A 52,644-nucleotide genomic window follows, 5' to 3' on the forward strand; every position below is an offset into this window, starting at 1 on the left:
TCTCCGCCCGCCTCCCGCCCGTGCGGGCGGAGAGGCGGGCGGCGGGGCCGTACGGTCCGCGGGGACGCTGTAGGACGCTGTAAGACGCGGTGCGCGGCTCATGTGGCCGCGGTCGCGGCCTCCTCGGTCTCGGCGTGCCCGGCGTCCCCCCTGGGCCCGGCGTGCCCGGCGTGCCCGGCCGGAACCACCTGGGCCGCGTTGTGCGAGGGGCTGATCCGGCCGTCGGCGATCTCCTCGGCGTAGTGGCAGGCCACCTTGTGGCCGCCGCCCAGGTCCCGCAGTTCGGGGCGGTCGGTCGCGCAGAGCCTCTCCTGCTTCCACGGGCAGCGGGTGTGGAAGCGGCAGCCGGCCGGCGGGTTCGCCGGGGAGGGCAGGTCGCCGGTGAGCAGGATGCGCTCGCGGTTGTCCTCGACCTCCGGGTCGGGCACCGGCACGGCCGACATCAGCGCCCGGGTGTACGGGTGCCGGGGCTCGGCGTACAGCGTGTCGCTGGGCGCCTCCTCCACCAGCGAGCCCAGGTACATCACCCCGACGACGTCGGAGATGTGCCGCACCACGGCCAGGTCGTGGGCGATGACCACGTACGTCAGCCCCATCTCCTGCTGGAGCTCCTCCAGCAGGTTGATCACCTGCGCCTGGATGGAGACGTCCAGCGCGGAGACCGGCTCGTCGCAGATGATCACGTCCGGTTCCAGGACCAGCGCCCGGGCGATGCCGATGCGCTGCCGCTGCCCGCCGGAGAACTCGTGCGGGTAGCGGGAGAGCGCGTTGGCGGGCAGCCCGACCCGCGCCAGGATGCCGCGGATCCTCTCGCGGCGCTCCTCCTGGCTCGCGCCGATGCCGTGGGCCTCCATGCCCTCGGAGAGGATCGACTCGATGTTCTGCCGGGGGTTGAGGCTGCCCAGCGGGTCCTGGAAGACCATCTGGAGCCGGCGGCGGAAGCGGCGCATCTCCTCGTCCGGCAGCTTCGCCAGGTCGGTGCCGTCGAAGACGACCTCGCCGTCGGTGACGTCCACCAGCCGCAGGATCGCCCGGCCGAGCGTGGTCTTGCCGCAGCCCGACTCGCCCACCAGACCGTACGTCTGGCCGGGCTCGACGGAGAGCGAGACGCCGTCGACGGCGTAGACGTGGCCGACCGTGCGGTCGAAGAGGATGCCCCTCTTCACCGGGAAGTGGACCTTCACACCGTTCAGGTGGAGCAGACTCATGCTCCGGCCTCCTTCTCGGCCGTGCCGGCCGTCTCGACCGCCGCGGCCTTCTCCGCCGGCCCGGCCTTCTCCGCCGGCTCGGCCCGCCCGGACGCGGTGCCGCCGGCGGCGTCCGTCCCGGGCACCTCCTCCGGCCCGGGCAGCGCGGCCCCGCGCAGTTCGGCGGCGCCCTCGGAGAACACCGGGTTGACGCACCGCACCTGGTGGCCGGGCCTGCGGGGCTCGCCCAGCGCCGGGGTGCCCTGAAGGCACTGGAGGGTGTAGTGGTCGCACCGGGGGGCGAAGGCGCAGCCGTCCTCCCAGGCGATCGTGTCGTTGATGGAACCGCGGATGGGCCGGAGCGGCTCGCCGCGCGGCGCGTCGAGCCGGGGGATGGACCCCAGCAGCCCGTTGGCGTACGGATGGGTCGGCGCCTCGAACAGCTCGCGGCGCGCGGCGGACTCCACCACCTTGCCCGCGTACAGCACGTTGACCTGGTCGCACAGGCCCGCGACCACGCCCAGGTCGTGGGTGATCATCAGCAGGGCGGTGCCCTCCTCGTCGACCAGTTCCTTGAGGAGCTCCAGGATCTGGGCCTGGATCGTCACGTCCAGCGCGGTGGTCGGCTCGTCGGCGATCAGCAGCCGCGGCGCGCAGGCCACCGCCATGGCGATCAGGGCGCGCTGCCGCATGCCGCCGGAGAGCTGGTGCGGGTACTCCTTCAGCCGCCGGTCGGGGTCGGGGATGCCGACCCGCTCCAGCAGGGAGGCGGCCTCCCTGCGGGCGGCCTCGCCCTTCAGCCCCCGGTGCCGGGTCAGGATCTCGGTGACCTGGATCCCGATGGGCACCACCGGGTTCAGCGAGGACAGCGGGTCCTGGAAGATCATCGCCAGCTGGGAGCCGCGCAGGTCCCGCATCCTCTTCGGGCTCAGGGTCAGCAGGTCGGCGGTGCCGTCGAAGACGGCCCGGCCGCCGAGCCGCACGCCCCGGGAGGGCAGCAGCCCCATCAGGGCCAGCGAGGTGACGGATTTGCCGCAGCCCGACTCCCCGACCAGGCCGACAACCTGGCCCTGGTCGACGTCGAAGGACACTCCCGACACGGCCCTCACGTCGCGCCGGCCGCGCTGGGTGAAGGTGACGGTCAGTTCGTCCACGGAAAGCAGGGCCATGTGATCAACTCCGCAGTTTCGGGTCGAGGGCTTCCCGCATCGCCTCGCCCAGCAGGGTGAAGCCGAGCGCGGTGACGATGATGCCCAGCGCGGGGTAGACCGCGAGCATCGGTGCGCTGTCGAAGTAGCCCTGCGCCTGGGCCAGCATGACGCCCCACTCCGGTTCGGCGGCGTCGGGGTTGCCCAGACCGAGGTAGGACAGCGCCGCCGCCTCGATGATGGCGGTGGCCAGGCTCAGGGTGGCCTGGACGATCACCGGGCTCAGCGAGTTGGGCAGCACGTGGCCGAGCGCGATGCGCCGCTTGCGCACCCCGAGGGCCTGGGCGGCCAGCACGTAGTCCGAGCCGCCCTGCGCCAGCATGGCGCCGCGCAGCAGCCGGGCGAAGACGGGGATCTGCACCACGCCCACCGCGATCATCACGGTGGTCAGGGACTGGCCCATGACCGCCGCGATGCTGACGGCCAGCAGCAGCGAGGGCAGCGCCAGCATGATGTCGATGACGCGCATCACGGCGGTGTCGATCCGGCGGCCGACCTTGCCGCCCAGCACCAGGGCGGCGCCCGAGGCGCCGCCGATCAGCGCGCCGACGGTGAAGCCCAGCAGCGTGGAGACGATGCCGACCAGCAGTGTCTGGCGGGCTCCCACCAGCATCCGGGAGAACTCGTCGCGGGCCAGGTGGTCCAGGCCGAGCCAGTTCTCGGCGCGGGGGCCGACGAAGATGTTCTGGTTGGTGAAGACCTCACCGCGCCACAGCTGCGCGGTGGGGCTGTACGGGGCGACCCACGGGCCCACGATCGCGACCACCACGAACACGCCGATGATGCACGCGCCGATCACGGCCATCTTGCTGCTCTTCAGCCGGCGCCAGGCCTCGACCCACAGACTGGCGCCCGTGGAGGTCTCGGTGGACGCGGTGAGTTCGGCGAGCCGGTCGATCTTGTCGGTCTTGGTGCTCATCAGTGCACCCGCACTCTCGGGTCGATAAGGCTGTAGGCGAGGTCGACCAGCAGGTTGATGACGACGTACGCGGCCGCGATGAACATGATGAAGCCCACCAGGACCGGGTAGTCGCGCTCGTCGATGGCGGTCTTGATGAACGAGCCGATGCCGCCGAAGGCGAAGACCGACTCGGTGAGCACCGCGCCCGACAGCAGGCCGCCGGTGAGCAGGCCGATGGCGGTGACGACCGGCAGCAGCGCGTTGCGCAGCACGTGGCGGCCGCGTACCACCTGCCGGCTCAGGCCCTTGGACTCGGCGGTGCGCACGTAGTCCTCGCCGAGCACCTCCAGGACGCTGGCCCGGGTCATGCGGGTGATGATGGCCAGCGGGATCGAGGAGAGCGCCAGGGCCGGGAGCACCAGGTGCCTCACCGCGTCCCAGGCCGCGTCGAACTCGCCGGTGAGGATGCCGTCCAGGACGTAGAAGCCGGTGACCTCGGTGGCGTCGATGCCGGTGGTCTGGCGGCCGAAGCTGGGGAACCAGCCGAGCTGGACGGCGAAGACCGCCTTGAGCAGGAACGCCAGGAAGAACACCGGGATGCAGATGCCCACCAGGGAACCGGAGACCGCGGTGACGTCCAGCCAGCTGCCGCGCCGGCGGGCGGCGAAGTAGCCCAGCGGTACGCCGACGGCGATGGCGATGATCATGGCCGAGATCCCGAGCTCCACCGTGGCGGGGAACGCCCGGGTGAACTCGTCCCACACCGGCTGGCCGGTCTGGGTGGAGACGCCCAGGTCCAGCTCGAACAGCCGCTTGAGGAAGCGGCCGTACTGGACCCACACGGGCTGGTCGAGTCCGAGCGCCGCCTCGATGCGGGCCTTGTCGGCGGCTGTGGCGCGCTCGCCGAGCATGGCCGCGGCGGGTCCGCCGGGCAGCCGGTTCAGCCAGATGAACAGCAGAACCGACAGGCCCAGCAGGGTGGGTATCAGTTGGAGCAGTCTTCGTACGACGAGACGCAACACCCCGCGATGCTCCTTTCTCTGGTTTCCAGGTCCTCAAGCGCAGGTCCGCCCGGCCACTTCGGATGCCGTGGCCGGGCGGACCTGCGCGCGGTCATGCTTTTACTTGAAGGAGACCTCGGCGAAGTTCTCCTGCGTCAGCGGGGAGACCTTCGGGGGGTTGACGTCCTTGGCGAACGCGATGGACGGCGGGGACGAGGAGACCGGGACGCCCGGCAGGTAGTCCATGATGACCTCGTTGGCCTTCTTGTACAGCTCCACGCGCTTGGCGACGTCCGGCTCGGCCTCGGCCTTCTTCACCGCGTCGAAGACCTTGTCGTCGCGGAAGCCCCACTGCTTGTCGTAGCCGGCGAACCAGGTGCCGATGAAGTTGTAGGCGTCGTTGAAGTCACCGGTCCAGCCCAGCAGGTGCAGGTCGCACGAGCCGGCCTCGGTGGCGTCCAGGTAGTCCGGGGCCCACTTCATGGGCTTGGGGGTGACCTTGATGCCGGCCTTCTCCAGGTCGGCCTTCATCAGCTCGAACATGTCCGCCGGGGCGGGCATGTACGGACGGGTGACCTCGGTCGGGTAGCAGAAGTCGACCGCGAGCTTCTCCTCGCCGGCCTTCTCCAGCAGGTCCTTGGCCTTGGCGGTGTCGAACGCGTAGGAGGCGACCTTGTCCGAGTAGCCGTCGATGGTGTCCGGCACGAACTGGGTGGCCGCCACGCCGCCCTCGGGCAGCTGCGTCTTGACGACGTTCTCGCGGTCGATGGCGTGGGCGATCGCCATGCGGACGTCCTTCTTCTTCAGGGCCTTGTTCGCCTCCTGCGACATGCCCATGTAGAAGATGTTGAACACGCCGCGGACCGGGACCTGGAAGCCCTCCTTCTCCAGGGTCTTCACGTCCGAGGGCGCGACCAGGTCGTAGCCGTGGATGTTGCCGGCCTGCAGCGCCTGGCGGCGGGCGGACTCGTCGGCGATGGTGCGGAAGACCAGCTTCTTCACACCGGCCTTCTCACCCCAGTAGTCGTCGAAGCGCTCGAGGGTGACTTCCTTGTTGCCCTTGTCCCACTCGACGATCCTGAAGGGGCCGGTACCGGCGACGGTGCCCGCCTCCTGGCTGTACTTGGGGTAGGAGATGGCGTCGCCCTCGCCGCTCAGCTCCTGCTTCTCGTAGGCCTCGATGGCCTTCGGGGAGTGGATGGCGAGCGCCTGGAGGGAGAAGCCGCCGGGCAGGTTGGCGGAGGACTCGTGCACGTTGATGACGGCGGTGAGCTCGTCCTTCGCCTCGCAGCTCTTGTAGTTGGCCTTGGGCGTGTCCTTGCTCTCGTTCTTGGCGAAGCCGCCGAAGATGGTCTGCCAGTAGTACGAGACCGCGCTCTCCTGGTACGTGCCCGTCCAGTTGAACCAGTGGTCGTAGTTCTTGCACACCGCCTCGGCGGTCAGCTTCTCGCCGTCGTGGAACGTCACGCCCTTGCGGAGCTTGAAGGTCCACTGGGTGCCCGTCTCGTCGGCCTCCCACGACTCGGCGAGGCCGCCGACCAGTTCGGTGCCGCCCGGCTCGTGCTCGATCAGCGCCTCGAACGCCTGGCGGGTGACGCGGAACGTCTCACCGTCGCTCGCCAGCGCGGGGTCCAGGGAGCCCGGGTCACCGGCGGCGCCGAAGACGAAGGTGTCTCCCCCTTCGCTCTTCTCGCCTCGTTCACTGGCACATCCAGTGGCGATCACACCAACCGCGAGGGTGGCCGCGATCGTCTGGACGACCCTGGAACCGGTTATTCGCATGTTCCACCTCAGGGGTCGGTGACGGTTCGACTGCTGGTCGCCCGAACAGTACTGCGCCCAACCATCGGTGTGAACTGTCCGCATGTCGGTGATATAGACCTGAGACCCTGGCCGCGGAACGACGACACCGCAGGTCGAAGCACGGAAACACGGACGAAACCCTCGGCGCGGTGGAGCGTCGGCGGCGGGGACGGGGAGGAGCGGCCGGGGCCGGCCGGACGGTCCCGGCGGGCGGCCTCAGTAGGGGCGCGGGTAGCCGTAGCCGTGCCCGGGGGCCGCCGCGGGGGCCGCGCCGCCGTGGGCGTCACGGTCGAAGAACGGGCGGGAGTTGGCCCGCAGCCACATGGCCACCGGGTCGTACTCGTCCGACATCGACACCGTGGAGACCGCCAGCCCGTCCGGCACCGCGGCCACCGACTGCTGCATCATCGACCGCACCGACTCCACGGCCTGCGGCGCGCTGTCGTACAGGTCGAGCCCGATCACCAGGTGCGGCGCCCCCAGGGCGGGCTGCACCCAGGCCCGGCGCAGGGTGCGCACGGCGGGCGTGCGGTGGGCGTTCTGCACGAGCTGGGCGTAGAAGTGCGGTACGTCCACGGTCGGTTCGCCGATGCGCAGCGGGCCGGCCGGCAGCCGGTCCAGCCCGCCGGCGATCCGGCGCAGGTCGAGCCACGGGACGCCGACGCCGCCGCCGGGCGCGTGCGGGTTGAGCCACAGCCCCCAGCGGTCGGGGAAGAGGGCGGCGGCGATCTCGCGTCCGCCGACCACCTCGTGCGCCCTGGTCCAGCCGGAGGCCGCCAGTTCCCGCTCGGAGGTCACGCAGGGCGCGTAGCCGTGCCCGGCGACCTCCATGTTCCCGTACTGGGCGTCGGGCGACCCGGCCCGGCCGTGCCAGAGCAGCATCCACACCCGGCCGGAGGCGAGGGCGCGCAGCAGCGCTTCGTAGGTGTCGTACCGCCCGGGCGCCACCTGGTGCAGCAGCTGCTCAACGCTTCCACCCGCGCTCACGTGGGCCGCCCCTTCTCGCGTCTTCCTCACCTCACCGGGCCGCGCGCGCGTCCCGCCCCGACATCCAACCAGCTTACGGTCCGTGTCCGACAGGGCCCGGACTACTCAGCCGCTGCTGGGGGCGGGTACTCAGAACGGGCCCTCGGGACGGCGCCGGCCCCGGCCTCAGTACGGCTGGTCCTGGCGCGTGTAGAAGGGCCGCACGCACTGGCGCATCCAGTCCACGACCGGATCCCGCGCCGCGTCCAGCAGCACCATCTGCACCGGCCACCGCACCGGCTCCCGGCCCAGCGCGCGGCCGAGCGCGTCGTGCGCCGCCGCCCTGGACTCCGGGTCCAGCAGGTCCAGTTCCACGCCCACGAAGAGCGCGGGCGGGTCGCCCTCGGCGCTGGCCAGGCCGCGGCGCGCGGTGCGGACCCCCGGCAGCACCGCGAACTCCCCGGCCGCGGCGGCCAGGAAGTCCACCGGCTCCTCCTGCCAGTCGGGCTCGAAGAGCCGGACCCGGGCGCCGCTCACCACCCCCGGGATCCCCTCGGCGCCGCCCTCGCGGCACAGCTCGGCCACGGCGGGCGGGGGCAGCGGGAGGCCGACGGTGCCCTGGGGGTTGATCGCGATGCCCACCTGCGGCGGCAGACCGCGGGCGAACTCCCGGGCGGGCGCGACGGCGAAGGACAGGTGCGAGCCGGCGCACTGCAGGAACTGCTGCTCGGAGCTGAAGACGGGGACGTAGGGCGCCCCGTCGAGCTGGATCGTGGGCAGGTCGAGGTTCGGGCTCTCCGGCCCGCCGCCCTCGGGCAGCGGCACCCACAGGCTGCTGCGCCCGAGCACCTCCAGCAGCCGGGCGCCCGCTCCGGGGACGCCGAGGGACGCGGCGAGGGTTTCCTCCAGCTCGTTGCCGGGCCAGCCACCGCCGTGTCCCGGTCCGTACTGCTGCGGGATGGTCATGTGGAAACCCTATCGGCACCGGGCGATCGCGCCCGCCCTCCCGTCCGTGCCTCCCCCGTCCGCGCGCCCTCCCGCCCCACCCGCTACTCGAACACCACTCCGCGCAGCGCTCCGGCCGCCGCCCGGTCCAGCAGCACCGCCGAGACGCAGCCCTCCGGCAGCCGTCCCTCCTCGGCGTCCGCGACCAGGCGCCGCACCGCCCGGCGGTGCCGGGCGAAGGCGTACGCCGACACGCCGCGCCCCCGCTCCGCCTGCCCGGACAGCGCCACCCGCGGCGGCACGTCCAGCAGCACCAGGTGCAGGGCCCGTCCGCGCCGCCGCGCGTCCCGGGCCAGCCAGCGGCGCACCCAGCCCTGGGCGCCGCAGTCGTGCACCACGACGCCGGCGCCCGAGGCCAGGGCCCGCCGCAGCGCGAGGTAGTGGGCGATCCGGACCAGGGGTCGGTAGACGGCGTACGGCAGCCGGGCGGGCATCCGCCGCTCCCACCGCTCCCGCATGTCCTGGGAGTCGATCCGCACCACCGTCTCGTTGGCGGCGACCACGCGCCGGATGAGGGTGGACTTGCCGCTGCCCGGCAGCCCCGAGACGACCACCCGGTCCCCGGCGGGGAAGCGCAGGACCCGTACCGCCGCGGTGCCGCGCAGATCGCGCCCGCCGACCCGCGCCGCCGTCCTCGCCGCGGGCGTGCGCCGGGGCACCGCCCCGCCCTGTGCCGTACAAGCACTCTCCAGGCTGCTCACCGGTAAGCCCTCCCCGCTTTCCGGCCGCGCACTCGCGGCTCCATCCAGAGCGTGTCAAGAAGGACGACGGCGGACAAGGTGGCCGCTCACCAGGTGTGTCACGGCGCCGTCCCCGTCCTGTCCCCGTGCTGCCCCCTCGTGCCGTCCCCGTCCTGTCCCCGTCCCGTTCCCGCCCCGCCGCCGCCGCTTCGCGCCCGCGCGGTCCCGCCGCGCGCCGGGCGTGCGATGATGAGCGCGCCAACTGCATACCGGCCGATCGAGTCCGCGCGGGAGAGTTCCCGGAGAACCGCTGGTCACGGCGGGTTCCGGGGCGCCGAAGGAGCAAGTCCTCCCTTGAATCTCTCAGGCCCCGATACCGCGTGGACGAGGCAGATCTGAAAAGCGGACGACTCCCCCGAGCGGAGGCGTCCCACCCAAGGTGCAAGCCGTGGCCCGCCCGTGCGGACTCGTGGCGAACCTCTCAGGTTCCGATGACAGATGGGGAGGACGTGTCCTTCCCACCGTCCTCGCACGCCATCGCCACCTCGCCTGGGAGCTTCGAGCCATGAGTGATTCCCCCCGCCGCACCGCCCTCGACGCCGTGCACCGCGCCCTCGGCGCGACCATGACGGACTTCGCGGGCTGGGACATGCCGCTGCGCTACGGCAGCGAGCGCGACGAGCACCACGCCGTGCGCACCCGCGCCGGCCTGTTCGACCTGAGCCACATGGGCGAGATCACCGTCACCGGTCCGCAGGCCGGCGAGCTGCTGGACCACGCCCTGGTCGGCCATCTGTCCGCCGTCCCCGTGGGCCGGGCCCGCTACACCATGATCTGCGACGAGGAGGGCGGCATCCTCGACGACCTGATCGTCTACCGGCTCGGCGCCGAGGAGTACCTGGTCGTCGCCAACGCCTCCAACGCCCAGGTGGTCCTGGACGCCCTCACCGAACGGCGCGACGGCTCCGGCCTCCCGGGGGCCGACGTGCGCGACGACCGGGACGCCTACGCGCTGCTGGCCGTCCAGGGTCCCGAGGCGCCCGCCGTCCTGGCGAAGCTCACCGACGCCGACCTCGACGGCCTGAAGTACTACGCCGGGCTGCCCGGCACCGTCGCCGGGGTGGAGGCGCTGATCGCCCGCACCGGCTACACCGGCGAGGACGGCTTCGAGCTGTTCGTGGCCCCCGGCGACGCCGGTGCGCTGTGGTCGGCGCTGACCGACGCGGGCGCGGACGCGGGCCTGGTGCCGTGCGGGCTCTCCTGCCGCGACACGCTGCGGCTGGAGGCGGGCATGCCGCTGTACGGGCACGAGCTGACCCGCTCCACCACCCCCTTCGACGCCGGGCTCGGCCGCGTGGTGAAGTTCGACAAGCCCGGCGACTTCGTCGGCCGCGCCGCCCTGGAGGCCGCCGCCGCGCGGGCCGCCGAGAACCCGCCGCGCAGGCTCGTCGGCCTCGTCGCCGCCGGCCGCCGGGTGCCGCGCGCCGGGTACGCGGTGGTCGACGCCGCGGGCGCGGTGATCGGCGAGGTCACCTCCGGCGCCCCCTCCCCCACCCTGGGGAAGCCGATCGCGATGGCGTACGTGGACGCCGCCCACGCCGCCCCCGGCACCGGGGGTGTGGCGGTGGACATCCGCGGTACGCATGAGCCGTACGAGGTCGTCGCGCTGCCGTTCTACCGGCGCGAGCGCTGACGGTCCCTGTGCCGCCGCGGCCCCGCCGTCCGGCCCCCGCCGTCCCACCTGGCAAGACCCATTTCTCACACCACACCTCTGATCAGGAGAATTGCGCCATGAGCAACCCCCAGCAGCTGCGCTACAGCAAGGAGCACGAGTGGCTGTCGGCCGCCGAGGACGGCGTCTCGACGATCGGCATCACCGAGCACGCGGCCACCGCGCTCGGCGACGTCGTCTTCGTGCAGCTCCCCGAGGTCGGCGACACGGTGACCGCGGGCGAACCCTGCGGCGAGCTGGAGTCGACCAAGTCGGTCAGCGACCTGTACGCGCCGGTCTCCGGTGAGGTCACCGAGGTCAACCAGGACGTGGTGGACGACCCGGCGCTGGTGAACTCCGCTCCCTTCGAGGGCGGCTGGCTGTTCAGGGTCCGCGTGACCGAGGAGCCGGAGGACCTGCTCTCCGCCGACGAGTACACCGCCTTCACCGGCGAGTGACCGGCCTCCCCGCCGCCCGGCGCCGCCCGCGCCCGAATCCGTCGCCCGCCGCCAGCACACCACGATCGGAAAGACCCGGATGTCACTTCTGAACAGTTCCCTGCACGAGGTCGACCCCGACGTCGCCGCAGCCGTCGACGCGGAGCTGCGCCGCCAGCAGACCACCCTGGAGATGATCGCGTCGGAGAACTTCGCTCCGGTCGCCGCCCTCCAGGCCCAGGGCTCGGTCCTCACCAACAAGTACGCCGAGGGCTACCCCGGCCGCCGCTACTACGGCGGCTGCGAGCACGTCGACGTCATCGAGGACATCGCCCGCGAGCGGGTGAAGGCCCTCTTCGGCGCCGAGGCCGCCAACGTCCAGCCGCACTCGGGCGCCTCGGCCAACGCCGCGGCGATGTTCGCCCTGCTGGACCCGGGCGACACCATCCTGGGCCTGGACCTGGCGCACGGCGGCCACCTGACCCACGGCATGAAGATCAATTTCTCCGGCAAGCTGTACGACGTGGTCGCCTACCACGTCGACGCCGAGACCGGCCTGGTCGACATGGAGGAGGTCGAGCGGCTGGCGCGGGAGCGCCGGCCGAAGCTGATCATCGCCGGCTGGTCGGCGTACCCCCGGCAGCTCGACTTCGCCGCCTTCCGCCGCATCGCCGACGAGGTGGGCGCGCTGCTGATGGTGGACATGGCGCACTTCGCCGGCCTGGTGGCCGCGGGCCTCCACCCCAACCCGGTGCCGTACGCGGACGTGGTCACGACCACGACCCACAAGACCCTCGGCGGCCCGCGCGGCGGTGTGATCCTGTCGAAGCAGGAGTACGCCAAGAAGATCAACTCCGCGGTCTTCCCCGGCCAGCAGGGCGGCCCGCTGGAGCACGTCATCGCGGCGAAGGCGGTCGCCTTCAAGATCGCGGCGACGGAGGAGTTCAAGGACCGCCAGCGCCGTACGCTGGAGGGCGCGAGGCTGCTGGCCGAGCGGCTGACGCGGCCGGAGACGGCCGAGGCGGGCGTGTCCGTGCTGTCGGGCGGCACCGACGTCCACCTCGTCCTGGTCGACCTGCGCAACAGCGAGCTGGACGGCCGGCAGGCCGAGGACCGCCTGCACGGCATCGGCATCACGGTCAACCGCAACGCCGTCCCGAACGACCCCCGCCCGCCGATGGTCACCTCGGGCCTGCGCATCGGCACCCCGGCACTGGCCACGCGCGGTTTCACGGCCGATGACTTCCGCGAGGTCGCGGACGTCATCGCCGAGGCGCTGATGCCGTCGTTCGACCGGGACGGCGCGGGCGCGGCCGAGAAGCTGGCCGCCCGCGTCTCGGCGCTCGCCGACAAGCACCCGCTGTACCCGGGCCTGTAGGCCCGGGCGCGGCACCCCGGGTGCGCCGCCCGACCGGCGGCGCACCCGTCCCGCCCCGTGTCCCGCGCATCCGCGGGACCCCACGCCCGCCGCACCCGGCGGGCCGCGAACCACGAGCAGACAAGGGAGTCCGCCACCGTGGCCATCTCCGTCTTCGACCTCTTCTCCATCGGCATCGGCCCCTCCAGCTCCCACACGGTGGGCCCGATGCGGGCGGCCGGGATGTTCGCGCGCCGGCTGCGGAAGGAGGGCGTGCTGACCCGCACCGCCTCGCTGCGGGCCGAGCTGTTCGGCTCCCTGGGCGCCACCGGCCACGGCCACGGCACGCCCAAGGCGGTGCTGCTGGGCCTGGCAGGCCACTCGCCGCGCACCGTCGACGTCGAGGCGGCGGAGGCGGAGGTGGAGCGCGTGCGGCGCTCGGGCCGGCTGGGCCTGCTCACCGCCGACGAGGAGGCGGGCGGCGCGGGTCATGAGATCGCCTTCGACGTCGACCGGGAGCTGGTGCTGCACCGCCGCCGCTCGCTGCCGTACCACGCCAACGGCATGACGCTCGCCGCGTACGGCGCCGACGGCGAGCCGCTGCTGGAGAAGACGTACTACTCGGTCGGCGGCGGCTTCGTGGTGGACGAGGACGCGGCCGGCTCCGGCCGCATCAAGCTCGACGACACGGTGCTGAAGTACCCCTTCCGCACCGGCGACGAGCTGCTGCGCACCGCCCGTGAGACGGGCCTGTCGGTCTCGGCGCTGATGCTGGAGAACGAGAGGGCCTGGCGCACCGAGGAGGAGATCCGCGCGGGCCTGCTGGAGATCTGGCGGGTGATGCGCGAGTGCGTGGCCCGCGGCCTGTCGCGGGAGGGCATCCTGCCCGGCGGTCTGAAGGTCCGCCGGCGCGCCGCCGCCTCGGCCCGCCGGCTGCGCGCCGAGGGCGACGCCGCGGCGCACGCCATGGAGTGGCTGACGCTCTACGCGATGGCGGTCAACGAGGAGAACGCGGCGGGCGGCCGCGTCGTCACCGCCCCCACCAACGGCGCGGCGGGCATCATCCCGGCCGTCCTGCACTACGCGATGGAGTTCGTCCCCGGCACCGACGACGACACCGTCGTGCGCTTCCTGCTGACCGCGGGCGCCATCGGCCTGCTGTTCAAGGAGAACGCCTCCATCTCCGGCGCCGAGGTCGGCTGCCAGGGCGAGGTCGGCTCCGCCTGCTCCATGGCCGCCGGCGGCCTCGCCGAGATCCTGGGCGGCTCCCCCGAGCAGGTCGAGAACGCCGCCGAGATCGGCATCGAGCACAACCTGGGCCTGACCTGCGACCCCGTGGGCGGTCTGGTCCAGATCCCCTGCATCGAGCGCAACGGCATGGCGGCGGTCAAGGCGGTCACCGCGGCCCGGATGTCCCTGCGCGGCGACGGCCGCCACCACGTCTCCCTGGACAAGGCCATCAAGACGATGAAGGAGACGGGCGCGGACATGAAGGTCAAGTACAAGGAGACCGCGCGCGGCGGGCTGGCCGTCAACGTCATCGAGTGCTGAGGGGGGCCGGCCGCGTTCCGGCCCGTCCCCGTCCGGCGCCACCGCGCTGACGCCGGACGGGGACGGGCCGACACCGCGCCGACACCGCGCCGAGCCCTCCGGCAGCCGGTCCCGGGCCCGGTCGACCGGCCGGCGCCGCCGAACAGGCGGGACCTCCCCCGAGGACGCCTCCGGGCGGGGCGCGGTTTCCGCGGCGGTTGCGCGGCGGCTGCGGAGGCCGCCGACGGCCCGGGAGGGCGGGTCGGCGCCGTCGGCGCCGACAGGCCCCGGCCGGTCCCCTGCGGCGCGGGCCGACGCCCGGCCCGGGACCCTGGACACCGCGCCCGCGGCGCGGCGGGCGCGGCTCAGCCGGTCGCGCCGCGGCCGGAGGAGCGCTCGCGGCGCCGGGCCGCCCACAGGGAGCGGACGTGGGTGAGGTGGTGGCGCATGCGCCTCTCGGCTCCGTCCGCGTCGCCGGCCAGCATCAGGTCCAGCAGCTCGACGTGCTCCCGCGCGGACTCCACCAGCACGCGCGTGCCCCCGGCGCCGGTGAGGGCGCCGGTGAGCCCGTGGAGGCGGGAGCGGCGGCGCAGGTCGCCGGCGGCCTCCACCAGGCGGGGGTTGCCCGCCAGGGAGAGCAGGCCGAGGTGGAAGCGGCGGTCCGCGTCCAGGTAGGAGACCAGATCGCCCGCGCGGGCGGCCGTCAGGGTCTCCTCGGCGGCGGGCCGCAGCTCCGCCAGCTGCCCGGCGGTGGCCGTCCGCGCCACCCGGGCGACGGTCGGGACCTCTATCAGGGCGCGGATCTCGGTGAAGTCCTCCAGGTCCCGCTCGGTGGTCTCGGCCACCCGGAACCCCTTGTTCCGCACCGTCTCGACCAGCCCCTCGCGCGCCAGGTCCAGCATGGCCTCGCGGACGGGGGTGGCGGAGACGCCGTACTCGGCGGCGAGGGCGGGGGCCGAGTAGACGGTCCCGGGCCGCAGCTCGCCCGCGGTCAGCGCGGCGCGGAGGGCGTCGGCCACCTGCTCGCGCACGGGTTGGTGCGCCGATACGGATCTGCGGGGCCCGGAGTCGCTCATGGTGGCCTTTCGTGACTGCCTGGCCCCCAGCGTAGGGCGTCGCGCGGGCCGCCCCGGTGGCCGCGTCCCGCTCGCCCGGCGCGGGAGGCCCGTGGGCGGCGGCGCGGGAGGCCCGTGGGCGGCGCGGGAGGCGACCCGGGGACCGGGCGCCGGGCGCCCGACCGGGGCCCGGCACCCGGCGCCCGGTCCGCGGGACGCGCGGAGACGCCGCCGCGGCCGGTCGCCTCCGCGCTCGTCCCCGCGGCACCTGGCCGAACCGTCGGGGACTGCTCTTCCCTCTCCCCGGCCGGTCAGCGGCGGGGTTTGGTCTCGTAGCGGGGGCCGAGGTCGGGGGCGGCGCCCTCCTGGACCTCGGTGGCCAGTTTGTGGACGGCCACCAGGTCGTGCAGCAGCACCCTGGTCCGCTCCTCGGGCAGGTCCGCGGCGCGGGAGACGTCCTGGAGGCGGACGGGTTCGCCGGGGTGCCTGCCCTCCTCGGCGGCGAGGGCGCGGAAGACCCTCTCGTGCTCCTCCCCGTATTCCGGGGCGCCGCGCCCGGTGAAGTCGCGCTCGGTCCGCTCCGCCGGGCGGGGGCCGGTGTCCGAGGAGCGCCGGCCCTGCTTGCCCTGGTCGCGGGTCTCCAGGCGCTCCTCGTGCGTGATCGTGGACCGGCCGGTGAGGTGGGTGCGCTGCTTGGACGCGCCGGTGGTCTCGCTCCACTCGCTGGGCCGGTGGCCGGCCTGCTCGGCATCACGGGCCGCGGCACGCTTCTGGTCCTCGTCGCCTTCCATCTTCTTGCCCGACATGGGTCTCCCTTCACGGTCGTCGTCGGTCGGGTCGGTCGGGTGGGTCAGGTCGGTCGGGTCGGTCGGTGTCCGCTTCCGCGGGGGGGCGTCGCGCCGTCAGCGGTCCGGTTCGTCCTCCACCGGGGGTTCGGGAACGTCCCTGAGGTGCTGCGAAAGGCCGGGGCGGCCGCCCTTGCGGGCCTGCTCGGCCCGTTGCGCCGCGCTGTGCCCGAGGTCGGAGTCGGGATCGACGCGGACCGAGCGCGCGACCTGGTCCCGGTTGTCGTACCGGTCCGGCGGGATGCCGCGCAGCGCCTTGAGCGCCTCGTCGGACGCGCCGCCGACCCTCGCGGCCCGCAGCAGCTCGTCCTTGTCCGCCGGGAAGTCGACGTCCTTCAGGGAACCGAGGATCTCCTGTACGTCCGTGTGAGCCATGCCGGGCGGGTTTCCCGACTCATCGGGACGAAAACCGCCGATCCGGGCGGGTCCGGAACGGTCCGGCGACGGGCGGCGGCCGGTCGTCCACAGGGGTGCCGCCCTCCGGCCGCTCCCGGTTACCCTCGGTGTCCGCACGTCGAGCGCACGAGCACGAGGGGGGCGCGCCATGGCCGTCGACTACGTCAAGAGGCCGGGGAACGGGCCGGAATCCGGCTCCGCCATCGGCCTGGAGAAGCTGGAGGCCACCGCCCCGGGGCTGGTGAGCCTCTACAAGCAGGCCGCGGTCAGCCTGGAGAAGCACCGGCTGTCGGGGCAGCGGGCCGCGGTCTACCTGGTGCTGGACCGCTCCGGGTCGATGCGGCCGTACTACCGCGACGGCACCGTCCAGCACCTGGCCGAGCAGGTGCTCGGGCTGGCCGCGCACCTGGACGACGACGGGCGGGTGCCGGTGGTCTTCTTCAGCACCGGCGTGGACGGGATCGCCGAGGTGGCGCTGGAGGACTACGCGGGGCGCGTCGAGGCTCTCCACGGCTCCCTGGGGCACATGGGCCGCACCAACTACCACCTCGCCATGGAGGCGGTGATCGACCACCACCGGGCGAGCGGCTCCGCCGATCCCGCGCTGGTGGTCTTCCAGACCGACGGCGGCCCCAGCTCGAGGGCCGCCGCCGAGCGGGTGCTGTGCCAGGCGTCGCGGCTGCCGCTGTTCTGGCAGTTCGTCGGGTTCGGGGACGACGAGTTCCGCTTCCTGCGGAAGCTGGACGACCTGCCCGTGCCGGAAAGACGGGTGGTCGACAACGCCGGGTTCTTCGCGGCCGGCCCCGACCCGCGCGCCGTGCCCGACGCGGAGCTGTACGACCGGCTGACCGGCGAGTTCCCCGACTGGCTGCGGGCCGCCCGGGCCGGCGGCATCGTGCGCTGACCCGGGCGGCGCCGCGACGGGCGGGGGATCAGCGGGCGCCCGTCCACAGGTAGGTGACGCTCACCCAGCCGTTGTCGCGCAGCCCGACGTCGCGGAAGGTGCCGTCGGCCAGGTCGATGCCGGCGGGGTTGAGCACCCGGCGGCCCTTTCCGTCGCGTCCGCCGTTGTAGCCGGTGTAGTACGCCGCCTCCGCCTCGGGCACGCCCCGCGGCAGGTCCCGGAAGCTCTGGCGCACCGTGGAGGGGTTCCAGTAGTCGTCGCGGATGTTCCAGGGCCCGACGTCCCACACGGGGACGGTCACGCAGCGGGCCGGGCCGCAGACCCGCACCGAGTACTCCCGGCCGCCCTTGCGCGACAGACCCCGCCGCGAGGGCAGGGCCGCGAAGCGGTCGTTCTTCCGGATGACGTGCCCGTTGGCGGTGGTGCGGCCGACCAGGCCGATCCGGGTGGCGAAGACCTCGGCGCGGTACGCGGGCGCGGCGGCGTCCGCCTCCTGCCGGGCCGCCGGGTCGGTGTCGGCGCTCACCGCCAGACCTCTCAGCCGGATCGCGCCCGCGGGGTCCCACAGGGCCAGCCGCACCTGGACGGCGGTGACGGAGCGCGGGAGGACCGCGGTGCCGCCGCGGGCGTCGCCCGCCTCGCGCCACTCGGTCCACGGGCCGTTCCCGGTGCGTCCGCGGACGTCGACGGACATCCCGGCGCCGCCGGGCACGTGCCCGGCGGGTTTCACGCGGACGCGGTTGGCCGCCCGGTCGAGCCGGTGCGGCGCCAGGACGAGGACGCCGTAGGAGCCGGCGGTGCGCAGTTCTCCGCCGGAGTGGCGGACGCCGGTGTCGTCGGCGTCCAGCCGGGTCAGGTCGGCCGCCCAGGTCTGGACGGGGCCGGGCGCCGCGCGCGTGGACGCGGCGGGGCGGGCGCCGTCGGCCGGGGCGGGGGCCGCCACCGGCGCGAGGCCGAGGCACAGCAGCGCCACGGCCGGCAGGGCGGTACGGGGGGCGCGGAGCGGGCGGGGGATGCGGGGGGTACGGGTCGCGGGGCGGTGGTGGGCGGTGCGTCTGGTGCGCATCGTGGTCCTCCGGGTTCGGGCCGTGCGCCCGGGCCCGGTCGGGGGCGGGAACACGGCGGGCGCGGTGGGCGCGGCGGGCACGGCGGACACCGCGGGACCGCCGCACCGGTCGGCGGCGCATCAGGCGCATTGACCGACAAAAGCCACTTATGACACAGAAAAGCGGGGCGGTCACCCCGGGTTGCTCCTGTGGTGACCGCCCCGCCGTACCGCGAGGACCGCGCCGCGCCCTACGACGACGTGGCGGCCTTCTGGCGGGCCTGCCAGAACTCCTCGAAGGACAGCAGGCCGTCGCCGTCGCCGTCGTGCTGGTTGATCAGCGTCTGGGCCATCTCCACCGTGAGGGTGTAGTCCCCCAGCTCGCCCAGCACCTTGCGGAACTCCGCCGCGGTGACCAGCCCGTCCCCGTCCAGGTCGAAGCGGTCGAACGCCTCGCGTGCGGTCTCGATGTCGGCCATCGCCTGTCGTTCCCTCCCCTTGTGCGGTCGTGACGCGCACACCCTAACCGGCGCCTCACGCGTCACACGAGCCACCCGGGCACCTCAGGGCAGCACCCGCCACACCAGCACCGAGCGCGCCGGGAGCGCGACCGTCTCGCCCGCCGGGTGGACCGTGCCCGGCTCGTCCTCCTGGTCCTCCCGCGCGGTGTCCACCAGCAGTTCGTACGCCTGGCCCCAGGGCTGCCCCGGCAGCCGGAAGCCGCCGTTCCCGTGCCCGGCGTGGAGGACGACCAGGAAGCTGTCGTCGGCCACCGGCTCCCCCCGCTCGTCGCGCTGCGGGATGTCCCGGCCGGACAGGTACATGCCCAGCGTCGCGCCGGGGGCGTACCAGTCGGGCTCGGTCATCTCCTCGCCGCTCCCGGTGAACCAGGCGAGGTCCCGCAGCCCCTCCGGGCCGTACGCCCGCCCCGAGAAGAAGGCGCGCCGGCGCAGCACCGGGTGGGAGCGGCGCAGCGCGATCAGCCGCGAGGCCAGCGCCAGCAGCTCCCGCCAGGCCGGCTCCTCCCGCAGCGACCAGTCCACCCAGCCGGTCTCGTTGTCCTGGCAGTAGGCGTTGTTGTTGCCGCCCTGGGTGCGGCCCATCTCGTCGCCCGCCACCAGCATCGGCACGCCGGTGGACAGCAGCAGGGTGGTCAGCAGGTTGCGCAGCTGCCGCCGGCGCAGGGCGAGGACGGCCTCGTCGCCGGTCTCCCCCTCCACGCCGCAGTTCCAGGAGCGGTTGTCGTCCGTGCCGTCGCGGTTGTCCTCGCCGTTGGCCTCGTTGTGCTTGCGCTCGTAGCTCACCAGGTCGCGCAGGGTGAAGCCGTCGTGGGCGGTGACGAAGTTGACCGACGCGTACGGCCGCCGACCGCCCCAGGCGTACAGGTCGCTGGAGCCCGAGAGCCGGTAGCCCAGGTCGCGCACGTCGGGCAGCGCGCCGCGCCAGAAGTCGCGGACGGTGTCGCGGTAGCGGTCGTTCCACTCCGTCCACAGCGGCGGGAAGGCGCCCACCTGGTAGCCGCCCGCGCCCACGTCCCACGGCTCGGCGATCAGCTTCACCCGGCGCAGCACCGGGTCCTGGGCGATGACGGCGAGGAAGGGGGAGAGCATGTCCACGTCGTGCATGGAGCGGGCGAGCGCGGCGGCGAGGTCGAAGCGGAAGCCGTCCACGCCCATCTCCTGCACCCAGTAGCGCAGCGAGTCGGTGATCAGCCGCAGCACCTGGGGCTGGACGACGTGCAGGGTGTTGCCGCAGCCGGTGTAGTCGGCGTAGCGGCGCGGGTCGTCGGCCAGCCGGTAGTAGCCGCGGTTGTCGATGCCGCGCAGGGAGAGCGTCGGCCCCAGCTCGCTGCCCTCGGCGGTGTGGTTGTAGACCACGTCGAGGATGACCTCGATCCCGGCGGCGTGCAGCGCCCGCACCATCCGCCGGAACTCCCCCACCTGCTGGCCGCGGGTGCCGGAGGCGGCGTACGCGGCGTGCGGCGCGAAGTAGCCGACGGAGTTGTAGCCCCAGTGGTTGCGCAGGCCGCGGCGGAGCAGGTGGTCCTCGTGCGCGAACTGGTGCACCGGCAGCAGTTCCACCGCCGTCACGCCCAGTTTCACCAGGTGCTCGATCGCGGCCGGGTGGGCGAGTCCGGCGTAGGTGCCGCGCAGCTCGGGCGGGACGTCGGGGTGGCGCATGGTGAAGCCGCGCACGTGCAGCTCGTAGATGACCGAGTCGGCCCAGGGGGTCTTGGGGCGGCGGTCGTCGATCCACTCGTCGTCGGCCTCCGAGCCGGCGCCGAGGGCGGTGTCGACGATGACGCCCTTGGGCACGTACGGCGCGGAGTCGTGCTCGTCGCGCACGGTGTCGGCCAGGTGGCGCTGCGGCCAGTCGCGGACGTGGCCGTAGACCTCCGGCGGCAGCGCGTAGTCGCCGTCCACCGCGCGGGCGTACGGGTCCAGCAGCAGCTTGGCGGGGTTCCAGCGGGCGCCCGTCCAGGGGTCCCAGCGGCCGTGCACCCGGTAGCCGTAGCGCTGGCCGGGGCCGACGCCGGGCACGAAGCCGTGCCAGATCTCCTGGGTGTGCTCGGTCAGCGGGCAGCGGGTCTCGTTGCCGTCGTCGTCGAAGAGGCAGACCTCGACGGCCTCGGCCCCGGCCGACCACAGGGCGAAGTTGGTGCCCGCCACCCCGCCCGGCCCGATGTGGTGGCGGGCCCCCAGCGGCTGGGGGCTGCCGGGCCAGACGGTGGCGGTCGCCGGGCCGGCGGTCGCCGGGCCCGCGACCGCGGCGGGGGCCGGGGTCCCCCCGTCCCAGGGGTCCCGGCGCGCCTGCTGTTCGGGTGCGCTCGACACGTCCGACACGTTGTGGCCTCCGGCGGCTCGCGGCGGGGGCGGACGCCGGGCCGCGCGGCGTCCCTGCCGCACGGCCCGGTTTCCGGGTCTAGCGGGAGTGTTCCCGTTCGAGCCGTCCGCCTCACCCGCGTGATCGTCTTCTTTACGCCGGTTTGCTCCGACCGGGTGAGGGTAGCCCACGCCCGCTCCGGCTCCGCGGAGCCGGGAGGCGCCGGACCGCCCGGCGTTAACGGGGGCTAACCTGCCCCCATGACTGTGACTCTTGAGGTCGCCGAGGGCGTCGGCACCATCCGACTGGACCGTCCCCCCATGAACGCGCTGGACATCGCCACCCAGGACCGGCTGCGCGAGCTGGCCGAGGAGGCGGCGCACCGCGACGACGTGCGGGCCGTGGTGCTCTACGGCGGGGAGAAGGTGTTCGCGGCGGGCGCGGACATCAAGGAGATGCGCGAGATGGACCACGCGGCCATGGTCGCCAGGTCCCGGGGGCTCCAGGACTCCTTCACCGCCGTGGCCCGCATCCCCAAGCCGGTGGTGGCCGCGGTGACCGGCTACGCGCTGGGCGGCGGCTGCGAGCTGGCGCTGTGCGCCGACATCCGGATCGCCGCCGACAACGCCAGGCTGGGCCAGCCCGAGATCCTGCTCGGCCTGATCCCCGGCGCCGGCGGCACCCAGCGGCTGGCGCGGCTGGTCGGCCCGGCCAGGGCCAAGGACCTGATCTTCACCGGCCGCCAGGTGAAGGCGGACGAGGCCCTGGCGATCGGCCTGGTGGACAGGGTCGTGCCCGCGGCCGAGGTCTACGAGCAGGCGCACGCCTGGGCGGCGCGGCTGGCCGCCGGCCCGGCGATCGCGCTGCGCGCGGCCAAGGAGTGCGTCGACGCCGGGCTGGAGGCGGACATCGACACCGGGCTCGCCATCGAGCGCACCTGGTTCGCCGGGCTGTTCGCGACCGAGGACCGCGAGACCGGCATGCGCAGCTTCGTCGAGGAGGGGCCGGGCAAGGCGAAGTTCCGCTGACGCCCGGCCGGAGCACGAGGGGCGCGGAACGGCGCGCGGGCCGTTCCGCGCCCTGCCCCGGCGCACACGATCGGTGCGCGTACGGCGCGGCGAGCCCGGAACGGCCCGCGCACCGCGGGGGATTCGCGCGGTACGGCCACGGGGCGGGCGTTTCGCGGCCATGATGGGCCCATGGCGGGAGCGAACACGGCGCGCACGGCACCGGCACCGGAGGACGAACCGACCCCTGCGGCGACCGACGGCGGGTCCGGCGGGCTTCCCGGACTCGCCCAGCCCGCCGGGCTCCCCCGGCCCGCCGGACTCGCCCAACCCGCCGGACTGCCCGAGCCCGCCGACGTCCTCGCCGAGGCCGGCGATCCGACCGCCGGGGAGGTGCGGCTGCCCAACCGCCCCGAGTCCGCGCACACCGCGCGCCGGCTCGTCCGGTCCGTCCTGCTGACCCGCTGGGGGTTGTCCACCGCGCTCGCCGAGGACGCCGTGCTGCTCGTCTCCGAACTGGTCGGCAACGCCGTCCGGCACACCGGGGCCCAGGCCCTCGGGCTGCGGCTGCGGCGGCAGCGCGGCCGGATCCGCGTGGAGGTCCGCGACCCCTCGCGCGGACTGCCCTGTCTGCTGCCCGTCCACGAGTTCGACGTCAGCGGCCGCGGGCTGTTCCTGGTGGACCACCTCTCCGACCGCTGGGGCGTGGACCTGCTGCCGCACGGCAAGACGACCTGGTTCGAGCTGCGCGCCGAGGAGTGCTGAGCGGCGGGACCCGCCCCCTCCCGCACCCGCCCTCCCGCGCCAGCCTCCTCCCGCACCGGCCTCCTCAGCGCCCGGCGTACCGCTGCGTGCCCGCCCGGCGCCGCCGGTCGTTGCACAGCAGGCACCGCCCCCAGCCCGGCGGCAGCGGATCGTCCTTGTCCCCGTACAGCGGATCGACCGCCCCGCGCGGGTGCTCCCGGCAGCCCGTGCCGCCGCGGTCCTGTCCCAGCGACCGGGCCGCGTCCAGCGCCCGGCGCAGCGCGTCCACCAGCTCGGCCGCCTGCTCCGCCGAGGGCTCGCCGTCCAGCGCGAAGGCGATGTCGGACGCGGTGTGCAGCGCGGTCTGCAGCTCTCGTACCTCTGCCTGACTCATACCGGGCAGCGTAGGGGCCCCCACCGACAGCCCGGCCGCCGCCCGCCCACCGCCCCCGCGTCCCGGGGCTGTGGACGCGGCGCAGTGGTCCAGTCCACACTCCAGTGCTTGTGAGAGCCTCCCGCCCCTCCCCCCGAGAAGCCGGCCCCGCCCCCGATGCCGAGCCCGCCCCCGCCCCCGGCGCCGAACCCGGCGCCGAATCCGGCGCCGAACTCGTCCCCGAGCCCCCGCACGGCCTGTGGTCCCGCGACTTCCTGCTGTTCTTCACCGCCCGGGCCGTCGCCATGCTGGGGGACGCGATGCTGCCCATCGCGCTCTCCGCGGGCCTGCTCGGGCACGGGATGGGCGCGGGCGACATCGGTCTGGCCATGGCCTCCTTCACGGTCTGCTTCGCCGGGTTCGTCGTCTTCGGCGGGGTGCTGTCGGACCGCTTCGACGCCCGGGCGCTGATGGTCGGCTCCGACCTGGTGCGGGTGGCGACCCAGTCGCTGGTCGCCGCGCTCTTCCTGACCGGGCACGTGGTGCTCTGGCAGATCTGCGCCATCGGCGCGGTCAACGGCGTGGCGGCCGGGATGTTCCAGCCCGGCGTGGCCAGCACCGTCCCCAAGGTGGCGCGGGACGTGCAGGGCGCCAACGGGGTGATACGCACCGCCGAGTCCCTGGCGATGCTCGCCGGGCCCGCGCTCGCCGGCGTGCTGGTCGCCGTGGCCTCCTCCGGCGGGGTGTTCGCCGCCCACGCGGGGACGTACGCCCTGAGCGCCCTGTGCCTGGTGCTGCTGCGGCTGCCCGCGCGGGCCGCGCGCGCCGGGGTGACCGGGGCGGCGCGGCGGGCTTCCTCCTACCGGGCCGATCTGGCCGAGGGCTGGCGGGAGTTCAGGTCCCGCACCTGGATGTGGGCGGTCATCGTGCTGTGGATGGTGCTGATGATCACGGTCACCGGCCCCCTGGTGCCCCTCACCGCCACGGAGATCATCTCCGAGCACGGCGCGCGGACGTACGGCCTGGTCAACTCGGCGCTGGGCGCGGGCACCGCGGTCGGCGGGCTGCTGGCCCTGCGCATACGCCCCCTCCACCCGCTGCGCGCCGGCTCCCTGGCCCTGCTCGGCTACTGCCTCTTCCCCGCGGCGGTGGGCGCGCAGCTCCCGCCGGCGGCGATCGCGGCGTGCACCGCCGTCTCGGGGGCGGCGATCGGCTTCTGGGGCGTGATGTGGGCGACCAGCGTGCAGACCCAGGTGCCCGGGGCGATCCGGGGCCGCGTGCACGCCTACGAGGTCGCCGGCTCCCTGTCGATGCTGCCCGTCGGCCAGGCGCTGGCGGGCCCGGCCGCCGAACTCGTCGGCACCCGGAACGTGCTGCTGGCCGGCGGGGCGGCGGCCCTGGCGGTCAGCGCGGCGCTGCTGTCCGTCCCGGCCGTCCGCGGCCTGCGCCGGGCGGGGGCCCCCTAGGTCCGGTCGGGTCAGGTCGGGTCGGGTCCCAGGTCCGGCGGCGCACCGTCCGCCGTCAGTCCTACGGCGGAAAACCGAGTGTGGCCCGTCAGTGGTGAACCGTAGTCTCACTCCTGATGTCTGCCACCGCCGCCAGCCCCCCGCGCCCCGATCCCCCACACCCCGGACCGCACGCCTCCGCTCCGCGCGGGCCCGGTTCCGCCGACGGCCCCGCCGGGGAGCGGGGCCGTTCCGCCGTACGCTCGCTGCTGCGCCTGTGGCCCTACGTGCGGCCGGTGCGGGCGCGGCTGTTCACCGCGGCGTTCGTGGCGATCGTCGCCTCCTGCCTGGGCCTGGTCATCCCCCTGATCCTGAAGTGGATCGTGGACGGGCCGATCGCCGACCGCGACACGGGCGGGGTGTGGCTGGGCGGCGCCCTGCTGCTGGCCGTCGGCGTGCTGGAGGCCGTGCTGTTCGGGCTGCGCCGCTGGCTGGTGGCCCGTCCGCTGGCCGGGGTCGAGGCGTCGATGCGCGCCGCCCTCTACCGTCACCTCCAGCGGCTGCCGGTCGCCTTCCACGACCGCTGGGCGAGCGGGCAGCTGCTGTCGCGCGCCACGGCCGACCTGCACCTGATCCGCCTGTTCCTGGCCTTCCCGCTCACCTTCCTGCTGGTGAACGCCACCACCATCGTCGTCGGCTTCGCGGTCCTGCTGGCCCAGGAGTGGACGCTGGGACTGGTGCTGCTGGTCCCGGTGGCGCCGATGGTGCTGGTCTGCTCGGTCTTCGAGACGCGGTACTCCCTCCAGGCGCGCCGGGCGCAGGACCAGGTCGGCGATCTGACCACGGTCGTCGAGGAGGCCGTGCTCGGCATCCGGATCATCAAGGGCTTCGGCCGCCACCGCAGCCAGGCCCGCGCCTTCCGGGAGCTGTCCCGGCGGCTGCTGGGCACCGAGCTGCGCAAGGCGCGGCTGCTGGCGGGCATCTGGGCGGTCATCATGACGCTGCCGGAGCTGGCCATCGGCGCCGCGCTGGTGTGGGGCACGGTCCAGGTGGCCGACGGCGAGCTGTCGGCGGGCACCCTGGTCGCCTTCCTCACCACGGCCCTGGCGCTGCGCTGGCCGGTGGAGTCGATCGGCTTCCTGATCGCCATGAGCAACGAGTCGGCGACGGCGGCCGACCGCTACTTCGAGGTGCTGGACGAGCCGGTCCCGCCGGACGTCCTCGCCGCCGGGCGCCCCTCGCCCGACTCCCCCGGCTCCCCCGGCGCGCGGAAGGGCGCCCGGGCCGCGGACGGCGGCCTGCGCTTCGAGCGGGTGGTCTTCCGCCACCCGGACGCGCCGCCGGACGCCCCGCCCGTCCTGGACGGCGTCGACCTGCACGTCCGCCCCGGCGAGACCATGGCGCTGGTCGGCGCCACCGGCAGCGGCAAGACCACGCTCACCGCCCTGATCCCCCGGCTGTACGAGGCGACCTCCGGCCGGATCACCCTGGACGGACGGGACGCCGCGGCGCTGCCCCGCGAGGAGCTGCGCTCGCTGGTGGCCGTCGCCTTCGAGGAGCCCACGCTCTTCTCCGCCTCCGTGCGGGAGAACGTGCTGATGGGCGCGGAGGACGCCGGGGAGGAGGAGCTGGCGCGCGCCCTGCGGGTCGCCCAGGCCCGGGAGTTCACGGCGGCGCTGCCGCAGGGGCTGGACACCCAGGTGGGCGAGCAGGGGCTGAGCCTGTCCGGCGGGCAGCGCCAGCGGCTGGCGCTGGCGCGCGCCGTCGTGGGCCGCCCCCGCTTCCTGGTGCTGGACGACCCGCTCTCCGCGCTCGACGTCCGCACCGAGGCCCTGGTGGAGGCTGCCCTGCGCGAGGTGCTGGCCGGCACCACCGCCCTGGTGGTGGCGCACCGGCCCTCCACCGTGCTGCTGGCCGACCGGGTCGCGCTGCTGTCGCGGGGCCGTATCGCCGCCGTCGGGACCCACGCCGAACTGCTGCGCTCCAGCGCCGAGTACCGCCATCTGATGTCCGGCGAGCAGCGCGAGGAGGAGCGATGACCGCCACCGTCACCGAGCAGCCCTTCGAGGACGAGGAGGCGCGGGACGCGAAGGCGGCGCCGGGCGGCCGGGGTCCGGAGCCCGCCGGACCGCCCGAGCCGTCCGACGCCTTCGACCGCGACGTGCTGCCCGTGCCGAAGGGCGCCTCGCTCCGGCTGCTCGGCTCGCTGCTGCGCCCGCACCGGGCGCGGGTCGCGGTGGCCGCCGTCCTGCTGCTGCTCCAGCAGGCCGCCGTGCAGGCCGGGCCGCTGCTGGTCGCGTACGCCATCGACCGCGCGGTGCCCGCGCTGCGCGCCGGCGACGGCGGGCCGCTGGCCGCCGTCGCGGCGGGGTACGCGGTGTGCGCGCTGTCCTCGGGCGGCCTGCAGTACGCGTTCGTCCGGGCCGCCGCCCGGATCAACCAGAGCGTGCTGCTGGAGCTGCGCGGCCGGATCTACCGGCACGCCCAGGTCCTCAGCGTGGACTTCCACGACCGCTACACCTCCGGCCGGCTGATCTCCCGCGCCACCACCGACGTCGAGGCGCTGCGCGAACTGCTCGACGAGGGCCTGCAGGAGCTGCTGGGCGTGGTGCTCTCGGTGGTCTACATCTGCGCGGTCCTGGTCTGGCTCGACCTCGGCCTGGGCGGGGCGGCCCTGCTCTCCTTCGTCCCCCTCCTGCTGATCGTGCGGAACTTCCGGCGCCGCTCGATGCGCGTCTACCGCAGGAAGTCCACGGCCACCGCGGCGATGATCGTGAAGTTCGTGGAGACGATGAACGGCATCCGCCCGGTGCAGGCGTTCCGCCGCGAACGGGCGGGCGACGCGGAGTTCGGCCGCCTCAACGACCGGCACCTGCGGTTCAACGGCGACGCCATCCTGGAGATGGCCCGCTACGTGGTCTCCTCCCGGCTGGTGGCCAACACCGCGCTCGCCGCCATCGTGCTGTGGGGCGCGTACCGGGTGGCGTCCGGCTCCCTGGAGCTGGGCGTGCTCGCCGCGGCGGCGCTGTACCTGCGGCGGCTGTACGACCCGATCGACCGGCTGGGGATGTTCCTCAACTCCTACCAGTCCGCGGCGGCCTCCCTGGAGAAGATCGCCGGGCTGCTCGCCCAGGCCCCCGGCGTCCCCGAACCGGAGCGCCCCCGGCGGCTGCCGCGGCTCTCCGGCCGGCACCCGGGCCGCACCGTGGTCTTCGAGGGCGTGCGCTTCGCCTACCGCACGGGCGGCGAGGTGCTGCCCCGCTTCGACCTGGAGATCCCGGCCGGGCAGACGGTCGCGGTGGTCGGCTCCACGGGCGCGGGCAAGTCCACGCTCGCCAAGCTGCTCGCGCGCTTCTACGACCCCACGGCGGGCCGGGTGCTGCTGGACGGCACCGACCTGCGGGACCTGGCCACGCCCGAACTGCGGCGCGGGGTCGTCATGGTGACCCAGGAGGCGTTCCTGTTCTCCGGCACGGTCGCCGACAACATCGCGATCGGCCGCCCGGAGGCGACCCGGGAGGAGATCGAGCGGGCGGCGGAGGCGATCGGCGCCCACGACTTCATCACCGCCCTCCCCGAGGGGTACGACACCGACGTGCGCAAGCGCGGCGGCCGCATCTCCGCCGGACAGCGCCAGCTGGTCGCCTTCGCCCGCGCCCTGCTCGCCGACCCGGCGGTGCTCATCCTGGACGAGGCCACCTCCTCCCTGGACATCCCCGGCGAGCGCGCCGTCCAGCGGGCCATGGACACGGTCCTGCGGGGGCGCACCGCCGTGGTGATCGCCCACCGGCTGTCGACGGTGGAGGTCGCCGACCGGGTGCTGGTCATGGACTCGGGGCGCATCGTCGAGGACGGCACGCCGGCCGGTCTCGTCGCGGGCGGCGGCCGTTTCGCCGGCCTCCACCGCGCCTGGCGCGACAGCCTGGCCTGACGGCCCCGCGCGGACGCCCTCCGGTGTCCCGTCCGGCGGGCCGCCCCCGCCGGACGGGACACCCGCACCCGACCTCCGTCAGCCTCGCACCGGCCCATGACGGCCCGGTGTCCCCGCTGTTTCCATCATGTTCGGTCAGCGGACATCGATTTTCTGACAACGGACAGGTTCCGGCCATTTTCTTGACCTGCCCCTGTCATCAATGGCGTTTCGGTGTCACTCTCTCCACGCCGTGCACGGCCGCCTCCCCCCACGGGAACCGCCCCCCACACCCTCAGGCGCACCATCCCCGTCTCCGCACACCGCCCTCCAGTGAGGAGCTCAGCGTGACAGGCAGATCCACCCCCCGCAGACGCGCCACCGCCACCGGCGCCCTCGTCGCCGCCTCGGCGCTCCTGGCCGTCGGCCTCCAGGCGCAGGTCTCCACCGCCGCCCCGCAGGCCAAGCCGGACCCCGGCGCCCTCTCCGTCAAGCTCTCCCCGTCCGAGCGCGCCGAGCTGCTCCGCGACGCCGAGGCCGACAGCGCCGCCACCGCCAGGGCCCTGAAGCTCGGCGCCAAGGAGAAGCTGAAGGTCCGCGACGTCGTCAAGAACGCCGACGGCACCGTCCACACCCGCTACGAGCGCACCTACGACGGCCTGCCCGTCCTCGGCGGCGACCTGGTCGTCGAGGAGTCCCCGAGCGGCGCGATCGCCGGGGTCACCAGGGCCACCCGGGCGAAGATAGCCGTCCCCTCCACCGACGCCCCGGCCGCGCGGAAGCCCGCGAAGGCCGCAGCGGAGGGCAGCACCGCGCCCCGCAAGGTGGTCTGGGCCGCCGGCGGCGAGCCGGTCCTCGCCTGGGAGCGGGTGGTCGGCGGCACGCAGGAGGACGGCACCCCCAGCGAACTCCACGTCGTCACCGACGCCGCCACCGGCGAGAAGCTCGCCCAGTGGGAGGGCGTGCACACCGGCACCGGCGAGAGCATGTACAGCGGCCGGGTCCCCCTGGGCACCAGCGGCTCCAGCGGCTCGTACACCATGACCGACGCCGGCCGCGGCGGCCACAGGACCTACGACCTGGGCGGCGGCACCTCCGGCACCGGCACGCTCTTCACCGACGCCGACGACCTGTGGGGCACCGGCTCGCCGTCCAACCGCCAGACCGCGGGAGTGGACGCCCACTACGGCGCCGCGCTGACCTGGGACTACTACAAGAACGTCCACGGCCGCAACGGCATCCGCAACGACGGCAAGGCCCCCTACAGCCGGGTGCACTACGGCAACGCCTACGTCAACGCGTTCTGGACGGACTCCTGCTTCTGCATGACCTACGGCGACGGCTCGGGCAACTCCAAGCCGCTGACCTCCATCGACGTCGCCGCCCACGAGATGACCCACGGGCTGACCTCCAACACCGCGGGCCTGCGCTACAGCGGCGAGTCCGGCGGCCTGAACGAGGCGACCTCCGACATCTTCGCCGCCGCCGTGGAGTTCAGGGCCGCCAACAGCGCGGACGTCGGCGACTACCTCGTCGGCGAGAAGATCGACATCCGCGGCAACGGCACCCCGCTGCGCTACATGGACAAGCCCAGCCGGGACGGCAGCTCCAAGGACTACTGGTACTCCGGCATCGGCAGCGTGGACGTCCACTACTCCTCGGGCCCGGCCAACCACTTCTTCTACCTGCTCAGCGAGGGCAGCGGCGCCAAGACCATCAACGGCGTCAGCTACGACTCGCCGACCTCCGACGGTCTGCCGGTGACCGGCATCGGGATCGCGGCCGCCGAGAAGATCTGGTTCAAGGCGCTCGTCGAGAAGATGACGTCGACCACCAACTACGCGGGCGCCCGTACCGCCACCCTCTCCGCCGCGGCCGACCTCTTCGGCGCGGACAGCGTCCAGCACAAGGCGGTGGCCCACGCCTGGGCGGCGGTCAACGTCGGCTCCCGGCCCGGTGACGGCGGCGGCGAGCCGGGCGGCGACGTCTTCGAGAACACCGCCGACCACGCCATCCCGGACCCGGGCACCGTGGAGTCCCCGATCCAGGTGACCAGGAGCGGCAACGCGCCCAGCACGCTGAAGGTGGACGTGGACATCGTCCACACCTACCGCGGCGACCTCGTCATCGACCTGGTCGCGCCGGACGGGACGGCCTACCGTCTCAAGAACAGCTCCTGGGACTCGGGCGACGGCGTCCAGGCGTCCTACACGGTCGACGCCTCCTCCGAGGCGGCCTCCGGCACCTGGAAGCTGCGCGTCCAGGACGTCTACCGCTCCGACTCCGGGTACATCAACGCCTGGAAGCTGACGTTCTGATCCGCAGCACCACCGTGCACACCGCGCGCACCGCGTCCGCGGGGCGCCGCCGGGCCCGGTCCCGGTGAGCGGGGAAACGGCGGGGAGCCGCGCCACCGGCGCGGCTCCCCTTCTCCGTCCGCTCCTCCCCCTCCGCCCCGTCCCTCCGTCCCCGCACCGACGCGGGGACAGGGAGGGGGGAGGGGCTCAGCGCATCAGCAACCCCGCGGCCTGTCTGGCGCCGAGGTCGTCCGGCGGCAGGGTCACCAGACCCATCTCCGCCGGGCTCGCCAGCAGCGGATGGGAGGGCAGGACGCGGACGGTGTAGCCGAACGGCCCGGTGCGGTCCAGCGCCAGCGGCCCCTCGTACAGCCAGCTCCCGTCCTCCTCCGGCCCGCCGGAGGGCTTGAGCGGTACGCGGACGGCGTCGGCGCCGGCGATGGAGTCCGACTCGTCCACCCGTCCGGCGACCGCCTGCACCTCCACGTCGCCCGGTTCGAGTCCGCCCAGGGCCACCCGCACCCGCAGCGCCAGCGAACCGCCCAGCTCCACGGACTCGCAGGCCGACTCCACGTGGTCGATCGCCACCCGCGGCCACTCGGCGCGCACCCGCGCCTTCCACCGGGCCAGCCCTTCCGCGGCGGCGGTGTCCAGCGCCCGGTGGGCGTGGGCGGCGGGGGTGTACAGCCGCTCCACGTACTCGCGCACCATCCGGTCGGCGAGCACCTTCGGCCCGAGCCGGTCCAGGGTCTGGCGGACCATCTCGATCCACCGCTCCGGCAGCCCGGAACCGGTCACCCCGCGGTCGTAGAAGCACGGCGCCACATGCTCGTGGAGGAGTTCGTAGAGCGCCGCGGCCTCTATGTCGTCGCGCCGTTCGCGGTCCTCCGCGCTCTCGTGCGCCGCGTCCGGTCCGCCGGCGTCGGCGGTGGGGATGGCCCAGCCGAAGTCCGGCTCGTACCACTCGTCCCACCAGCCGTCCGGCACCGAGAGGTTGAGGCAGCCGTTGAGCGCCGCCTTCATCCCGGAGGTGCCGCAGGCCTCCAGCGGGCGCAGCGGGTTGTTGAGCCAGACGTCGCAGCCGGTGTAGAGCTTCCGCGCCATGGCCATGCCGTAGTCGGGCAGGAAGACGATCCGGTGCCGCACGCGCGGGTCGTCGGCGAACCGCACGAGCTCCTGGATCAGCCGCTTGCCGCCGTCGTCGGCCGGGTGCGCCTTGCCCGCCACCACGAGCTGGACGGGCCGGGTGGGGTGCAGCAGCAGCTCCGTGAGCCGCTCCCGGTCGCGCAGCATCAGCGTCAGCCGCTTGTAGGACGGGACGCGGCGGGCGAAGCCGATGGTGAGCACGTCCGGGTCCAGGACGCCGTCGATCCAGCCGAGTTCGGCGTCCGAGGCGCCGCGCTGCCGCCAGGAGGCGTACAGCCGCCGCCGCACCTCCTGCACCAGTTCCTCGCGCAGGGCGCGGCGCGTCTCCCACAGTTCGGCGTCGCCCGCGCCGGGGCGCAGCGCCCGCATCTCGTCGGCGGTCCAGGTGGGGGCGTGGACGCCGTTGGTGATCGAGGTGATGGGTACCTCGGCGGCGTCGAAGCCCGGCCACAGCCCGGCGAACATCTCCCGGCTGACCGCGCCGTGCAGCGTGGAGACGCCGTTGGCGCGCTGGGCGAGCCGCAGGCCCATCACCGCCATGTTGAACAGGCCCGGCTCGCCGCCGGGGTAGGTCTCGGTGCCCAGCCCCAGCACCTGCTCCACGTCCACGCCGGGCAACTCCCCGTCGTCGCCGAGGTGGCGGGCGACCAGGTCGCGGTCGAAGCGGTCGATGCCGGCGGGGACGGGGGTGTGGGTGGTGAACACCGTCCCGGCGCGCACGGCCTCCAGCGCGGTGTCGAAGGAGACGCCCTCCCCGCTCAGTTCCCGGATGCGCTCCAGGCCGAGGAAGCCGGCGTGCCCCTCGTTGGTGTGGAACACCTCGGGCGCGGGGTGGCCGGTGACGCGGCAGTACGCGCGCACCGCCCGCACCCCGCCGATGCCCAGCAGCATCTCCTGGAGCAGCCGGTGCTCGCTGCCGCCGCCGTAGAGGCGGTCGGTGACGTCGCGTTCGCGCGGGGCGTTGTCCTCCACGTCGGAGTCGAGCAGCAGCAGGGGGACGCGGCCGACGCGGGCCTGCCAGACATGGGCGCGCAGGGTGCGTCCGCCGGGCAGCCGCAGGTCCACGCGGACCGGAGCGCCGCCGGGCTCGCGCAGCAGTTCCAGCGGCATCTCGTTGGGGTCCAGGACGGGGTACCGCTCCTGCTGCCAGCCGTCGCGCGACAGGCTCTGGCGGAAGTAGCCGTGCCGGTACAGCAGCCCCACGCCGATCAGCGGGGCGCCGAGGTCGCTGGCGGCCTTGAGGTGGTCCCCGGCGAGGATGCCGAGCCCGCCGGAGTACTGCGGCAGGGCCGCGGTGATGCCGAACTCGGGGGAGAAGTAGGCCACGGCGGCGGGCAGTTCGCCCTCCGCCCGCTGGTACCAGCGCGGCTCGGTCAGGTAGTCCTGCAGGTCGCCGGCGACGACGGAGAGCCGCCGCAGGAAACCGCGGTCGCCGGCCAGCTCCCCCAGCCGCCGGGCGGACAGGGTCCCCAGCATCCGCACCGGGTCGCCGCCGGAGGCCCGCCAGCCGTCGGGATCGGCCGAGCGGAAGAGCTCTCTGGTCTCGGGGTGCCAGGACCAGCGCAGGTTGTGCGCCAGGTCACTGAGCGGTCGTAGGGGTTCCGGAAGGACGGGACGTACAGAGAATCGACGAATGGCCTTCACACCTCGACGGTAGCGGGATCACCGGCCTTTTCGCCCCGTAACCCGGAATCACATCTCGAACGGCCCCATAGGCTCATATGCGCGCATGTTCCGCGCGCCCGCGCGCCGCGCCTCCGCGTGCCCCTCTCCTGGCACCCGGTGCCGCCGCCGGCCCGGAGGGAGGAGGACTTCTCCGGCCCGTGATGGGAACGGTCCCGTTGGGCACGATTGCTTACGAGTAGTTCACGTTGGGGTCGATTGCCCGCCCCGCCCGGGCGGGCAGGCTCTTTTCCTACTGCCCTTTCGGGGCACTCCCAAGACAACCGTCACGCCAGCCGAGTGAAAGCGGACAGGAGCGGCCATGCCCCCGGCCCGTCAACGGTCTGTGGAACAGATAGAAAGAACAAAACCATCCGTAACGCCACCAGGTGATCCAATGATCGGTCGCATTCCCGTACTGGACGTCCACCCGCTCGTCGACTGCGGGCGCCGCCCGGCGAAGGCCGTGGCCGGCGAGACCTTCCGGGTCTCGGCCACCGTCTTCCGCGAAGGGCACGACGCGGTCGGCGCGAACGTGGTCCTGCGCGATCCGGACGGGAGGCCCGGTCCATGGACCCCGATGCGGGAGCTGGCGCCCGGCACCGACCGCTGGGGCGCCGACGTCACCCCCGACGCGGAGGGCCGCTGGACCTACGCCGTCGAGGCGTGGGGCGATCCGATCGGCACCTGGCGGCACAACGCGGGGATCAAGGTCCCGGCGGGGATCGACGCGGAGCTGACCCTCGCCGAGGGAGCGGGCCTGCACGAGCGGGCCGCCGCCGGAGTGCCCGAGGAGGACGGCCGCGCGGCCGTCCTCGAAGCGGTGGACGCCCTGCGCGACGCCTCCCGCCCGGTCGCCGCGCGGCTGGCGGCGGCGCTGGCGCCGGAGGTGACGGCCGTGCTGGACCGCCACCCGCTGCGGGAGCCGGTCACCGCCACCCGCCCGCTGCCGCTGCTGGTGGAGCGCAGGAGGGCGCTGTTCGGCTCGTGGTACGAGTTCTTCCCGCGCTCGGAGGGCGCGGTGGTGAGGGAGGGCGAGCCGCCCGTCCCCGGCACCCTGCGCACGGCCGCCGAACGGCTGCCCGCGGTGGCCGCGATGGGGTTCGACGTGGTCTACCTGCCGCCGATCCACCCCATCGGCGAGGCGTTCCGCAAGGGCCCCAACAACTCCCTCACCGCCGGCCCCGACGACGTCGGCAGCCCCTGGGCCATCGGCTCGTCCGCCGGCGGGCACGACGCGATCCACCCGGACCTCGGCACCTTCGAGGACTTCGACCGCTTCGTGGCGCGCGCCCGCGAGCTGGAGATGGAGGTGGCCCTGGACTTCGCCCTGCAGTGCTCCCCGGACCACCCGTGGGTCAAGGAGCACCCGGAGTGGTTCCACCACCGCCCCGACGGCTCGATCGCCTACGCCGAGAACCCGCCGAAGAAGTACCAGGACATCTACCCCATCGCGTTCGACCGGGACATGGACGGGATCGTCGGGGAGACCCTGCGGATCCTGCGGATGTGGATGTCCCACGGGGTGCGGATCTTCCGCGTGGACAACCCGCACACCAAGCCGGTCGTCTTCTGGGAGAAGGTGATCGGCGAGATCAACAGGACCGACCCGGACGTCGTCTTCCTCGCCGAGGCGTTCACCCGCCCCGCGATGATGCACACCCTCGCCAAGATCGGCTTCCAGCAGTCCTACACCTACTTCACGTGGCGCAACGGCAAGGACGAGCTGACCGAGTACCTCACCGAGCTCTCCGGGGACGCGGCCTCCTACATGAGGCCCAACTTCTTCGTCAACACTCCCGACATCCTCAACGAGTACCTCCAGACCGGCGGCCGCCACGCGTTCGAGATCCGTGCGGTGCTCGCCGCGACCCTCTCTCCCACCTGGGGGGTCTACTCGGGCTACGAGCTGTGCGAGTCGACGCCGGTGCGGCCGGGCAGCGAGGAGTACCTTGACTCGGAGAAGTACCAGCTCCGCCCGCGCGACTGGGCGGCCGCGGAGCGTGCGGGCACCACCATCGCCCCGCTCATCACCGAGCTGAACCGGCTGCGCCGCCGCCATCCGGCACTGCAGGAGCTGCGCAATCTGCGCTTCCACCACGCCGACAACCCGTCGGTCATCGTCTACTCGAAGCGCAGTACACGGCCGTACGCCGACACGGTTCTCACGGTGGTCAACCTCGATCCCCACCACACCCACGAGGCCACGGTCTCGTTGGACCTGGCGGAACTCGGCCTCACGCCCGCCCAGGAGAGTGGCGCCGATCCTTTCCCGGTGCGCGACGAGCTCACCGGCGAGACCTATCACTGGGGCAGGGACAACTATGTGCGCCTGGAGCCGGGCCGTGCCGCGGCACCCGCGCACATCCTCACCCTGCGACCGTCCTCACAGACCGGAGGGTCACCCAACCATGACCGTCAATGAACCCGTCATCGACACGTTCGAGGACACGCCCGCCAAGGACCGCGATCCCGATTGGTTCAAGAGGGCCGTCTTCTATGAAGTGCTGGTCCGGTCCTTCCAGGACAGCAACGGCGACGGCATCGGCGATCTGAAGGGCCTCACCGCCCGGCTCGACTACCTGCAGTGGCTGGGCGTGGACTGCCTCTGGCTGCCCCCGTTCTTCAAGTCCCCGCTGCGGGACGGCGGCTACGACGTCGCCGACTACACCTCCGTCCTCCCGGAGTTCGGCGACCTCGCCGACTTCGTGGAGTTCGTGGACGCCGCGCACCAGCGCGGCATGCGGGTCATCATCGACATGGTCATGAACCACACCAGCGACCAGCACCCGTGGTTCCAGGAGTCCCGGCGCGACCCCGACGGGCCCTACGGCGACTACTACATGTGGGCCGACGACGACAAGCAGTACCCGGACGCCCGCATCATCTTCGTCGACACCGAGGTGTCCAACTGGACGTTCGACCCGGTGCGCAAGCAGTACTACTGGCACCGCTTCTTCTCCCACCAGCCGGACCTCAACTACGAGAACCCGCGGGTGCAGGAGGAGATGATCTCGGCCCTGAAGTTCTGGCTGGACCTGGGCATCGACGGGTTCCGGCTGGACGCGGTCCCCTACCTGTACGCGCAGGAGGGCACCAACTGCGAGAACCTGCCGCAGACCCACGAGTTCCTCAGGAAGGTCCGCGCCGAGATCGACGCCCACTACCCCGACACCGTGCTGCTGGCCGAGGCCAACCAGTGGCCGGAGGACGTGGTCGACTACTTCGGCGACTACTCCAAGGGCGGCGACGAGTGCCACATGGCGTTCCACTTCCCCGTCATGCCGCGCATCTTCATGGCGGTGCGGCGCGAGTCGCGCTACCCGGTCTCCGAGGTCCTGGCCAAGACCCCGGCCATCCCGTCGGGCTGCCAGTGGGGGATCTTCCTGCGCAACCACGACGAGCTGACCCTGGAGATGGTCACCGACGAAGAGCGCGACTACATGTACGCGGAGTACGCCAAGGACCCGCGGATGCGCGCCAACATCGGCATCCGGCGCCGGCTCGCCACGCTGCTGGACAACGACCGCAACCAGATCGAGCTGTTCACCGCCCTGCTGCTGTCCCTGCCGGGCTCGCCGATCCTCTACTACGGCGACGAGATCGGCATGGGCGACAACATCTGGCTGGGCGACCGGGACGCGGTGCGCACGCCCATGCAGTGGACGCCCGACCGCAACGCGGGCTTCTCCTCCTGCGATCCGGGCCGGCTGTTCCTGCCCACGATCATGGACCCGGTCCACGGCTACCAGGTCACCAACGTCGAGGCCGCCATGAGCAGCCCCTCGTCGCTGCTGCACTGGACCCGCCGGATGATCGAGATCCGCAAGCAGAACCCGGCCTTCGGGCTGGGCTCGTACACCGAACTGCCCTCGTCCAACCCGGCGGTGCTCGCCTTCCTGCGCGAGTACGGGGACGACCTCGTGCTGTGCGTGCACAACTTCTCGCGGTTCCCGCAGCCCACCGAGCTGGACCTGAACGCCTTCAACGGACGCCACCCGGTGGAGCTGATCGGCGGGGTGCGCTTCCCGCCCATCGGCGAACTGCCGTACCTGCTGACGCTGGCGGGACACGGCTTCTACTGGTTCCGGCTGCGCGAGCAGGCGTGAGGCGCGTGCGGCAGGAGTAGGGCAGGCATGAGACGCGGTGGCCCGGGAAGAAGCCCAACCACGGGTTAGGCCCGGGCCACCGCGGGCAGTATTGCCACCACCATCGATCGCACCGCTCAGACGAGTTCACTAGCCCGCTTGGTGGGTACTCCCCGACACGTCCCGCACCGCCGGACAGCCACAGCCGCAATCCGGGACACTCTGCCGTACCTTTCGTGTGCCCGGGGAAAGGACGCCATGTCGGACAGCTCCTCGCCGCGTGCCGCCGTCGTCGCCACGCGCGAGTCAGAGGGCGCGGCGCTGCTGCGTTCGCTCACACCACTGCTCACCGAATGGCTTCCGCGGCAACGCTGGTTCGCCGGGAAGGGGCGGCCCGTCAGCGGGTTCGCCCTCGTCGCCGCCACCGAGCTGCTGCCGTGCACGAGCGGAGCCGCGCCGGGCCTGCTGCACCTGCTCGTGCAGGCCCGCCAGCCCGGTGGGCCGGAGCAGACCCATCCGGTTCCCGCCGACTGCTACCAGCTGCTGCTCGGCGTGCGCGGCGCCCTGCCGCCGCCGCTGGCCGGATCCCTGATCGGCCACCCCGCCGACGGGCCGCTGGCCGGCCGCACGGTGTACGAGGCCCTGCACGACCCGCGGCTGGCCGCCGTCCTGCTGGAGCGGCTGCGCTCCCCCGGGCGGCTCGGGCCGCTGCTCTTCCAGCGGGAGCGCGGCACCGCGATCCCGCAGGGGCTGCCCCCCAGGCCGCTGAGCGTGGAGCAGTCGAACTCCTCGGTGGTCTACGGCGACCGCTACATCCTCAAGCTCTTCCGCCGCGTCAGCCCCGGCGTCAACCCGGACCTGGAACTGCCGCTCGCCCTGGCGCGGGCGGGGTCGGACCGGGTGCCCGCGCCGGCCGCCTGGTTCGAGGCGCGCCCCGGCGAGGGCAGCGAGGCGGGCGAGCCGATGACGCTGGGCGTGCTCCAGCCCTTCCTGCCCGGCACCAGCGACGGCTGGCAGCTCGCGCTGCACTCGCTGGCCTCGCACGGCGACTTCTCCGGTTCCGCGCGGGCGCTGGGCCGGGCGATCGCCGAGGTGCACACCACGCTGGCGCAGGCCCTGCCGGTGACCGCGCTGGGACGGCGGCAACTGGAGTTCATCGCCTCCGGCATGAACGAGCGCCTGGAGGCCGCGGCCGCCGCCGTGCCCGCCCTGCGCCCGTACCGGGGGAAGCTGCACACCGTCTTCAACGCCGTCGCCGACCTCGGCCGCAGCGGACGGTCCTGGTCCGCCCAGCGGATCCACGGCGACCTCCACCTCGGCCAGGCGCTGTGCGCGGGCGACGCCGACCGCTGGTCGATCATCGACTTCGAGGGCGAGCCCGCCCGCCCGATCGCCGAGCGCCGCCGCCCCCAGCCGGTGGTGCGGGACATCGCGGGCATACTGCGCTCGTTCGACTACGCGGCGTGCCAGCACGCCCGCACGTCCCCCGACGACGCCGGGTGGGCCCGCGAGTGGTCCGAGAAGAATCGTGACGCCTACTGCTCCGGCTACGCCGAAGCCTCCGGCTCCGACCCGCGCGAAGAGGACGTCCTGCTGCGCGCGTACGAGACGGACAAGGCCGTCTACGAAGTGCTGTACGAGGCCAGGCACCGACCCGCCTGGCTCGCCATCCCGATGTCCGCCGTCCAGCGTCTCGCGGACACCTGAACGATTCCGTGCACAGGAGGCTTCTTCCGTGACCCCCCGTCCCGACAGCCGACCGCTCCCCGACGCTTCCCAGCGGCCCGTCCGCACCAGCCCCCGGGACGAGGACGCCGTCCCGGCCGGGTCCTCCGGAGCCACCGGTCCGGAGGACCCGGCCGGGACCGCGGAGTCCGCCGGGGAGGGGACCGCGGCGGAGGCCGCCGCGAAGACCGCCAAGAAGGCGGTCAAGAAGGCGGTCAAGAAGACCGCCAAGAAGGCCACCGCGAAGAAGACCGCCAAGAAGACCGCCGCGAAGGAGGCCCCGGCCAAGAAGGTTCCGGCCAAGAAGACCGCCGCGAAGAAGACGGCCGCCAAGAAGACCGCGACCGAGAAGACGGTGACCAAGAAGGCGGTCGCGAAGAAGGCGCCGGCCGGGAGGACGGCCGTGAAGGAGGCGGTCGCGAAGAAGGTCCCGGCCGGGAAGGCCGCCGCCTCCGGGCCGGTCGCCCGGCCCCAGACCGAGCCGCTGAAGGACCACGCGCCCAACTGGCCCGGCGCCCGTCCGCCCGCGCCGCGCCGGAGCGACGACGCGCCGGCCGGGCACGGCGTGGGCGCCGCCGCCCCGCTGGACCCCGGTGAGCGCCAGCGCCTGCTGCACGGCTCCCACCACGACCCGCACACGGTGCTCGGCCCGCACGAGGTGCCCGGCGGGGTGCTGTTCCGCACGCTGCGCCCGTACGCCCGCTCGGTGGCCGTCCTGGCCGGGGGCATGCGGGCCGAGCTGCACGACGACGGGGACGGGCTGTTCTCCGGGGTGCTCCCGCTGGCGGCCGGGTCCTCGCTCCCCTCCTACCGGCTGCTGGTGCGCTACGGCGAGGAGCCCGGCGAGGACGAGATCGAGACCGAGGACCCGTACCGCTTCCCGCCCGCCCTCGGCGAGCTGGACCTGCACCTGATCGGCGAGGGCCGTCACGAGGAGCTGTGGCGGGCGCTCGGCGCCCGGCCCATGAGCGTCGACGGGGTGTCCGGCACCCGCTTCACCGTCTGGGCGCCCAACGCGCTGGGGGTGCGGGTCGCCGGGGACTTCAACTACTGGGACGGGACCGCCTGCCCCATGCGCTCGCTGGGCGGCAGCGGCGTGTGGGAGGTGTTCCTGCCCGGCGTCGGGCCGGGCGCGCTGTACAAGTTCGACATCACCCGCCCCGACGGCTCCCACACCCTGCGCGCCGACCCGATGGCCCGCCGCACCGAGGTGCCGCCCGCGACCGCCTCGATCGTGGAGGACTCGGTCCACACCTGGCACGACGGGGAGTGGATGGCGCGCCGGGCCGAGCGCCCGCCGCACCGGGCGCCCCTGTCGGTCTACGAGGTGCACCTGCCCTCCTGGCGGCCCGGCCTGACCTACCGCGAGCTGGCCGAGCAGCTCCCGGCGTACGTGAGGGACCTGGGCTTCACGCACGTGGAGCTGATGCCGGTCGCCGAGCACCCCTTCGGCGGCTCCTGGGGCTACCAGGTCACCGGCTTCTACGCGCCCACCTCGCGGATGGGCACGCCCGACGACTTCCGGTACCTGGTCGACCGCCTCCACCAGGAGGGCATCGGCGTGCTGATGGACTGGGTGCCCGCGCACTTCCCCAAGGACGAGTGGGCCCTGGCCCGCTTCGACGGCACCGCGCTGTACGAGCACTCCGACCCGGCCCGCGCCGAGCACCCGGACTGGGGGACGCTGGAGTTCAACTTCGGCCGCACCGAGGTCCGCAACTTCCTGGTCGCCAACGCGGTCTACTGGTGCGAGGAGTTCCACATCGACGGCCTGCGCGTGGACGCCGTCGCCTCGATGCTCTACCTCGACTACTCGCGCGAGCCCGGCCAGTGGACCCCCAACGTCCACGGCGGCCGGGAGAACCTGGACGCGGTGGCCTTCCTCCAGGAGATGAACGCCACCGTCTACCGCCGCTGCCCCGGTGTGATCACCGCAGCCGAGGAGTCCACCGCCTGGGACGGCGTCACCCGCGCCACCCACCACACCGGGCCGGGCGGCTTCGGCGGGCTGGGCTTCGGCTTCAAGTGGAACATGGGCTGGATGCACGACTCCCTGGAGTACATGACCAAGGAGCCGATCCACCGCAGGTACCACCACAACGAGATGACGTTCTCGATGGTGTACGCCTACTCGGAGAACTACATCCTGCCCATCTCCCACGACGAGGTGGTGCACGGCAAGCGGTCGCTGGTGTCGAAGATGCCGGGCGACTGGTGGCAGCAGCGGGCCAACCACCGGGCGTACCTGGGCTTCATGTGGTCCCACCCGGGCAAGCAGCTGCTGTTCATGGGGCAGGAGTTCGCCCAGGGCGCGGAGTGGTCGGAGGCGCACGGGCCGGACTGGTGGCTGCTGGACCCGGCGTACTCCGCCGCCGGCGACCACGAGGGGGTGCGCGACCTGGTCCGCGACCTCAACCGCGTCTACACCGCCACGCCCGCGCTGTGGGAGCTGGACACCGATCCGGCGGGCTTCTCGTGGATCGAGGGGGGCGCGGCCGACGACAACGTCTTCGCGTTCCTGCGGTACTCCGCGGACGGCACCCCCCTGATCGCCGTCTCCAACTTCTCGCCCGTCGTCCGCCACGACTACCGGCTCGGCGTCCCGGACGAGGCGCCCGCCTGGCGGGAGGTCCTCAACACCGACGCCCCGCGGTACGGCGGGAGCGGCGTGGGCAATCCGGAGCCGCTGAAGACCGACTCGGCCCCGGCCCACGGCCGCCCGGCCTCCATCGCCCCGACGCTGCCGCCGCTGGCGACGATCTGGCTCGTCCCGGCCTGACCGCGCGAAAGGCCGCACGGCCCTGTCCAGTGGGGGGAGCGGACAGGGCCGTGCGGTGGGGCCCGGGGCGGATACGGGGAGGTCAGACGCCCGCGGGCCTCCTGGAGGCGGGCCCGGTGGGGGCGGGTTCCCGCGTGGTCCCGGTGTCGCCGGGGGCGCCGGTCCGGCCACCCTCGCCGGCGGCGGCGTTGTCGTCGGTGTCGTCGGCGCCGTCGGTGTCGCCGCCATTGCCGTTGTCGTCGGTGTCGCCGCCGTCGCCGCCGTCGTCGAGGAGTGTCCGCTCATCGAACGGGACGCGGCCGGCCAGCACCTCCCGCACCCGCTCCCCGTCGATCTCCTTGGTCCAGGTGCCGACCAGGACGGTGGCGACCGCGTTGCCGGCGAAGTTGGTCAGCGCGCGGGCCTCGCTCATGAAGCGGTCGATGCCGACGATCAGGCCGACGCCGTCCACCAGTTCGGGGCGGTGGGACTGCAGGCCGCCGGCGAGGGTGGCCAGACCGGCGCCGGTGACGCCCGCCGCGCCCTTCGAAGCGATGATCATGAAGACGAGCAGGGAGATCTGCTGGCCCACCGAGAGCGGGTCGCCCATCGCCTCGGCCACGAACAGGGAGGCCATCGTCAGGTAGATGGCGGTGCCGTCGAGGTTGAAGGAGTAGCCGGTGGGGACGGTGATCCCCACGACCGGCTTGCTGACGCCCAGGTGCTCCATCTTCGCGATCAGGCGCGGCAGCGCCGACTCCGACGAGGAGGTGGACAGGATCAGCAGGAACTCGCGGCCCAGGTACCTGAGCAGGGTGAGGATGTTCAGGCCCGCCACCAGCTTCAGCAGCGCGCCCAGCACCACGAAGACGAACAGCAGGCAGGTGGCGTAGAAGCCGATCATGATGACGGCCAGGGACGTCAGCGCGTCCACGCCCGTCTCGCCGACCACCGCGGCGATGGCGCCGAAGGCGCCGACCGGGGCCACCCACATGATCATGGCGAGCACGCGGAAGACCAGTCGCTGGATGTGGCCGACGCCGCGCAGCACCGGTTCGCCGGCCGGGCCCATCGCCTGGAGGGCGAAGCCCACCAGCAGGGCCACCAGCAGGGTCTGGAGGACCTCGCCCTCGGTGAAGGCGGAGACCAGCGTCGTCGGGACGATGCCGAGCAGGAAGTCGACCGTGCCCTCGCCGGCGCCCTCGGCCTGCGCCGCGCCGGCGCTCCTGGCCTCCTCGGTGAGCCGGAGCCCGGAACCGGGGTCCAGCACGTTGCCGACGACCAGGCCGATGGCCAGGGCGACGGTGGACATCACCATGAAGTAGCCGAGCGCGAGCCCGCCCACCGCGCCGACCTTGGCGGCCTTCCGCACCGAGCCGATGCCCAGCACGATGGTGCAGAAGATCACCGGCGAGATCATCATCTTGATGAGGTTGACGAACCCGGTGCCCAGCGGCTTGAGCTCCTTGGCGACGCCGGGGGCGGCGAAGCCGAGCACGATGCCCGCCAGCACCGCGGCGATCACGGCGATGTAGAGGTAGTGGGTGCGGTCGCGTCTCTTCGTCCGCGCGGTCCGCTCGGCCTGCTCGCTCTGCTCGGCCTGCTCGTTCTGGGGTGGCACGTCGGGCTCCTCGGGTGGTGCGGCTCCGACTCGCGTGGAGTCCCGGCGACTATGCACCCGGGTGTGAGGCCAATCACGGTTGCGTGCATTACGTGCACGGAAAACCCTTCCGGAAGACGGCATTCCGGCCGTGGCGGGGTTCGCGCGGCGGCCCGGCGGCCAAGGCGCCCGGCTTCCGGGGAGGGACGATCGAGCAGGTGAGCGGGCAGACTGGGGCCATGCGTCTGTCCCGTCCCCGCAGCCTGGCAGGCCAGCTCTTCGCGATGCAGGTCGTGCTGGTGGCCGCCGTGGTGGCCGGGTGCGCGCTGTTCACCTACCTGAACGACCGGGAGCAGGCCGAGACCTCGGCCCGGCACCGGGCCACCGCGACGGCCCGTACGATCGCCGACTCGCCCTCGGTGGCGGAGGCGATCGCCTCGCCAGACCCGAGCGCGCGCCTCCAGCCGTACGCCGAGCGGGTCCGCCGCGACACCGGGGTCACCTTCGTCACGATCATGGATCCGCGCGGCATCCGCTGGACGCACCCCGAGCCCGACCGCATCGGCCTGCCCTTCGTGGGCCACATCGGCCCGGCCCAGCGCGGCGAGACCTTCCACGAGACCTACACCGGCACGCTCGGCCCCTCGGTGCGGGTGGTCACGCCCGTCCGCGACGGCGGCGGGCGGATCGTGGGCCTGGTGAGCGCCGGGATCGCGGTCGAGCGGATCACGGCCGAGGTGGAGCGGCAGATGGCCGTCCTGCTCGCGGTGGCCGGGGGCGCGGTGCTGCTGGGCGGGCTGGGCACGTACGTGGTCAACGCCCGGCTGCGCCGCCACACCCACGGCATGAACGCCGCCGAGCTGAGCCGGATGCACGCCTACCACCAGGCCACGCTGCACGCCGTGCGCGAGGGGCTGGTGATGCTCGACGGGCAGCGCCGCATCGCCCTGATCAACGACGGCGCCCGCGAACTGCTCGGCCTGACCGGGCGCGAGGTCGTCGGGCTGGGCGTCGCCGAGCTGGGCCTGCCCGCGCCGCTGACCGGGGCGCTGCTGGCCTCCGAGCCGCGCGTGGACGAGGTGCACCTGACGGACGAGCGCGTGGTGGTGGTGAACACCTCGCCGGTGTCGGTGCGCGACCGGCGGGGCACGGTGGTCACCCTGCGCGACCACACCGAACTCCAGGCGCTCACCGGCGAGCTGGACTCGGTGCGCGGCTTCGCCGAGGCCCTGCGCTCCCAGGCGCACGAGGCCGCCAACCGGCTGCACGCCGTGGTCTCCCTGATCGAGCTGGGGCGGGAGCGGGAGGCGGTGGAGTTCGCCACGGCCGAGCTGGAGCTGGCCCAGGCGCTGACCGACCAGGTGGTCGCGGCGGTCGCCGAGCCGGTGCTGGCCGCGCTGCTGCTGGGCAAGGCGGCGCAGGCGAACGAGCGCGGCGTGGAGCTGGTGCTCACCCAGGACAGCAGCGTCGACGACGGCCTGCTGCCGCCGGACCTGACCGCCCGGGACCTGGTGACGGTGCTGGGCAATCTGATCGACAACGCCCTCGACGCCGCGTCCTGCGACGCCGCGGAGGGCGCTGCGGAGAGCACGGCGGCGGGCGCTGCGGAGAGCACGGCGGGAGGCGCCGCGGAGGGCGGCCGTACCGCCCGGGTCACGGTGACCGTACGGGCGTCGGAGGGCGAGCTGCTGCTGCGCGTGGCCGACAGCGGGCCGGGCATCGGTCCGGAGGCGGCCGAGGAGGTCTTCCGGCGCGGCTGGTCCACCAAGTCCGCCGGGCCCGGGGGCCGGGGACTGGGCCTGGCGCTGGTGCGGCAGACCGCACGGCGGCACGGCGGCACCGTGGAGCTGGCCGGGGCGCCCGGCGGCGGCGCGGAGTTCACCGTACGGCTGCCGCTGCGCGCCGCCGTGGGGGCGGGGGCGTGACCGGGGGCGGCGCGGGCGGCGGGGAGCCCATACGGGTGCTGGTGGTCGAGGACGACCCGGTGGCCGCCGACGCCCACGCCCTGTACGTCTCCCGGGTGCCGGGCTTCACCGTCGCGGGGGTGGCGCACTCCCGGGCGGAGGCCGGGCGGGCCCTGGACCGGCTGGAGGTCGACCTGATCCTGCTCGACCTCTACCTCCCCGACGGCCACGGCCTGGCCCTGGTGCGGGCGCTGCGCGCGGCGGGCCACACCACCGACGTCTTCGCCGTCACCTCCGCGCGCGACCTGGCCGTCGTCCGCGAGGGGGTCTCGCTCGGGGTCGTCCAGCACGTGCTGAAGCCCTTCACCTTCCCCACGCTGCGCGACCGGCTCCAGCGGTACGCCCAGTTCCGGATGACCACCACCTCCGCGGGCGCGGAGGCCGGCAGCCAGGCGGAGGTGGACCGGGCGCTGGCCACGCTGCGGGCGCCGGGAGGCGTCACGCTGCCCAAGGGGCTGAGCGCCGCCACCCTGGAGTCGGTCACCTCCGCGCTGCGCTCGGCCGCCGGGGAGGGTCTGACGGCGAGCGCGGCGGCCGAGCGGGTGGGCGTCAACCGGATCACCGCCCGCCGCTATCTGGAGTACCTGGTCGGCGCCGGGCAGGCCGAGCGCACCCCGCAGTACGGGCAGGTGGGACGGCCGGAGCTGTACTACCGCTGGCGCGGCTGAGATACGGCCGCCCCCGGCGGCGGCTCCGCGCCGGGCGCACGGCCGGGGACCGGGCCGGGCCCGGACGCGCGCCGCGCCCGCGGCGGCCCCCGGAAGGGCGCCGCGGGCGCGGCGGCAAAACGGCGTCAGCCGGTGCGGGGACCGGTCAGAAGACGGCCTCGGTCTCGTCCATCCGGTCCTGCGGCACCGTCTTCAGCTCGGCGACCGCGTCGGCCAGCGGTGCCATCACGATCTCGTTGCCGCGCAGGGCCGTCATCATGCCGAAGTCGCCGCGGTGCGCGGCCTCCACGGCGTGCCAGCCGAAGCGGGTGGCCAGCACGCGGTCGTACGCGGTGGGGGTGCCGCCGCGCTGCACGTGGCCGAGGATGACCGGCCGGGCCTCCTTGCCCAGACGGTGCTCCAGCTCGATGGCGAGCCGGTTGCCGATGCCGGTGAAGCGCTCGTGCCCGTACTGGTCGATCCGGCCCTTCTCGTACGGCATCGAGCCCTCGGCCGGGCGCGCGCCCTCGGCGACGCAGAGCACCGCGAACTTCTTGCCGCGCGCGAAGCGCTCCTCGATCATCTTGCACAGGTCGTCGACCTGGAAGGGCCGCTCGGGCACGCAGATGCCGTGGGCGCCGCCGGCCATCCCGGCCTCCAGCGCGATCCAGCCCGCGTGCCGCCCCATGACCTCCACGACCATCACGCGCTGGTGGGACTCGGCGGTGGTCTTCAGCCGGTCGATCGCCTCGGTGGCCACGGTGACGGCCGTGTCGAAGCCGAAGGTGCGGTCGGTGGCGGAGATGTCGTTGTCGATCGTCTTGGGCACGCCGACCACCGGCAGTCCGGCGTCGGCGAGCATCCGGGAGGCGGTGAGGGTGCCCTCGCCGCCGATGGGGATGAGCGCGTCGAGGCCGAGCCGCTCCAGCAGTTCCTCGGAGTTCTGGCACGCCTCGCGCAGCCGGTCGCGCTCCAGCCGGGCCGAGCCCAGGATGGTGCCGCCCCGGGCGAGGATGCCGGAGACGGAATCGATGTCGAGTTCGCGGTAACGGCCGTCGAGCAGGCCCTTGAACCCGTCCTCGAAGCCGATGACCTCGTCGTGCCGGTCGACCACGGCACGGTGCACGACCGAACGGATCACGGCGTTCAGACCGGGGCAGTCGCCGCCTGCGGTGAGGACTCCGATGCGCATGGGGATCGTTTCTCCTGCTCGCTGCTGGTTCGGGGTGCGCCGCCGCGATTCTTTCACGTCCTGAACGCATTGCCGCCGTCCGTCTCACATACCGTTCGAGACGCGACCGGCACGCGGCCCCACCGGGCACGGCGGTAAGGTCAAGGGTAGTCAAAGGAGCAAGTGCGCAGGTAAGCACAGATACGTACCGGTAACGCCGCTTGTCCGGCACTTTTCCACGGCGGTGCGCCCGGGTACCCGACGGAGGAGCGCGGCCCGCGACGGGCCGGGGTGCGACGAGTAGGGAGAGCACACGTGACGCGCAGCGTGTACGTGACCGGCATCGGCCGCGGGGACGGCCGCCAGGTCGTGGAGCTGGGGGTCATGGAACTCCTGTCCCGGCGGATCGGCCGGGTCGGCGTCTTCCGCCCCCTCGCCCACGACGGGCCGGACCCCATCTACGACCTGCTGCGCAGCCGCTACCGGCTGTCCCAGCCCGCGGGGACCGTGGTCGGGCTCGGCTACGACGAGGCCGCCGCCGCCCTGGCCGACAGGGGCGTCGACGAGCTGGTGTCCCGGCTGGTGGACCGCTTCCGCGCCGTCGCCCGCGACTACGAGGCCGTCCTCGTCCTGGGCACCGACTTCGCCGACACCGGCCTGCCCGCCGAGCTGACGCTCAACGCCCGGCTGGCCAACGAGTTCGGCGCGGCGGTGCTGCCCGTGGTGGCCGGCACCGGCCAGGACCTCGACTCGCTGACCGCCGAGGTCCGCAACGCCCACCACGCGTACGCCTCGCTGGGCTGCGAGGTCATCGCCATGATCGCCAACCGGGTCGCCGACGGCCACGCCGCCGCCGGCCTCGACGGCCATCTGCCGGTGCCGGTGTACGCCCTGCCCGAGGAGCCCGCGCTGGCCGCGCCGACCGTCGCCCAGGTCGCCGAGGCGCTGGGCGCGAAGGTCCTCCAGGGGGATCCGGCCGGGCTCGCCCGCGACGTGCGCGGCTTCGTCTTCGGCGGCGCCACGCTGCCGACCTTCCTGCCCGCCCTGACCGAGGGCTGCATGGTCATCACCCCCGGCGACCGGGCCGATCTGGTCGTCGGCTCGCTGGCCGCCCACTCCGCGGGCTCCCCCGCCATCGCCGGGGTGCTGCTCACCGTCGGGCAGCAGCCCGGCGAGGAGACCATGGCGCTGGCCGCCCGGCTCTCCCCGGGCACCCCGGTGCTGTCGGTGCCCGGCGGCTCGTTCCCCACCGCCGGCGAGCTGATGTCCCTGGAGGGCAGGCTGACGACGGCCAATCCGCGCAAGGCGGAGATCGCCCTCGGCCTCTTCGAGAACCACGTGGACACCGCCCGGCTCACCGAGCGCCTCTCGGTGGTCCGCAGCGACCGGGTCACCCCGATGATGTTCGAGCACGAGCTGATCGAGCGGGCGCGCTCCGACCGCCGCCACGTCGTCCTGCCGGAGGGCGCCGAGGAGCGGGTGCTGCGGGCGGCCGAGGTGCTGATGCGCCGGGGCGTGTGCGACCTGACCCTGCTGGGCGACGAGGGCGCGATCCGCAAGCGCACCGCCGAGCTCGGCATCGACCTGGGCCTGCTGGGCCCCGAGGAGGTGCCCGAGGGGCCGGGCACCTCCGTCCGCGTGGTGGACCCGTACACCTCGCCGCTGCGCGAGCGCTTCGCCGAGCTGTACGCGAGGCTGCGCGCCCACAAGGGCGTCACCTACGAGCTGGCCTACGACCAGGTGGTCGACGTCTCCTACTTCGGCGTCCTGATGGTCCAGGAGGGGCTGGCCGACGGCATGGTCTCGGGCGCGGCCCACTCGACGGCGGCGACGCTGCGGCCGGCCTTCGAGGTCATCCGCACCAAGCCGGACGCCGCGATCGTCTCCTCGGTGTTCTTCATGTGCCTGGCCGAGAAGGTGCTGGTCTACGGCGACTGCGCGGTCAACCCCGACCCGGACGCCGAGCAGCTCGCCGACATCGCCGTCCAGTCGGCCGCCACCGCCGCGCGGTTCGGCGTCGACCCGCGGATCGCGATGCTGTCGTACTCCACCGGCACCTCCGGCTCCGGCGCGGACGTGGACAAGGTGCGGCGGGCGACGGAGCTGGTGCGCGAGCGCCGCCCGGACCTGCTGGTGGAGGGGCCGATCCAGTACGACGCCGCGGTGGAGCCGTCGGTCGCGGCGACCAAGCTGCCGGAGTCGAAGGTCGCGGGGCGGGCCACCGTGCTGGTCTTCCCGGACCTCAACACCGGCAACAACACCTACAAGGCCGTCCAGCGCTCGGCCGGCGCGGTGGCCGTCGGCCCGGTCCTGCAGGGCCTGCGCAAGCCGGTCAACGACCTCTCGCGCGGCGCCCTGGTGCAGGACATCGTCACCACCGTGGCGATCACCGCGATCCAGGCGCAGCAGGGCGGGAGGGCCCCGGGCGGGCCGGACCGGCCGGGTGCGGCGACCGGAACGGCCGGGAAGGCGGCGAACGAGTGAGGGGCACCCGCGTCCTCGTCCTGAACACCGGCTCCTCGTCGGTGAAGTACCAGCTCCTGGACATGGCCGACGGCTCCCGCCCGGCCGCCGGGCTCATCGAGCGGATCGGCGAGCGCACCTCCCACCTGCGCCACTCCCCGGCCGGCGGCCCTCGGCGCGAGCGCGAGGAGCCGGTCGCCGACCACGGGACGGCGCTCAAGTCCGTCGCCGACGAGCTGGCCCGCGACGGCCTGGGCCTGGACTCCCCGGAACTGGCCGCCATCGGCCACCGGGTGGTGCACGGCGGGCGCCTCTTCACCGAGCCGACCGTGATCGACGACGCGGTGCTGGCCGAGATCGAACGCCTGGTGCCCGTCGCGCCGCTGCACAACCCGGCCAACCTCGCGGGCATCCGCACGGCCATGGCGCTGGCTCCGCACCTGCCGCAGGTGGCGGTCTTCGACACCGCGTTCCACACGACGATGCCCGAGTACGCCGCCCGGTACGCCATCGACACCGCCGTCGCCGACGCCCACCGGGTGCGCCGCTACGGCTTCCACGGCACCTCGCACGCGTACGTCTCGCGGAGGACCGCCGGGCTGCTGGGCCGGGAGCCGTCCGAGACGAACGTCATCGTGCTGCACCTGGGCAACGGCTCGTCGGCCTCGGCGGTGCGCGGCGGACGGTGCGTGGACACCTCCATGGGGCTCACCCCGCTGGAGGGCCTGGTGATGGGCACCCGTTCGGGTGACATCGATCCGGCGGTGATCTTCCACCTGACGCGGGTCGCCGGGATGTCGGTCGACGAGATCGACGTCCTGCTGAACAAGCGCAGCGGCCTGCGGGGCCTGTGCGGGGACAACGACATGCGGGAGGTGCTGCGCCGGATGGAGGGGGAGGGGCCGGACGCGGAGTCGGCGCGCCTGGCCTTCGACGTCTACGTCCACCGGCTGAGGAAGTACATCGGCGCCTACTGCGCGGTGCTCGGCCGGGTGGACGCGGTGGCCTTCACCGCCGGGGTCGGCGAGAACGCCGCCCCGGTGCGGCAGGCCGCCGTCGCCGGGCTGGAGGGTCTGGGCCTGGCCGTGGACGCGGAGCTGAACGCGGCGCGCGGCGACGGGCCCCGGCTGATCTCCCCGCCCACCGCGCGGGTCGCGGTGGCCGTGGTGCCCACCGACGAGGAGCTGGAGATCGCCGACCAGACGTACGCGCTGGTCACGGGCGGCACCCCGGGACGGAAGTGAGCCAGCTCACCCCCTGGAACGTTCCGCCACTGAACAAAAGATAGGATCGCCCCCATGCGCCGTTCCAAAATCGTCTGCACTCTGGGCCCCGCCGTGGACTCCTACGATCAGCTCAAGACGCTGATCGAGGCCGGCATGAACGTGGCCCGCTTCAACATGAGCCATGGAAGCCACCCGGAGCACGAGGAGCGGTACCACCGCCTCCGCAAGGCGTCCCAGGAGACCGGGCGCGCGATCGGCGTCCTCGCCGACCTCCAGGGCCCCAAGATCCGCCTGGAGACCTTCGCCGACGGCCCGGTGGAACTCGTCCGCGGTGACGAGTTCACCATCACCACCGAGGACGTGCCCGGCGACAGGACCATCTGCGGCACCACGTACAAGGGGCTGCCCGCCGACGTCTCCAAGGGCGAGGCGATCCTGATCAACGACGGCAACGTCTCCCTCCAGGTGATCGACGTGGACGGCCCCCGGGTGCGCTGCATCGTCATCGAGGGCGGTGTGATCTCCGACCACAAGGGCATCAACCTGCCCGGCGTGGCGGTCAACGTCCCCGCGCTGTCGGAGAAGGACGTCGAGGACCTGAAGTTCGCGCTGCGGATGGGCTGCGACATGGTGGCGCTGTCCTTCGTCCGCGACGCCGCCGACGTGCGCGACGTCCACCGGGTGATGGACGAGGTCGGCCGCCGGGTGCCGGTGATCGCCAAGGTGGAGAAGCCGCAGGCCGTCGAGAACATGGAGGACGTCGTCCTCGCGTTCGACGGCGTGATGGTGGCCCGCGGCGACCTGGCGGTGGAGTACCCGCTGGAGAAGGTGCCGATGGTGCAGAAGCGGCTCATCGAGATGTGCCGCCGCAACGCCAAGCCGGTGATCGTGGCGACCCAGATGATGGAGTCGATGATCACCAACTCCCGGCCCACCCGCGCCGAGGCCTCCGACGTCGCCAACGCGATCCTGGACGGCGCGGACGCGGTGATGCTCTCGGCGGAGTCCTCGGTCGGCCAGTACCCGATCGAGACGGTCAAGACGATGTCGAAGATCGTCCAGGCCGCGGAGGAGGAGCTGCTCTCGCGCGGCCTCCAGCCGCTGGTGCCCGGCAAGAAGCCGCGCACGCAGGGCGGTTCGGTGGCCCGCGCGGCGTGCGAGATGGCCGACTTCCTCAACGGCAAGGCGCTGATCGCCTTCACCAAGTCCGGCGACACCGCCCGGCGGCTGTCGCGGTACCGCGCCGCCCAGCCGATCCTGGCCTTCACCACCGAGCCGTCCACCGCCTGCCAGCTCACGCTGAGCTGGGGCGTGGAGTCCTTCGTGGTGCCGCACGTGGACCACACCGACGAGATGGTGGACCTGGTCGACGCCGAACTGCTCAAGCTCCAGCGGTACAACAGCGGCGACACCATGATCATGACGGCCGGTTCGCCGCCCGGCGTCCCCGGCACCACCAACATGGTGCTGGTGCACCACCTGGGCAACGACCAGCGCTGACCCGGATCCGGGACCGCGTCCCGGGGAACGCCGCGGCGGCCCGCACCCTGGAGGGTGCGGGCCT

The 52,644-nt window shown here is 73.6% G+C and carries 37 protein-coding genes, 1 pseudogene and 1 riboswitch; of the genes and pseudogenes, 20 read left to right on the forward strand and 18 right to left on the reverse strand.

Going from position 1 to position 52,644, the window contains the following annotated elements:
- Positions 1 to 98: 98 nt before the first annotated feature.
- From QC029_RS21255 to QC029_RS21290, 8 genes are all read right to left on the reverse strand, one after another.
- Complete coding sequence (locus QC029_RS21255) at positions 99 to 1,208, reverse strand: ABC transporter ATP-binding protein (RefSeq protein WP_279557323.1); 1,110 nt, start codon at positions 1,206 to 1,208, stop codon at positions 99 to 101.
- Complete coding sequence (locus QC029_RS21260) at positions 1,205 to 2,356, reverse strand: ABC transporter ATP-binding protein (protein ID WP_279557324.1); 1,152 nt, start codon at positions 2,354 to 2,356, stop codon at positions 1,205 to 1,207. The genes QC029_RS21255 and QC029_RS21260 overlap by 4 nt, the downstream gene beginning before the upstream one ends.
- A gap of 4 nt (positions 2,357 to 2,360) precedes the next feature.
- The gene (locus QC029_RS21265; RefSeq protein ID WP_279557325.1) at positions 2,361 to 3,314 is read right to left on the reverse strand and encodes an ABC transporter permease; all 954 of its coding nucleotides are present in this window, start codon (positions 3,312 to 3,314) and stop codon (positions 2,361 to 2,363) included.
- Positions 3,314 to 4,318, reverse strand: coding sequence for an ABC transporter permease (locus tag QC029_RS21270; RefSeq protein WP_279557326.1), 1,005 nt, complete (start codon positions 4,316 to 4,318; stop codon positions 3,314 to 3,316). Before QC029_RS21270 ends, QC029_RS21265 begins: the two co-directional genes overlap by 1 nt.
- A gap of 99 nt (positions 4,319 to 4,417) precedes the next feature.
- Positions 4,418 to 6,079 (reverse strand): ABC transporter substrate-binding protein, encoded by a 1,662-nt coding sequence (locus QC029_RS21275; protein ID WP_279557327.1) that lies wholly within the window; start codon positions 6,077 to 6,079, stop codon positions 4,418 to 4,420.
- A 237-nt stretch (positions 6,080 to 6,316) separates the two neighbouring features.
- On the reverse strand, positions 6,317 to 7,087 hold the full coding sequence (locus QC029_RS21280; RefSeq protein WP_279557328.1) for an enhanced serine sensitivity protein SseB C-terminal domain-containing protein: 771 nt from the start codon (positions 7,085 to 7,087) through the stop codon (positions 6,317 to 6,319).
- 165 nt (positions 7,088 to 7,252) lie between these two features.
- Positions 7,253 to 8,032 (reverse strand): enhanced serine sensitivity protein SseB, encoded by a 780-nt coding sequence (locus QC029_RS21285; protein WP_279557329.1) that lies wholly within the window; start codon positions 8,030 to 8,032, stop codon positions 7,253 to 7,255.
- A gap of 83 nt (positions 8,033 to 8,115) precedes the next feature.
- Positions 8,116 to 8,772, reverse strand: coding sequence for an AAA family ATPase (locus tag QC029_RS21290; protein WP_279557330.1), 657 nt, complete (start codon positions 8,770 to 8,772; stop codon positions 8,116 to 8,118).
- A gap of 257 nt (positions 8,773 to 9,029) precedes the next feature.
- Positions 9,030 to 9,140: riboswitch (glycine riboswitch) on the forward strand.
- A gap of 176 nt (positions 9,141 to 9,316) precedes the next feature.
- On the opposite strand from QC029_RS21290, the gene gcvT reads away from it, so the two are divergent.
- The 4 genes from gcvT (at position 9,317) to QC029_RS21310 (ending at position 13,807) form a co-directional block, all read left to right on the forward strand.
- Entirely contained in the window at positions 9,317 to 10,444 is a 1,128-nt protein-coding gene (gcvT, locus tag QC029_RS21295) for a glycine cleavage system aminomethyltransferase GcvT (RefSeq protein WP_279557331.1), read from the forward strand.
- A gap of 98 nt (positions 10,445 to 10,542) precedes the next feature.
- Positions 10,543 to 10,920, forward strand: coding sequence for a glycine cleavage system protein GcvH (gcvH, locus tag QC029_RS21300; protein ID WP_279557332.1), 378 nt, complete (start codon positions 10,543 to 10,545; stop codon positions 10,918 to 10,920).
- A 79-nt stretch (positions 10,921 to 10,999) separates the two neighbouring features.
- Positions 11,000 to 12,277: a serine hydroxymethyltransferase gene (gene glyA, locus QC029_RS21305; protein WP_279557333.1), complete on the forward strand. Its 1,278-nt coding sequence runs from the start codon at positions 11,000 to 11,002 to the stop codon at positions 12,275 to 12,277.
- A 138-nt stretch (positions 12,278 to 12,415) separates the two neighbouring features.
- Positions 12,416 to 13,807, forward strand: a complete 1,392-nt coding sequence (locus tag QC029_RS21310) for an L-serine ammonia-lyase (protein WP_279557334.1) — start codon at positions 12,416 to 12,418, stop codon at positions 13,805 to 13,807.
- A 344-nt stretch (positions 13,808 to 14,151) separates the two neighbouring features.
- Here the strand turns inward: QC029_RS21310 and QC029_RS21315 are convergent, their stop codons facing one another.
- From QC029_RS21315 to QC029_RS21325, 3 genes are all read right to left on the reverse strand, one after another.
- Positions 14,152 to 14,862 carry a GntR family transcriptional regulator gene (locus tag QC029_RS21315; protein ID WP_279557335.1) on the reverse strand — a complete coding sequence of 237 codons (711 nt, stop codon included), beginning with the start codon at positions 14,860 to 14,862 and terminating at the stop codon, positions 14,152 to 14,154.
- Positions 14,863 to 15,152: 290 nt separating this feature from the next.
- Positions 15,153 to 15,647 (reverse strand): hypothetical protein, encoded by a 495-nt coding sequence (locus QC029_RS21320; protein WP_279557336.1) that lies wholly within the window; start codon positions 15,645 to 15,647, stop codon positions 15,153 to 15,155.
- Positions 15,648 to 15,743: 96 nt separating this feature from the next.
- The gene (locus QC029_RS21325; protein WP_279557337.1) at positions 15,744 to 16,061 is read right to left on the reverse strand and encodes a DUF2795 domain-containing protein; all 318 of its coding nucleotides are present in this window, start codon (positions 16,059 to 16,061) and stop codon (positions 15,744 to 15,746) included.
- A gap of 169 nt (positions 16,062 to 16,230) precedes the next feature.
- Between QC029_RS21325 and QC029_RS21330 the strand changes: the two genes are divergently transcribed.
- On the forward strand, positions 16,231 to 16,986 hold the full coding sequence (locus QC029_RS21330) for a VWA domain-containing protein (RefSeq protein ID WP_279557338.1): 756 nt from the start codon (positions 16,231 to 16,233) through the stop codon (positions 16,984 to 16,986).
- 28 nt (positions 16,987 to 17,014) lie between these two features.
- Here QC029_RS21330 and QC029_RS21335 read toward each other — a convergent pair whose 3' ends face one another.
- From QC029_RS21335 to glgX, 3 genes are all read right to left on the reverse strand, one after another.
- On the reverse strand, positions 17,015 to 18,052 hold the full coding sequence (locus tag QC029_RS21335) for a hypothetical protein (protein WP_279557339.1): 1,038 nt from the start codon (positions 18,050 to 18,052) through the stop codon (positions 17,015 to 17,017).
- A 230-nt stretch (positions 18,053 to 18,282) separates the two neighbouring features.
- Positions 18,283 to 18,510 carry an EF-hand domain-containing protein gene (locus QC029_RS21340; RefSeq protein ID WP_279557340.1) on the reverse strand — a complete coding sequence of 76 codons (228 nt, stop codon included), beginning with the start codon at positions 18,508 to 18,510 and terminating at the stop codon, positions 18,283 to 18,285.
- An 84-nt stretch (positions 18,511 to 18,594) separates the two neighbouring features.
- The gene (gene glgX, locus QC029_RS21345) at positions 18,595 to 20,865 is read right to left on the reverse strand and encodes a glycogen debranching protein GlgX (RefSeq protein WP_336621607.1); all 2,271 of its coding nucleotides are present in this window, start codon (positions 20,863 to 20,865) and stop codon (positions 18,595 to 18,597) included.
- Positions 20,866 to 21,114: 249 nt separating this feature from the next.
- On the opposite strand from glgX, the gene QC029_RS21350 reads away from it, so the two are divergent.
- Both QC029_RS21350 and QC029_RS21355 read left to right on the forward strand, forming a co-directional pair.
- Positions 21,115 to 21,882, forward strand: a complete 768-nt coding sequence (locus QC029_RS21350; protein WP_279557342.1) for an enoyl-CoA hydratase-related protein — start codon at positions 21,115 to 21,117, stop codon at positions 21,880 to 21,882.
- A gap of 171 nt (positions 21,883 to 22,053) precedes the next feature.
- Positions 22,054 to 22,626, forward strand: coding sequence for an anti-sigma regulatory factor (locus tag QC029_RS21355; RefSeq protein WP_279557343.1), 573 nt, complete (start codon positions 22,054 to 22,056; stop codon positions 22,624 to 22,626).
- Between the two features lie 64 nt (positions 22,627 to 22,690).
- Here QC029_RS21355 and QC029_RS21360 read toward each other — a convergent pair whose 3' ends face one another.
- On the reverse strand, positions 22,691 to 22,999 hold the full coding sequence (locus QC029_RS21360) for a hypothetical protein (protein ID WP_279557344.1): 309 nt from the start codon (positions 22,997 to 22,999) through the stop codon (positions 22,691 to 22,693).
- Positions 23,000 to 23,235: 236 nt separating this feature from the next.
- Between QC029_RS21360 and QC029_RS21365 the strand changes: the two genes are divergently transcribed.
- The 4 genes from QC029_RS21365 (at position 23,236) to QC029_RS21380 (ending at position 30,651) form a co-directional block, all read left to right on the forward strand.
- Positions 23,236 to 24,444 (forward strand): MFS transporter, encoded by a 1,209-nt coding sequence (locus QC029_RS21365; protein ID WP_279557359.1) that lies wholly within the window; start codon positions 23,236 to 23,238, stop codon positions 24,442 to 24,444.
- Between the two features lie 116 nt (positions 24,445 to 24,560).
- Complete coding sequence (locus tag QC029_RS21370; RefSeq protein ID WP_279557345.1) at positions 24,561 to 26,462, forward strand: ABC transporter ATP-binding protein; 1,902 nt, start codon at positions 24,561 to 24,563, stop codon at positions 26,460 to 26,462.
- On the forward strand, positions 26,459 to 28,354 hold the full coding sequence (locus QC029_RS21375) for an ABC transporter ATP-binding protein (RefSeq protein ID WP_279557346.1): 1,896 nt from the start codon (positions 26,459 to 26,461) through the stop codon (positions 28,352 to 28,354). Before QC029_RS21370 ends, QC029_RS21375 begins: the two co-directional genes overlap by 4 nt.
- A gap of 326 nt (positions 28,355 to 28,680) precedes the next feature.
- The gene (locus QC029_RS21380) at positions 28,681 to 30,651 is read left to right on the forward strand and encodes a M4 family metallopeptidase (protein WP_279557347.1); all 1,971 of its coding nucleotides are present in this window, start codon (positions 28,681 to 28,683) and stop codon (positions 30,649 to 30,651) included.
- Between the two features lie 186 nt (positions 30,652 to 30,837).
- Here the strand turns inward: QC029_RS21380 and glgP are convergent, their stop codons facing one another.
- Entirely contained in the window at positions 30,838 to 33,420 is a 2,583-nt protein-coding gene (gene glgP, locus QC029_RS21385; protein ID WP_279557348.1) for an alpha-glucan family phosphorylase, read from the reverse strand.
- Between the two features lie 415 nt (positions 33,421 to 33,835).
- Here glgP and QC029_RS21390 point away from each other — a divergent pair, with 415 nt between their 5' ends.
- From QC029_RS21390 to glgB, 4 genes are all read left to right on the forward strand, one after another.
- Positions 33,836 to 35,863 (forward strand): alpha-1,4-glucan--maltose-1-phosphate maltosyltransferase, encoded by a 2,028-nt coding sequence (locus tag QC029_RS21390; protein ID WP_279557349.1) that lies wholly within the window; start codon positions 33,836 to 33,838, stop codon positions 35,861 to 35,863.
- On the forward strand, positions 35,850 to 37,547 hold the full coding sequence (gene treS / locus QC029_RS21395) for a maltose alpha-D-glucosyltransferase (RefSeq protein WP_279557350.1): 1,698 nt from the start codon (positions 35,850 to 35,852) through the stop codon (positions 37,545 to 37,547). The genes QC029_RS21390 and treS overlap by 14 nt, the downstream gene beginning before the upstream one ends.
- Before the next feature lie 237 nt (positions 37,548 to 37,784).
- A complete protein-coding gene (locus tag QC029_RS21400; protein ID WP_279557351.1) occupies positions 37,785 to 39,233 on the forward strand; it encodes a phosphotransferase in 1,449 nt (482 codons plus the stop codon).
- A gap of 28 nt (positions 39,234 to 39,261) precedes the next feature.
- Positions 39,262 to 42,030 carry a 1,4-alpha-glucan branching enzyme gene (gene glgB, locus QC029_RS21405; protein WP_279557352.1) on the forward strand — a complete coding sequence of 923 codons (2,769 nt, stop codon included), beginning with the start codon at positions 39,262 to 39,264 and terminating at the stop codon, positions 42,028 to 42,030.
- 262 nt (positions 42,031 to 42,292) lie between these two features.
- On the opposite strand, the pseudogene QC029_RS21410 reads toward glgB, so the two are convergent.
- Positions 42,293 to 43,534 (reverse strand): annotated as a pseudogene (locus QC029_RS21410) (cation:dicarboxylase symporter family transporter); the annotation flags it as partial.
- 314 nt (positions 43,535 to 43,848) lie between these two features.
- On the opposite strand from QC029_RS21410, the gene QC029_RS21415 reads away from it, so the two are divergent.
- Both QC029_RS21415 and QC029_RS21420 read left to right on the forward strand, forming a co-directional pair.
- Positions 43,849 to 45,534, forward strand: coding sequence for a sensor histidine kinase (locus QC029_RS21415; protein WP_279557353.1), 1,686 nt, complete (start codon positions 43,849 to 43,851; stop codon positions 45,532 to 45,534).
- A complete protein-coding gene (locus QC029_RS21420) occupies positions 45,531 to 46,241 on the forward strand; it encodes a response regulator (RefSeq protein WP_279557354.1) in 711 nt (236 codons plus the stop codon). The genes QC029_RS21415 and QC029_RS21420 overlap by 4 nt, the downstream gene beginning before the upstream one ends.
- Positions 46,242 to 46,386: 145 nt before the next feature.
- Here the strand turns inward: QC029_RS21420 and QC029_RS21425 are convergent, their stop codons facing one another.
- Positions 46,387 to 47,412 carry an ATP-dependent 6-phosphofructokinase gene (locus tag QC029_RS21425; RefSeq protein ID WP_279557355.1) on the reverse strand — a complete coding sequence of 342 codons (1,026 nt, stop codon included), beginning with the start codon at positions 47,410 to 47,412 and terminating at the stop codon, positions 46,387 to 46,389.
- Positions 47,413 to 47,706: 294 nt separating this feature from the next.
- Between QC029_RS21425 and pta the strand changes: the two genes are divergently transcribed.
- From pta to pyk, 3 genes are read left to right on the forward strand one after another with little or no spacing between them, the layout of a single operon-like run.
- Positions 47,707 to 49,875, forward strand: coding sequence for a phosphate acetyltransferase (pta, locus tag QC029_RS21430; protein WP_279557356.1), 2,169 nt, complete (start codon positions 47,707 to 47,709; stop codon positions 49,873 to 49,875).
- Positions 49,872 to 51,098, forward strand: coding sequence for an acetate kinase (locus QC029_RS21435; RefSeq protein ID WP_279557357.1), 1,227 nt, complete (start codon positions 49,872 to 49,874; stop codon positions 51,096 to 51,098). The genes pta and QC029_RS21435 overlap by 4 nt, the downstream gene beginning before the upstream one ends.
- 54 nt (positions 51,099 to 51,152) lie before the next feature.
- Positions 51,153 to 52,580, forward strand: a complete 1,428-nt coding sequence (gene pyk / locus QC029_RS21440; RefSeq protein ID WP_279557358.1) for a pyruvate kinase — start codon at positions 51,153 to 51,155, stop codon at positions 52,578 to 52,580.
- The last annotated feature ends 64 nt before the right edge of the window (positions 52,581 to 52,644 follow it).

The organism is Streptomyces sp. DH37 (genome assembly GCF_029813835.1).
Lineage (GTDB): Bacteria > Actinomycetota > Actinomycetes > Streptomycetales > Streptomycetaceae > Streptomyces.

Excerpts from the sequence above, each read along its gene's own strand:
- QC029_RS21255 (WP_279557323.1), bottom strand. The coding sequence starts at position 1,208 with ATGAGTCTGCTCCACCTGAACGGTGTGAAGGTCCACTTCCCGGTGAAG.
- QC029_RS21260 (WP_279557324.1), bottom strand. The coding sequence starts at position 2,356 with ATGGCCCTGCTTTCCGTGGACGAACTGACCGTCACCTTCACCCAGCGC.
- QC029_RS21265 (WP_279557325.1), bottom strand. The coding sequence starts at position 3,314 with ATGAGCACCAAGACCGACAAGATCGACCGGCTCGCCGAACTCACCGCG.
- QC029_RS21275 (WP_279557327.1), bottom strand. The coding sequence starts at position 6,079 with ATGCGAATAACCGGTTCCAGGGTCGTCCAGACGATCGCGGCCACCCTC.
- QC029_RS21285 (WP_279557329.1), bottom strand. The coding sequence starts at position 8,032 with ATGACCATCCCGCAGCAGTACGGACCGGGACACGGCGGTGGCTGGCCC.
- gcvT (WP_279557331.1), top strand. The coding sequence starts at position 9,317 with ATGAGTGATTCCCCCCGCCGCACCGCCCTCGACGCCGTGCACCGCGCC.
- gcvH (WP_279557332.1), top strand. The coding sequence starts at position 10,543 with ATGAGCAACCCCCAGCAGCTGCGCTACAGCAAGGAGCACGAGTGGCTG.
- glyA (WP_279557333.1), top strand. The coding sequence starts at position 11,000 with ATGTCACTTCTGAACAGTTCCCTGCACGAGGTCGACCCCGACGTCGCC.
- QC029_RS21315 (WP_279557335.1), bottom strand. The coding sequence starts at position 14,862 with ATGAGCGACTCCGGGCCCCGCAGATCCGTATCGGCGCACCAACCCGTG.
- QC029_RS21320 (WP_279557336.1), bottom strand. The coding sequence starts at position 15,647 with ATGTCGGGCAAGAAGATGGAAGGCGACGAGGACCAGAAGCGTGCCGCG.
- QC029_RS21325 (WP_279557337.1), bottom strand. The coding sequence starts at position 16,061 with ATGGCTCACACGGACGTACAGGAGATCCTCGGTTCCCTGAAGGACGTC.
- QC029_RS21330 (WP_279557338.1), top strand. The coding sequence starts at position 16,231 with ATGGCCGTCGACTACGTCAAGAGGCCGGGGAACGGGCCGGAATCCGGC.
- QC029_RS21335 (WP_279557339.1), bottom strand. The coding sequence starts at position 18,052 with ATGCGCACCAGACGCACCGCCCACCACCGCCCCGCGACCCGTACCCCC.
- QC029_RS21340 (WP_279557340.1), bottom strand. The coding sequence starts at position 18,510 with ATGGCCGACATCGAGACCGCACGCGAGGCGTTCGACCGCTTCGACCTG.
- QC029_RS21350 (WP_279557342.1), top strand. The coding sequence starts at position 21,115 with ATGACTGTGACTCTTGAGGTCGCCGAGGGCGTCGGCACCATCCGACTG.
- QC029_RS21355 (WP_279557343.1), top strand. The coding sequence starts at position 22,054 with ATGGCGGGAGCGAACACGGCGCGCACGGCACCGGCACCGGAGGACGAA.
- QC029_RS21360 (WP_279557344.1), bottom strand. The coding sequence starts at position 22,999 with ATGAGTCAGGCAGAGGTACGAGAGCTGCAGACCGCGCTGCACACCGCG.
- QC029_RS21370 (WP_279557345.1), top strand. The coding sequence starts at position 24,561 with ATGTCTGCCACCGCCGCCAGCCCCCCGCGCCCCGATCCCCCACACCCC.
- QC029_RS21375 (WP_279557346.1), top strand. The coding sequence starts at position 26,459 with ATGACCGCCACCGTCACCGAGCAGCCCTTCGAGGACGAGGAGGCGCGG.
- QC029_RS21390 (WP_279557349.1), top strand. The coding sequence starts at position 33,836 with ATGATCGGTCGCATTCCCGTACTGGACGTCCACCCGCTCGTCGACTGC.
- treS (WP_279557350.1), top strand. The coding sequence starts at position 35,850 with ATGACCGTCAATGAACCCGTCATCGACACGTTCGAGGACACGCCCGCC.
- QC029_RS21400 (WP_279557351.1), top strand. The coding sequence starts at position 37,785 with ATGTCGGACAGCTCCTCGCCGCGTGCCGCCGTCGTCGCCACGCGCGAG.
- QC029_RS21415 (WP_279557353.1), top strand. The coding sequence starts at position 43,849 with ATGCGTCTGTCCCGTCCCCGCAGCCTGGCAGGCCAGCTCTTCGCGATG.
- QC029_RS21425 (WP_279557355.1), bottom strand. The coding sequence starts at position 47,412 with ATGCGCATCGGAGTCCTCACCGCAGGCGGCGACTGCCCCGGTCTGAAC.
- pyk (WP_279557358.1), top strand. The coding sequence starts at position 51,153 with ATGCGCCGTTCCAAAATCGTCTGCACTCTGGGCCCCGCCGTGGACTCC.